Annotated in this window: 50 protein-coding genes and 1 pseudogene (2 of these 51 running past the window's edge); 18 read left to right on the forward strand and 33 right to left on the reverse strand. The window is 46.3% G+C overall.

The window, feature by feature from the left end; all coding sequences use genetic code 11:
• The 3 genes in view from M654_RS19255 to M654_RS19265 are tightly spaced (at most 14 nt apart) and all read left to right on the forward strand, a layout consistent with a single transcriptional unit that may run on beyond the window.
• Positions 1 to 1,148, forward strand: the 3' portion of a protein-coding gene (locus tag M654_RS19255; RefSeq protein ID WP_026589552.1) for an NADH dehydrogenase subunit 5. Its footprint begins 382 nt before the window's first position; 1,148 of the gene's 1,530 nt are visible here — the last part of the coding sequence; its start codon lies off the left edge, out of view; it ends in the stop codon at positions 1,146 to 1,148.
• The gene (locus M654_RS19260) at positions 1,148 to 3,760 is read left to right on the forward strand and encodes a DUF2309 domain-containing protein (protein ID WP_026589553.1); all 2,613 of its coding nucleotides are present in this window, start codon (positions 1,148 to 1,150) and stop codon (positions 3,758 to 3,760) included. The genes M654_RS19255 and M654_RS19260 overlap by 1 nt, the downstream gene beginning before the upstream one ends.
• A gap of 14 nt (positions 3,761 to 3,774) precedes the next feature.
• The gene (locus M654_RS19265) at positions 3,775 to 4,275 is read left to right on the forward strand and encodes a carbonic anhydrase (RefSeq protein WP_026589554.1); all 501 of its coding nucleotides are present in this window, start codon (positions 3,775 to 3,777) and stop codon (positions 4,273 to 4,275) included.
• Positions 4,276 to 4,319: 44 nt separating this feature from the next.
• On the opposite strand, the gene M654_RS19270 is transcribed toward M654_RS19265, so the two are convergent.
• The 9 genes from M654_RS19270 to M654_RS19315 form a co-directional block, all read right to left on the reverse strand.
• On the reverse strand, positions 4,320 to 5,162 hold the full coding sequence (locus M654_RS19270) for a PRD domain-containing protein (RefSeq protein WP_026589555.1): 843 nt from the start codon (positions 5,160 to 5,162) through the stop codon (positions 4,320 to 4,322).
• Positions 5,163 to 5,204: 42 nt separating this feature from the next.
• Positions 5,205 to 6,584 (reverse strand): sucrose-specific PTS transporter subunit IIBC, encoded by a 1,380-nt coding sequence (locus M654_RS19275; RefSeq protein WP_026589556.1) that lies wholly within the window; start codon positions 6,582 to 6,584, stop codon positions 5,205 to 5,207.
• Positions 6,585 to 6,924: 340 nt separating this feature from the next.
• A complete protein-coding gene (locus M654_RS19280) occupies positions 6,925 to 7,629 on the reverse strand; it encodes a YfjL-like protein (protein WP_051290472.1) in 705 nt (234 codons plus the stop codon).
• A 57-nt stretch (positions 7,630 to 7,686) separates the two neighbouring features.
• Entirely contained in the window at positions 7,687 to 8,892 is a 1,206-nt protein-coding gene (locus M654_RS19285; protein ID WP_026589557.1) for an MFS transporter, read from the reverse strand.
• A gap of 106 nt (positions 8,893 to 8,998) precedes the next feature.
• The gene (locus M654_RS19290) at positions 8,999 to 9,319 is read right to left on the reverse strand and encodes a YckD family protein (RefSeq protein ID WP_026589558.1); all 321 of its coding nucleotides are present in this window, start codon (positions 9,317 to 9,319) and stop codon (positions 8,999 to 9,001) included.
• Positions 9,320 to 9,446: 127 nt separating this feature from the next.
• The gene (locus tag M654_RS23975; protein WP_236251155.1) at positions 9,447 to 10,664 is read right to left on the reverse strand and encodes a YfjL-like protein; all 1,218 of its coding nucleotides are present in this window, start codon (positions 10,662 to 10,664) and stop codon (positions 9,447 to 9,449) included.
• A gap of 111 nt (positions 10,665 to 10,775) precedes the next feature.
• The gene (locus tag M654_RS19305) at positions 10,776 to 11,237 is read right to left on the reverse strand and encodes a DUF6884 domain-containing protein (protein ID WP_026589559.1); all 462 of its coding nucleotides are present in this window, start codon (positions 11,235 to 11,237) and stop codon (positions 10,776 to 10,778) included.
• 167 nt (positions 11,238 to 11,404) lie between these two features.
• Positions 11,405 to 12,802 (reverse strand): 23S rRNA (uracil(1939)-C(5))-methyltransferase RlmD, encoded by a 1,398-nt coding sequence (rlmD, locus tag M654_RS19310; RefSeq protein ID WP_026589560.1) that lies wholly within the window; start codon positions 12,800 to 12,802, stop codon positions 11,405 to 11,407.
• Positions 12,803 to 12,818: 16 nt separating this feature from the next.
• A complete protein-coding gene (locus M654_RS19315) occupies positions 12,819 to 13,682 on the reverse strand; it encodes a DNA-3-methyladenine glycosylase family protein (protein ID WP_026589561.1) in 864 nt (287 codons plus the stop codon).
• A gap of 136 nt (positions 13,683 to 13,818) precedes the next feature.
• Between M654_RS19315 and corA the strand changes: the two genes are divergently transcribed.
• Together corA and M654_RS19325 are read left to right on the forward strand one after the other, a co-directional pair.
• Positions 13,819 to 14,778 (forward strand): magnesium/cobalt transporter CorA, encoded by a 960-nt coding sequence (corA, locus tag M654_RS19320; RefSeq protein WP_026589562.1) that lies wholly within the window; start codon positions 13,819 to 13,821, stop codon positions 14,776 to 14,778.
• A gap of 57 nt (positions 14,779 to 14,835) precedes the next feature.
• Complete coding sequence (locus M654_RS19325) at positions 14,836 to 15,399, forward strand: hypothetical protein (protein ID WP_051290474.1); 564 nt, start codon at positions 14,836 to 14,838, stop codon at positions 15,397 to 15,399.
• Between the two features lie 70 nt (positions 15,400 to 15,469).
• Here M654_RS19325 and M654_RS19330 read toward each other — a convergent pair whose 3' ends face one another.
• The 3 genes from M654_RS19330 to M654_RS19340 all read right to left on the reverse strand — a co-directional run bounded on the left by M654_RS19330 (position 15,470) and on the right by M654_RS19340 (position 17,816).
• Positions 15,470 to 16,573, reverse strand: coding sequence for a glycerol dehydrogenase (locus M654_RS19330; protein WP_026589563.1), 1,104 nt, complete (start codon positions 16,571 to 16,573; stop codon positions 15,470 to 15,472).
• 161 nt (positions 16,574 to 16,734) lie between these two features.
• Positions 16,735 to 17,526, reverse strand: coding sequence for a delta-lactam-biosynthetic de-N-acetylase (gene pdaA, locus M654_RS19335; protein ID WP_026589564.1), 792 nt, complete (start codon positions 17,524 to 17,526; stop codon positions 16,735 to 16,737).
• A 104-nt stretch (positions 17,527 to 17,630) separates the two neighbouring features.
• Positions 17,631 to 17,816, reverse strand: a complete 186-nt coding sequence (locus M654_RS19340; protein WP_026589565.1) for an SE1561 family protein — start codon at positions 17,814 to 17,816, stop codon at positions 17,631 to 17,633.
• Between the two features lie 144 nt (positions 17,817 to 17,960).
• Here M654_RS19340 and yfkAB point away from each other — a divergent pair, with 144 nt between their 5' ends.
• A complete protein-coding gene (gene yfkAB, locus M654_RS19345; RefSeq protein WP_026589566.1) occupies positions 17,961 to 19,082 on the forward strand; it encodes a radical SAM/CxCxxxxC motif protein YfkAB in 1,122 nt (373 codons plus the stop codon).
• Positions 19,083 to 19,119: 37 nt separating this feature from the next.
• Here the strand turns inward: yfkAB and M654_RS19350 are convergent, their stop codons facing one another.
• From M654_RS19350 to M654_RS19360, 3 genes are all read right to left on the reverse strand, one after another.
• Entirely contained in the window at positions 19,120 to 19,911 is a 792-nt protein-coding gene (locus M654_RS19350) for a YfkD famly protein (RefSeq protein ID WP_026589567.1), read from the reverse strand.
• Positions 19,912 to 19,977: 66 nt separating this feature from the next.
• Entirely contained in the window at positions 19,978 to 21,033 is a 1,056-nt protein-coding gene (gene cax / locus M654_RS19355; RefSeq protein ID WP_026589568.1) for a calcium/proton exchanger, read from the reverse strand.
• Between the two features lie 111 nt (positions 21,034 to 21,144).
• Positions 21,145 to 21,525 carry an OsmC family protein gene (locus M654_RS19360; RefSeq protein WP_026589569.1) on the reverse strand — a complete coding sequence of 127 codons (381 nt, stop codon included), beginning with the start codon at positions 21,523 to 21,525 and terminating at the stop codon, positions 21,145 to 21,147.
• A gap of 89 nt (positions 21,526 to 21,614) precedes the next feature.
• Between M654_RS19360 and M654_RS19365 the strand changes: the two genes are divergently transcribed.
• Positions 21,615 to 22,802 carry an MFS transporter gene (locus tag M654_RS19365; RefSeq protein WP_026589570.1) on the forward strand — a complete coding sequence of 396 codons (1,188 nt, stop codon included), beginning with the start codon at positions 21,615 to 21,617 and terminating at the stop codon, positions 22,800 to 22,802.
• Positions 22,803 to 22,999: 197 nt separating this feature from the next.
• Here the strand turns inward: M654_RS19365 and M654_RS19370 are convergent, their stop codons facing one another.
• From M654_RS19370 to M654_RS19380, 3 genes are read right to left on the reverse strand one after another with little or no spacing between them, the layout of a single operon-like run.
• A complete protein-coding gene (locus M654_RS19370; RefSeq protein WP_026589571.1) occupies positions 23,000 to 23,842 on the reverse strand; it encodes a YihY/virulence factor BrkB family protein in 843 nt (280 codons plus the stop codon).
• Positions 23,843 to 23,847: 5 nt separating this feature from the next.
• Positions 23,848 to 24,186, reverse strand: coding sequence for a hypothetical protein (locus tag M654_RS19375; protein ID WP_026589572.1), 339 nt, complete (start codon positions 24,184 to 24,186; stop codon positions 23,848 to 23,850).
• A gap of 20 nt (positions 24,187 to 24,206) precedes the next feature.
• Positions 24,207 to 24,677: a low molecular weight protein-tyrosine-phosphatase gene (locus tag M654_RS19380; protein ID WP_026589573.1), complete on the reverse strand. Its 471-nt coding sequence runs from the start codon at positions 24,675 to 24,677 to the stop codon at positions 24,207 to 24,209.
• Between the two features lie 198 nt (positions 24,678 to 24,875).
• Here M654_RS19380 and M654_RS19385 point away from each other — a divergent pair, with 198 nt between their 5' ends.
• Positions 24,876 to 26,204 carry an alanine/glycine:cation symporter family protein gene (locus M654_RS19385; RefSeq protein ID WP_142246035.1) on the forward strand — a complete coding sequence of 443 codons (1,329 nt, stop codon included), beginning with the start codon at positions 24,876 to 24,878 and terminating at the stop codon, positions 26,202 to 26,204.
• Between the two features lie 92 nt (positions 26,205 to 26,296).
• Positions 26,297 to 26,512, forward strand: coding sequence for a DUF1128 domain-containing protein (locus M654_RS19390; RefSeq protein ID WP_003179785.1), 216 nt, complete (start codon positions 26,297 to 26,299; stop codon positions 26,510 to 26,512).
• Between the two features lie 39 nt (positions 26,513 to 26,551).
• Here the strand turns inward: M654_RS19390 and M654_RS19395 are convergent, their stop codons facing one another.
• Positions 26,552 to 27,067, reverse strand: a complete 516-nt coding sequence (locus tag M654_RS19395; protein WP_026589575.1) for a type 1 glutamine amidotransferase domain-containing protein — start codon at positions 27,065 to 27,067, stop codon at positions 26,552 to 26,554.
• Positions 27,068 to 27,295: 228 nt separating this feature from the next.
• Between M654_RS19395 and M654_RS19400 the strand changes: the two genes are divergently transcribed.
• Positions 27,296 to 31,603 (forward strand): multifunctional 2',3'-cyclic-nucleotide 2'-phosphodiesterase/3'-nucleotidase/5'-nucleotidase, encoded by a 4,308-nt coding sequence (locus tag M654_RS19400; RefSeq protein ID WP_035428769.1) that lies wholly within the window; start codon positions 27,296 to 27,298, stop codon positions 31,601 to 31,603.
• 44 nt (positions 31,604 to 31,647) lie between these two features.
• On the opposite strand, the gene M654_RS19405 is transcribed toward M654_RS19400, so the two are convergent.
• Positions 31,648 to 32,331 carry an NAD(P)H-dependent oxidoreductase gene (locus M654_RS19405; protein ID WP_026589577.1) on the reverse strand — a complete coding sequence of 228 codons (684 nt, stop codon included), beginning with the start codon at positions 32,329 to 32,331 and terminating at the stop codon, positions 31,648 to 31,650.
• A 131-nt stretch (positions 32,332 to 32,462) separates the two neighbouring features.
• Here M654_RS19405 and M654_RS19410 point away from each other — a divergent pair, with 131 nt between their 5' ends.
• Positions 32,463 to 32,843, forward strand: a complete 381-nt coding sequence (locus M654_RS19410; RefSeq protein ID WP_026589578.1) for a winged helix-turn-helix transcriptional regulator — start codon at positions 32,463 to 32,465, stop codon at positions 32,841 to 32,843.
• Here M654_RS19410 and M654_RS19415 read toward each other — a convergent pair.
• A complete protein-coding gene (locus tag M654_RS19415; protein WP_236251286.1) occupies positions 32,840 to 33,751 on the reverse strand; it encodes an alpha/beta hydrolase in 912 nt (303 codons plus the stop codon). The two genes, M654_RS19410 and M654_RS19415, sit on opposite strands and share 4 nt — an antisense overlap.
• A 156-nt stretch (positions 33,752 to 33,907) precedes the next feature.
• On the opposite strand from M654_RS19415, the gene M654_RS19420 reads away from it, so the two are divergent.
• The 3 genes from M654_RS19420 to M654_RS19430 are packed head-to-tail and all read left to right on the forward strand — an operon-like array spanning position 33,908 to position 35,246.
• Entirely contained in the window at positions 33,908 to 34,468 is a 561-nt protein-coding gene (locus M654_RS19420; RefSeq protein WP_026589580.1) for a TetR/AcrR family transcriptional regulator, read from the forward strand.
• Positions 34,469 to 34,480: 12 nt separating this feature from the next.
• Complete coding sequence (locus M654_RS19425) at positions 34,481 to 34,810, forward strand: DMT family transporter (protein WP_026589581.1); 330 nt, start codon at positions 34,481 to 34,483, stop codon at positions 34,808 to 34,810.
• A gap of 16 nt (positions 34,811 to 34,826) precedes the next feature.
• Positions 34,827 to 35,246, forward strand: coding sequence for a YvaD family protein (locus tag M654_RS19430; protein ID WP_026589582.1), 420 nt, complete (start codon positions 34,827 to 34,829; stop codon positions 35,244 to 35,246).
• Here the strand turns inward: M654_RS19430 and M654_RS19435 are convergent.
• The 3 genes from M654_RS19435 to M654_RS19445 all read right to left on the reverse strand — a co-directional run bounded on the left by M654_RS19435 (position 35,212) and on the right by M654_RS19445 (position 38,761).
• A complete protein-coding gene (locus M654_RS19435; protein WP_026589583.1) occupies positions 35,212 to 36,507 on the reverse strand; it encodes a nucleotide sugar dehydrogenase in 1,296 nt (431 codons plus the stop codon). The two genes, M654_RS19430 and M654_RS19435, sit on opposite strands and share 35 nt — an antisense overlap.
• An 86-nt stretch (positions 36,508 to 36,593) precedes the next feature.
• The gene (locus tag M654_RS19440; RefSeq protein ID WP_026589584.1) at positions 36,594 to 37,658 is read right to left on the reverse strand and encodes a Gfo/Idh/MocA family protein; all 1,065 of its coding nucleotides are present in this window, start codon (positions 37,656 to 37,658) and stop codon (positions 36,594 to 36,596) included.
• Positions 37,655 to 38,761 (reverse strand): DegT/DnrJ/EryC1/StrS family aminotransferase, encoded by a 1,107-nt coding sequence (locus M654_RS19445; protein WP_026589585.1) that lies wholly within the window; start codon positions 38,759 to 38,761, stop codon positions 37,655 to 37,657. Before M654_RS19445 ends, M654_RS19440 begins: the two co-directional genes overlap by 4 nt.
• Before the next feature lie 371 nt (positions 38,762 to 39,132).
• Here M654_RS19445 and M654_RS19450 point away from each other — a divergent pair, with 371 nt between their 5' ends.
• Positions 39,133 to 40,029: an NAD-dependent epimerase/dehydratase family protein gene (locus tag M654_RS19450; RefSeq protein WP_026589587.1), complete on the forward strand. Its 897-nt coding sequence runs from the start codon at positions 39,133 to 39,135 to the stop codon at positions 40,027 to 40,029.
• Positions 40,030 to 40,062: 33 nt separating this feature from the next.
• On the forward strand, positions 40,063 to 42,033 hold the full coding sequence (locus M654_RS19455; protein WP_051290477.1) for a glycosyltransferase: 1,971 nt from the start codon (positions 40,063 to 40,065) through the stop codon (positions 42,031 to 42,033).
• A gap of 84 nt (positions 42,034 to 42,117) precedes the next feature.
• Here M654_RS19455 and M654_RS19460 read toward each other — a convergent pair whose 3' ends face one another.
• Positions 42,118 to 43,812, reverse strand: coding sequence for a glycosyltransferase (locus M654_RS19460; protein ID WP_081692884.1), 1,695 nt, complete (start codon positions 43,810 to 43,812; stop codon positions 42,118 to 42,120).
• A gap of 222 nt (positions 43,813 to 44,034) precedes the next feature.
• Here M654_RS19460 and M654_RS19465 point away from each other — a divergent pair, with 222 nt between their 5' ends.
• A complete protein-coding gene (locus tag M654_RS19465; protein ID WP_026589589.1) occupies positions 44,035 to 44,919 on the forward strand; it encodes a sulfite exporter TauE/SafE family protein in 885 nt (294 codons plus the stop codon).
• A gap of 12 nt (positions 44,920 to 44,931) precedes the next feature.
• Here M654_RS19465 and M654_RS19470 read toward each other — a convergent pair whose 3' ends face one another.
• Positions 44,932 to 46,014: a glycosyltransferase gene (locus tag M654_RS19470; RefSeq protein WP_026589590.1), complete on the reverse strand. Its 1,083-nt coding sequence runs from the start codon at positions 46,012 to 46,014 to the stop codon at positions 44,932 to 44,934.
• Between the two features lie 180 nt (positions 46,015 to 46,194).
• Between M654_RS19470 and M654_RS19475 the strand changes: the two genes are divergently transcribed.
• Positions 46,195 to 48,465, forward strand: coding sequence for a glycosyltransferase (locus tag M654_RS19475; protein ID WP_026589591.1), 2,271 nt, complete (start codon positions 46,195 to 46,197; stop codon positions 48,463 to 48,465).
• 315 nt (positions 48,466 to 48,780) lie between these two features.
• Here M654_RS19475 and M654_RS19480 read toward each other — a convergent pair.
• From M654_RS19480 to M654_RS19510, 7 genes and pseudogenes are all read right to left on the reverse strand, one after another.
• A pseudogene (locus M654_RS19480) lies at positions 48,781 to 49,974 on the reverse strand (NTTRR-F1 domain); the annotation flags it as partial.
• A gap of 226 nt (positions 49,975 to 50,200) precedes the next feature.
• Positions 50,201 to 51,526: an NTTRR-F1 domain gene (locus M654_RS19485; protein ID WP_035428776.1), complete on the reverse strand. Its 1,326-nt coding sequence runs from the start codon at positions 51,524 to 51,526 to the stop codon at positions 50,201 to 50,203.
• A 202-nt stretch (positions 51,527 to 51,728) separates the two neighbouring features.
• On the reverse strand, positions 51,729 to 52,421 hold the full coding sequence (locus tag M654_RS19490) for an acyltransferase (RefSeq protein ID WP_026589594.1): 693 nt from the start codon (positions 52,419 to 52,421) through the stop codon (positions 51,729 to 51,731).
• A gap of 105 nt (positions 52,422 to 52,526) precedes the next feature.
• A complete protein-coding gene (gene treR / locus M654_RS19495; RefSeq protein WP_026589595.1) occupies positions 52,527 to 53,243 on the reverse strand; it encodes a trehalose operon repressor in 717 nt (238 codons plus the stop codon).
• Between the two features lie 21 nt (positions 53,244 to 53,264).
• Positions 53,265 to 54,953 carry an alpha,alpha-phosphotrehalase gene (gene treC / locus M654_RS19500; RefSeq protein ID WP_026589596.1) on the reverse strand — a complete coding sequence of 563 codons (1,689 nt, stop codon included), beginning with the start codon at positions 54,951 to 54,953 and terminating at the stop codon, positions 53,265 to 53,267.
• A 72-nt stretch (positions 54,954 to 55,025) separates the two neighbouring features.
• Positions 55,026 to 56,435 (reverse strand): PTS system trehalose-specific EIIBC component, encoded by a 1,410-nt coding sequence (gene treP / locus M654_RS19505; protein ID WP_026589597.1) that lies wholly within the window; start codon positions 56,433 to 56,435, stop codon positions 55,026 to 55,028.
• 250 nt (positions 56,436 to 56,685) lie between these two features.
• Positions 56,686 to 57,671, reverse strand: partial view of a GerAB/ArcD/ProY family transporter gene (locus M654_RS19510; protein WP_163170567.1) — the 3' portion only. It continues 157 nt past the right edge of the window; 986 of the gene's 1,143 nt are visible here — the last part of the coding sequence; its start codon lies off the right edge, out of view; it ends in the stop codon at positions 56,686 to 56,688.

Below are 57,671 nucleotides of genomic sequence, written 5' to 3' on the forward strand. Positions count from 1 at the left end.
TCCTCATTTGCTGGGGAATCACTCTGCTCGGCTTGACTGCGCTTATCGGTTTAAACAGCGCTTGGCAGGCCGCGAAAAATGCCGCTTTGTATGCGGGCCGGATCTTTGCGCTCAGCTGGCTGGCTATAGCGGCGGCGGCTCTTTGGCTCTCTCTCTCGACAGGGCACTGGCAGCTCTCATCCGCCATCGCGGAAGAGAGCCTGGCACAGCTCAGCTCATGGGAGAAAATCGGAATCGGTCTCCTTGTCATTTTAACGGTGATGATTCCTGCGGCGCAGTGGCCGTTCCATCGCTGGCTGCTCGATTCGGCGATTGCGCCGACTCCCGTTTCCGCGGTCATGCACGCCGGACTCGTAAATGTCGGCGGGGTTATGCTGACCCGTTTCGCACCGATGTTCAGCGGTGACGGGCTGCAGCTTATTCTGCTTGTTCCCGCCGTTCTTTCAGTCTTACTCGGAACGGGCATGATGATCGTCCAAACGGACTACAAGCGGCAGCTCGCAGCTTCAACGGTCGCGCAGATGGGCTTTATGCTTGTCCAATGCGCATTAGGCGCCTATATCGCCGCTATTATTCATCTCGTCTTGCACGGCCTGTTCAAAGCCGCCCTTTTCCTGCAAGCCGGATCAGCGGTGCGCCGTTATGAATCGTTCGCATCTAAACCGGGCAGGCCGGCTCTTTTTTGGAACATCATAGGCGGCGTCTTCGCTCTTACTCTCGTAACCGGAATCTGGGTCACAGCTGCGGATGATGGCTATCAATTGATCAGCGCCCTTGTATTAGGCTGGTCACTGTTTGTTGCTTGGCGACAGCTTGTCACAGGCGGGCACGGACTCATCACACGAATGGCCGGACTTTTCATTTTAACGGGGGCTTCTCTCGCGTTTGCCGTCATTCATTCCGTTTTACACGGGCTCTTGAAGGAAGCCGTTGTACAGGGGGCGCAGTCGTCCGCTCTGGCGGCTGTTTTAACAGCGGCCGTGTTGTTATTCGGCACTGCGGTCGGCGCTTTGATCATTCGGCAACGCTTTGCATGGGCCGGCGCACTTTATCTGCTTCTTGTGAAAACGGGTGAGCCCCATTCCGATTCGGTCGAAGAACGGCCGAACTATCTAGACCAATATCTTACAGAAGGAGGTCGTCAATGATGAAAGCAGCATCCACATTGTCTAAACAATTGATCTTCAAATCCGAACATCAGGCCGATGACCTTAATATCGACGAATTGGTGCAAGCGGCAGCACGGGTCATTGCGCCGCTTTGGCCTATCGAAACCTTTGCCGCGCGCCATCCGTGGATGGGTCTTGAAGAACAAACATTTGAACAGACAGCGCGGCGGCTTAAACAACAGCTTCATGTTGACATCTACCCAAAGCCCTCGATTTTCCGCTCTGCAAAACAACGGGGGGAAATTGATGAGGCGATTCTTGAAAAAAAGCTGCTGCATTGGCTTGATTCGCACCCGCCCGGTATGCAGAGGGAAACAGCAGAAGCGTTTTGCAAAGCCGCGCTCAAGCTGGACGAAATACCTGAAAAGCTTATGTCATCCCCCCATGTAAAGAAGCTTGCCAAACAAGGCTCCAGCGGGGTAAATGCTGACTGGGAAACGAGCTTTATTAAACCGCTAAGTGTTTTTGCCGGACAAAAAACCGCTCACCTCCTTGACCATCAGGTGATTAAATGGTCTAAGCTGTACCTTGATGAGTCACAATCGGCATGGCGGCTTCCGCATCGTGAAAAAGGGTTTTACAGTGCATGGCGGCAGCTTGTCGAGCACGACCCCGCCCTGTCGCGCGCGGAACGCCAACGGCTGAATGGGTGGCCGGAAGAACCGAAAGACGCATTAAAAAGATCGCTCGCAGCACTTGATATTTCTAATGGAGACATGCAGGACTATCTCGAAGCTCATTTGCTTTCTTTGCCGGGATGGGCCGGGATGATGCTCTGGCGCTCCCAGCATTCGCGGGAAGAAGAAGGGCTGTTGCTCGAGTATCTGGCTATCCGGCTTTCAATGGAATGGATGCTAGTTGAGCCTTATTTGCCGCTGTCTAAGCCAGAACCTGAAAAAGAGATGCAGCTCGTTCCTTTGATTGCGGCCTGGCTGCATTGGGGCGGCCTCACTCCTGACGCATGGCTCAAACTTTCTCCGGCAGAGCAAAAAGCGCGCTTAACACTCGCTCACCGCTTTGATGGCATGACGTGCAGGCGCCTCTGGCTGGAAGCGTGGGAGGAAACATATGCCGCCGAGATCAAGAAGCTCACGGCTGACAAACCGGCAGCTGCCGAAACAAGTGAACCGGTGCTCGCCCAGCTTGCATTTTGTATCGATGTCCGTTCAGAGCCGTTCCGCCGTGCATTAGAGAAATCAGGACCTTTTGAAACGTATGGGACAGCCGGCTTTTTCAACCTGGCAATCGAAACGTGTGAACTTGGCAGCCAACATAGCCACAGCTCTCTGCCGGTCATTCTCAAACCGCAGCATCGAGTAAAAGAAACGGCTGAAGAATCGAGTTTTAAAACATTTCAAGAACATAAAAAAGCGGCAGCTTCGCTAAGCTCAGCCTTTAAAAAAATGAAACAGAATCTTTTGGCGGGTTTACTGCTTCCCGAAGTAAGCGGTCCTTGGCTGAGCCTGCAAATGACCGCGCGCAGCCTGGCTCCCCGCAAAGCAGGAGAAGCTTTCCGGAAAGCGCGGAAGGCATGGCTGAAGAAGCCTCAGGCAAAGCTCTCGCTTGATCGCATAGAAACACCTGAAGCCGACATTCCGGTCGGATTTACGGAAGAAGAAAAAGCCGCCTATGCCAGACAAGCATTACAGATGATGGGGATCACAGACCGGTTCGCTCCGTTGGTTGTCATTTGCGGACACGGCAGCAGAAGCACGAATAACCCTTATGCCTCGGCATTGGACTGCGGCGCCTGCGGAGGCGCATCGGGTGCTTTCAACGCACGCGTCCTTGCCGCTATATGCAACCTTCCCAGCGTCAGACGAAGGCTCCGCTCCGACGGCATCTTCATACCGGATGATACGGTGTTTACCGCCGCAGAGCACATTACAACATTGGATGAATTGCATTGGCTCTATGTACCTGAGCTGTCGGAAAAAGCTCAAAAGGCGTTTGACCGCATTCAGTCAGCGCTCCCCGATGTCAGCCGCACTGTCGGAGGAGAACGCTTAGCCGAATTGCCTCAGTTCGGATATAAAAATCCGCGCAATGAGATTGAGCGCTTTGCCGAAGATTGGAGTGAAATCCGTCCCGAATGGGGCCTGGCCCGAAACGCTTCATTCATTATTGGCACACGCCGGCTTACACGGGGAGCCAACCTTGAAGGAAGGGCTTTTCTGCACAGCTATGACTGGCGGAATGACATAGACGGTTCCATCCTTAGCGGCATCATTTCAGGGCCTGGGACGGTGGCCCAATGGATCAATCTGCAGTATTACGCATCAACCGTTGCACCGCATTATTACGGAAGCGGAAATAAAGCGACTCAAACCGTCACTTCCGGCCTCGGCGTTATGCAGGGAAATGCAAGTGATTTGCTGACAGGTCTCCCTTGGCAGTCTGTCATGCTGTCAGATCAAGAGATTTATCATGCGCCTCTCCGGCTGCTTATTGTCATTGAGGCGCCCCGGGAACATATCGAACGGCTGCTTGAACAGGATCAATCTTTTCGGCAAAAAGTGGAAAACGACTGGATTCTCCTTGCTTCAATCGATCCGCACGGAAACTGGGAGAACTGGACAAAAACAAAATGAATGAGGTGAATGGAATGGAAGGAACGAAAAATAAAAATGTGTTGTTGATTACCGGGATGGAGGATCAGCTTGAACAATCAATCTGCCATGCGGCATCTATTCAGCCGGAAAACACGGTTATTTTAAAAAGCGTATTCCCTCATATTTCACAGCCATACAGCGATTTAATGAGGGACATCATCACGCTTGTCATCCAGAACAAAACGGAGGAAATATTGATTGTCCGCTCCAAAAATGAAGATCCGGCTGATATCGATCTGGACAATTACATGCTTAACAACCCGCATGTAAGCGATAGATTAAAGACCATCGATTATCTTTTTCAGCATGGCAATCCAGAGTTTCCCTTCAGCAATCTGAATGAATGGCTGAACGGGGGAAAACCCGTTGATTTAGGGATAAAACAAAGTGTCGACATGATTCGGCAGCACCCATTCATCCCCTCACATGTCAAAGTCCGCGGCTTTTTAATAGATACGGAACATGAGGTATTAACAGAAATTAATGCTGAATAGAAAAATGGAGCCGAAGACTACTCGGCTCCATTTTTCATTCAATGTTAAACAAGCGCAGAGCGCTGATAAAATCTCTGGATATGCATGGTGATATAGCAAAGCTCTTTTTCCGGAAATTCAAACCCGTACTCATTCTTGACGAATTCTCCGATTTCCCGCGCACACAAATATGCTTCTTTAAACTTCTTTTTGATCAGGCTGATCATGTCTGCATCCAGTTCGTAAAACGATTCCCCCGTTTCGATATGCTGAATCGCAAAACGGAGATGGGTGACGAGCCGCTCATATGAAATGGTTTCATCTTTAATGGTGATGTTCAATTTGTTTTCGATGACCCTGATGATATCGCTGATCATCGTTGTCAAATCAAGCGTCTTTGTCATGTCACCGGCGTTTGTTTTGGCTGTGTGAATATGTAAGGCGATGTTTGCGACTTCATCTTCGGGGATCTCGATTTTCAGTTTTTCTTTAATAAGGGCTTGTGCCCAGCGGCCGATTTGGAATTCTTTCGTGTAAAGGACTTTGACTTCATCAAGCAATGGATTTTTAATCACCATTCCCTTGCTCAAGCGTTCAATCGCAAATGAGAGGTGATCGGAAAAGGCGACATGAATCCGTTCATTGATTTTAATCCCCAGCTCTTTTTCCGCGTGAGAAATAATATCCTCTGCAACCTGGATGTGGTCTTCCGGCAGTGTTTTTAAGATTTTCTCAAATTGGCGGTATTCTGATGAGTCTTTCATGACAAATATTTTCTCGATTTTCGACCTGTCGACAACATCATTTTTCTTCTTCTGAAATGCGACCCCAGACCCTAATACTATTTTTTCTTCATCCTCATCTTTTACAACTAGCGCATTGTTATTTAAGATTTTCTTTATTTTCATAGCTGCCTTCCTTTCATCCTGTTTTGACGAATGAAAACGGAATTATTCTTTTTCTTCTTGGAACCCGAGACATAGAGCTGCAATGAACGCGGAAACCGCTGCAATCGCAAATCCGATTAAGTAATGAATCAGATTAGCCGGCCCGAGAGGAAGAACAATCGAAATCATCGGTATGCCGGAAAGTCCGTATGAATTTGCCGCTACATTCATGACGACGACATATGCGCCGCCAAGCGCGCCTCCGATCGATGCCCCGATAAACGGACGAATCAGTTTCAGATTCACACCAAACATGACGGGCTCGACAATTCCCAAAAAAGCAGTGAGTGATGCAGGGATGGCGATCTTTTTTACTTCCGCGTTTTTTGTCATAAGAAAAACGGCCAGACCCGCACCCCCTTGAGCGACATTGGCCATCGACCAAATCGGAAGCAAAAAGTTGACACCGTATTCGGGATCTGCGAGCAGGGACGCTTCAATCGCATAAAAGCCGTGATGGAGGCCGGTCAAAACAAGCAGTGAATAAAGCCCGCCAAATAAAAATCCGGAAGCCGCCCCTGCATTTTGATAAATAAACCCCAAACAATCGCTCATCAAGTGGCCGATGAAAAGAGAAGCCGGCCCCATGATAAACAGTGCGGCAAATCCGGAAGCCATCACCGTCAGAAATGGAATGGCGATCAAATCCAATGACCGGGGAACGATTCTTTGCAAAAACCGCTCAATTTTGCTCATGATATAGACAGACAAAAGAATCGGGATAACCGTCCCCTGATAGCCGATGAGAGGCACTTGAAATCCAAGGATCTCTGCAAAGGACGGTGTTTGGCTGCCAAGCATTTCCGGATCGAGCAAATCCGGGTGAGTCAGGATTCCGCCGATGACGGCCCCTAAAAACGGATTCGAGCCGAACCGTTTAGCCGCGCTGAACCCGAGCAGCACAGGCAGAATGACAAATGCAGCGCTTGAAAAAATATCGAGCATTTTCATGACGGGACCGTCGTAGGCGGCCAGGCGGAATTCCTTTATGACACCGATAACCCCCATGAGCAACCCGCTTGCAACGATCGCCGGGATGATCGGAACAAAAATATCAGACAATGTTTTTGCAAATCTCGTCAATAGATTGATTCCAGACTGCGCTTCCGGCGTGTTCTCTTGATCCATAGGAGCGGGATCGCTGTACTGAGCCATTTCTCTATAAATTTTATTGACGATGCCCGCACCGAAAATAATCTGAAATAAACCATATCTAAAAAAAGTCCCCTGTACAGCCGCCATCCTTTCAATGGCCTCTATATCTATTTTTTCCTCATCTCTGACAGTGAAGCGCAGCCTTGTCGTGCAATGGCTGATGCTGATGATATTATCCGCGCCTCCAATGAGGGGCAACAGTTCTCTTGCAATCTCTTGATGCTGCACAACGGTGACCTCCTCTAATTTTTCTATCCTATCAAATCACTAAAAAACGATCAAAATGAAAATCGGACCATATTCTTAAAGAAAAATAGCTTGGTCATCTCTTTTGGCCTGCAACAACAAAAGACCTAAAATGTGCGAAAGGACATCAACCGATAGGCGCAAAAAAGCACACTAAAGGCGCGGTTCCATTTAGCACATTCTAGGTCTTGCCTGCTTCACCAGTAACAATCCCGACATTATTCGTTCTTAATATGATTCTATTCCCTTCACACCTTGACATCAATAGTACAAATCACCCATATGTTTTCAAGTAAAAAAGAGAAGGGATTCACTCCTTCTCTCATTTCTCATGATTTGCTAAAACTTGAACTTCTTGAAGCGCTGTATCCTTACCGTTTTCAATCCATACACTGTATTTGACATATCCCGGCCGGCCTTCCCCGTCCAAGCCCATACCTGTTATATCCAGTTTGTCATATCGATAGCCCATTAAGCGTTCTCTGACGGCCTTCGCTTGTTGATAAAACTCTTCTTTGCCGCCCCGTCCGGAATTTAAAGTGACGGAGACCGCAACCGTTTGCTCCTGTTTCATCGCCTTGTTCCATTTGCTGTTCTTTTTGAAAGGCTTGTTTCCGGAGAGGTCAACCTGAACGCGCATGACATTTTCCAATGCTTCATCAAGGTGTTTCTTCATTTCCTCGGCCGCTTCCCCGCTTATCCGGGCTGCCGTTTTTTGATGCTCAGCTTCGATGATGCCGTCTTCGGTGACTTCTGGATGGATAAACCCTTTGACGGTGAAAATCAACTCATCCGTCCGTTTGTCTGTTGGATTTGATATATGAAAAACGTATTCTGCATATTTAAAATTGTAAAAGCTGTTTTTGATTTGCAAATGTCGCTCAGGATATGTTTCCTCTAAATATGAGAGCAGCTTTTTTTCAGCCAGCGCGCGGCTGAGCGGATTCCCGTTGAAACCGTTATAAATAGAGCCGCCGATGACGAGCAGCAAAAACAGGATACCGATCCAAATTGCTTTTTTTCTCATTTATATCAGCTCTTTCCAGACTCTCGTTTCCTTCCATTATGAAACAGAGCCCTCAACCTATACAAGCTCTTTTTGCTTCGTCTCCGATCCCAAAAAGAAAATGGCGGCGACCGCAGCTAAAACCGCAATGCAGAAGATGAAGAAAATCATGGAAAGCGCTGTGCCTTGACTGACAAGATAACCGACAAGAAGCGGTCCCAAAATACCGCCGATCCTGCCGAATCCCGCTGCCATACCCGCACCGGTTCCCCTGATCGCTGTCGGATACTGTTCGGGTGTATAAGCATAAAGCGCTCCCCAGGCTCCGAGGTTGAAAAACGATAACAGCATCCCGGACGCCAAAAGAAGAGCCAGTGATTCGGCGTTTCCGAAAAAGTAGGCGCTGACAGCAGTGCCCAATAAATAGATCATCAGCACCATTTTCCGTCCGGCTTTTTCAATCAGCCAGGCCGCTGAAAAATAGCCGGGCAGCTGCGCCAACGTCATGATCAATACATATTCAAAGCTTTTAATCATGCTGAATCCCTTCATCACCATCACGCTCGGCAGCCATAAAAACATGCCGTAATAGGAAAAGACCACGCAAAACCAGACGATCCACAGCATGGCCGTAGGGCGGGCGTAGCGGCGGGACCATACGCTTTTCACATTTTCCAGCACAGTCGTTTTTTGTTGTTGGTCGAGATTTTCGTATTTTGGCGAATCCGGCAATGCCAGACGCAAATACAGCGCATAGAAAGCCGGAACGGCGGTGATGAGAAGGGCAACCTGCCAGCCGTAGGCCGGGATAATAAAATATGAAATAAGTGCTGCCGCCAGCCAGCCAAACGCCCAGAAGCTTTCCAATAAGACAACAATTCTTCCCCGCCGCTCAGGTGCGACCGTTTCCGAAACAAGCGTCGAAGCGACGGGAAGCTCTCCTCCCAATCCCATGCCGACAAAAAACCGCAAAATCAAAAATGCCGTTAATGTCGTTGTGAAAGCGGATAAACCGCTGCCGACCGAGAAAAACAGCAGCGTGATCATAAACACATGCTTCCTTCCGACGCGGTCAGCCAGCAGCCCAAACACAAAAGCCCCGACGGCCATCCCGATGGAATTGACACTGCCGATCCAGCTCATTTCCTCAGGCGACAAATTCCATTCCGCGTGCAAAGCCGCGATGATAAACGATAATATGCCGACGTCCATTGCATCAAACAGCCAGCCCAGACCGGCGATGCCAAGCAGCTTCCGCTCTGAGATCGGACGATTCTTCTTCATACTCACAACACCTCTTTATCTCTTAGCTGATTTACATGAGTATTAGTTTACACCTGTCTTTACACTTTTGTCACGAAGAAATTGGGCTGCAGTGTAAGAAACGGGGTTAATAATGGATGCGATGATGAAACTTTTTTTGATGATGCCCCCATTTCGGCATGAATCCTTCTTTTTTCTCTTTTTCATACCGCTGTTCCATATGTTTTTTGATGTCGCTTCCTTTTTTTTCATCCATCATTCCATATTCCACATATCTGTCGATCAGCTGTTTTTTCTTTTCCATAATGTCTTTTTGCAAGGTTGACAGCTCATTCTTTTGCTCTTCCGTTAAATCTTGATATTCCTGCGTCTTCCCATGTACGGAAGGAATGCCCGCGGCAAAAGCCATTGGAATGATCAGCACAAGGCAAAGCGATAATTTTTTCATCACACAACATCCTTTCTTATGATAGATCAATTGCTATTTTTTTCTTATTTGTGTGATTTTATGCAAAAAATAAACCGCTCTTTTTTTAAAAAAGGAACGGCAGGGTTTAGCAACCCCGCCGTCATTTTCATATCTCTTTTTCCACATCCTTCAGTTTGATCTCCGTGTCTTTTTCAAAAAATGCGCTATATTTTACATATCCGTCTTTGACGTTGTCTCCGTCAAATATGTTGGCATTGATATTGACCGTTTCATAGTCATATCCTTCTGTGTTTAACACGTGCTGGATCTTTTTGGCCGCGCTGAAAACGGATTGTTGATCGGCATTTTCGGCATCAAGTACAATATCAATTTGCATCGGCTGATCCAGCTTAATGTCTTTGCCCCATTTTGCATCTTCCGGCAGCCGGCCTTTTAAAACTTCGACGTAAACATCGACAGCCGCCACGTTTTTCACTTGTTTGGATAAAACAGTCTTGAGTTCGTTTGCGGCTTCTTCGCCGAGCCGCTCCATCAACGGTTTATTGAGATTCGCCTCGCGGATGCCGTCAAAGGTGATTTCAGGATGGAGCCAACCTGCTACTGTAAAGTCATAGGCGAAGGATTTTGTTTCATCACCTGCTTCAATGACATCAAACGAGTAGTCGGCGAACTTAAAGTTATAAAAGCCATCCCCTAACCGCAAGTTTTTCTCTGGGTAGCGGTCCGTCAAATAGCGCTCCAGCGATTTCTTAGCAAGCATTTCGCTAATCGGGTTTCCATTAAAAGCATTGTATATGGAAAGGATGCATACCGCCACCGCCAAGAGCAGTGCACCATGGCCGACTTTCTTTTTCAACACATCCCTGCTTTCATTCAGCTTTAAGCAGAGCCAGCCAAGCAAACAGCCGGCCATAGCGAATAAACCGTGAAACACAGCGAGCAGCACGGCTCCAAACACGGAGCTTGCGAATCCCTCATCCCAGCCTGTGATGGCATCGGCAAGCCCCCAAATCAACATCGGAACAAAGGAAAGAAGGAGAACGACTTTCACCTTCCGATAGAACAGATAAGCCAGGATGCCAAGCACTGTATACCATAAAATAAAGCCGAAGCTTCCGTTTAAAAGCGATGTTTTGATCGCGAGGAAAAGCGAAATCGCAGTCAATATCAATTGATAAATGGAGAGCTTGCGATTCATGCGTTTATGTATTGTTTCAGGAGGTGTCTCACACACCATAAGCTTTCGATATTCTTCATTGTTTGCGGCCTGTTCTTCAAGCCATTCAGCCGTCTCTTTACTTAACTTCCCCTCATGATATAAAGGCAGCAAATCTGTGATAACAGAGCGGTTCTTATCCTCCATCATTCCCCTCCCAGGTTGAGCGCTCCCGCATGTAGCAGTTCACTGATTTTCCATTCATATATTAGTAGTGAAAACACAGAATTTGTTACAAAAAAAGAGACAAAATGAAAATCATTTTGTCTCCAGTTCACGGCCGCAAGCGACGGCTTTTTGCAGCGCCTGAAGCATATAGCCGATTCCCCGGTATCCACCGAGCGGATAGGTGATAAGCTGAGGATCGCCAAACACGCTTCTTAAAACCGGGCGATATTTTTTCCCGCCGAGCATGACAACCTCGTCAAACCCAAGCAGTTTTTTCTCTGCGGCCTGTTTTTTAAGCGCCTCTGCTGTCATGATCTCAGGGTGACCCGTCCCAAAGGTGACATCATAGTTTTCAGGAACGATATCGCAAGCGCTCAGAAAGCCGTGTTTGGCTGAAAGGATCACCCAGTCGTCAAAAAAGTTCTGCGCATATGTACGACAGGCTTGGTGAAACGGACTCATATAAACATCCTTCGCGGGAGACGGCCCTCTTTCCGGATCGACATCCCAGATTTTTTTCGCGCCGCACGGGATGATGCAGAGTCTTTTCATGGGCGGTTCCTCCTTTGAGATTTTTTACGCCTTGATGATAGCGGGGATGATGCATTCCCTGAAGATGAGCTGGCCTTGAATGATAAAGACAGTGTTTAAAGCGGCCAATCAACGGCCGCTTTTTTGATAATGATTTCTCTTAGGGAAAAAACTCAATTTTCACAGGTTCAATGATTTTTTAAAACCAACTGTACAACGCACTCCACATGCGCCGTCTGCGGAAACATATCGACAGGCTGGATGTATTCGGCACGATAGTCCTTCGCCAAGTACTGCAAGTCTTTGGCAAGTGTCGACGGGTTGCAGGAGACATATACGAACCGCTTCGGCTTGACCTTTCGGATCGTGTCCAAGAACATGCGGTCACAGCCTGTTCGCGGCGGGTCGACGATGACGACGTCGGGGCGGAAGCCTTCGTTCGTCCATTTTGGCAGCCAATGTTCGGCCGTGCCTGTGACATATTGGGCATTTTTGATTCCGTGCTTTTTAGCGTTTTTGTTAGCGTCAGCGATCGATTCTTTGATCACGTCCATACCGCGGATTTCGCCTGCGCCGTCGGCGATCCACATGCCGATCGTGCCGACCCCGCAGTAGGCGTCAACGACTTTTTCGCGCCCTGTCAGCTTAGCCGCTTTTTTGACTTCGTCATAGAGCTTGACCGTCTGGATCGGATTGAGCTGAAAAAAAGCCCGGGAACTCAGCTCAAATGAGACGTCGCCGAGAAATTCCTGGATGACCATATTTCCCGCTAACAGCCTTGTATCTTCGCCGAAAATGACGGATGTTTTCGCTTTGTTGACGTTTTGGATGACCGATGTTACTTCTGGCAGGCGTTTTTTGATTTCTTCTGCGATCAGCTCCTTGCGGGGGAGTTCGTTTTTTGCCGTGACAAGCACGACCTGCACTTCGCCCGTTTCAAAGCCGACTCTTGTGACGATCGTGCGGACATCGCCGGTCCGCTTCCGTTCGTCATAGACGGTAATCCCGAAGTCTTCGAGAATCTGTTTAACGGTCTGCGTCGTTTTGTTCGTCGCCGGGTGCTGGACGATGCATTCCGTGATCGGAACGAGCCGGTGGGAATCAAGTCCGTACAAGCCGGCCACCATTTTCCCGTTTTTTGTGCGTCCGAGCTGGAATGAGCTTTTATTCCGGTAATGCCACGGATTTTCCATTCCGATTGTCGGCCGGATATCCATTTTGCCGATATCGAAACGGGTGTGGCGTTCAAGCGATTGAATGACGATATCGCGCTTTTCTTTCAGCTGCTGGTCGTAAGCCAAATGCTGCAGCTGGCAGCCGCCGCACTGTTCATAGATGATGCAGGGCGGTTTTACGCGGTGCTCGGAGCGTTTGCGAACCTTTTTGACCCGCCCTTCGGAAAACTTCGGATGCACCTTTGTCGCCTCGACGACGACTTCCTCTCCGGGCAGGGCCCCGGGAACAAACACGACCTTTTTCTTAAAATAGCCGACGCCTTCGCCATTGATGCCGAGGCGTTTGATCGTCAGCGGAAATTGCTGCCCCACTTTTAATTCTGCTGATGATCGTTTTCTTTCCTGTTTCAATCACGTTCTCTCCATTCTATTCAATGCTTCTCCATAAATATAAGGAAGCATAGCTTAAATAAGGCTCCCACGCCTTGCTCATATCAAGCATTTCTTCTTTTGCCGGTTTATCTTTCAAGCCAAAATGGCGTTTGATGGCATTTTGCAGGCCGATATCGGCGATCGGAAAAAGGTTGGGACGGCCGAGCCCGAACAGCAGAACATTTTGCACTGTCCACGGTCCGATGCCTCTGATTTTCACCAGCTTTTTCATGACATCTTCATCTGATAATAGTGTAAGTTCATCAAGGTTTAAGTCTCCACCGGCAATCATTCTTGATGTATCGATCACATATTCGGACTTCCTCATGCTGAACTGGAGCTCGCGCAAATCGCTGTAGTCAAGCTGTGCAATCGTTTCGGGAAGCGGATAAAACCAGACGCCGTCTATTTGTTCGCCGAATGTGTGCACGAATCGCTCGGTCAGCGTATATGCGAACGAGAGATTGAGCTGCTGGTGGATGATGCACTTCATCAGGCAATGATACAAATGAAAATCAAGCACTAAAGGCGTCCCCGCGTGCTCTTCAAACAGCTTTGACAAGCTCGTATTTGAAAAATGATCAAGCACCGGCTGGAGGCTTTCTTCCCACCTGAAGATCCGTTTGACTTCTTTCATCATGCCGGCTTGATCTTCTGTTCCGCTGACGATAAATTCCGGAGCTTCCGCAGTGCCTGTTGCCTGAACCGTGACGACGGACGGCTTTTTTTCGCGGCTGCGAAGCGGGAGCCTGACTTCCCTTTTCTCAAGGTCGACGGCGTTGAGCGGATCAAGCGATAGCCTGTCCAACACCCGGTCAAAATGATATGGCGGTGATATGCTTACTTTTTCCTTCCACATGGCTTCCCATCCCTTTTCTTCTTTGTCCACAGTATACCATGTTTGCTTTTTTAGTGAAAAAAGAGCGAAAATGAGTAAAAAGCCGAATGATTCAAGTTCCAAGGCAGCATGCTATGATGAAGGTGGAGGGTTGCCAATGCTCAAAACTATGGCGGTTACAAAAGACGGAAAGCTTTTATCGGATGTCCCGGCAGAACGGCTGAAAGATCAGGATATCGAATGGTATTGGACCGATTTTGACCGGCCGACAGACGAAGAAGCAACTCTACTGCAAAATCATTTTCACTTTCACCCTTTGTCAATCGAGGACTGCTTCCATTATTTGCAGCGTCCTAAGCTTGATCAATATGAACAATACGTGTTTTACGTCATACATGCCTTAAACCAAAAGACATTGGCGTCTGAAGAAGTGGATTTATTCGCCGGAAAAGACTTTATCGTCACATTTCATCTCCATCAATCGGACGGCATTGAAAAAGTGCGAAAACGGTTTTTAGAAAACAAGGACATGTGGAAGAAAGGGCCGAACCATATCGCTTATATGGTCATGGACCAGCTTGTTGATGAATACTTTCCGATCCTTTATCAAATTGAAGACAGGCTCAATGAAATCGCTGAAAGCGACAGCAGGAAAACGTTTGGCACACTGATGAATGAAGTGTTTGATATCAGGGGGGATCTGTTGAAGCTCAGAAGAACGATCATCCCGATGCGCGATTTGCTCTACCGAATTTTAAACATCGAACATACAAAGGAAAACCGCGAAAGAAAAGCTTATTACAACGATATTTATGACCACCTGCTGAAGCTGACTGAAATTGTGGAAAACAACCGGGACATGACCGCTGATTTAAGGGACAGCTACCAGACGCTGAACTCCAATCGAATGAACGCCATCATGATGACGCTGACGATCGTCTCCACGATTTTCATCCCGCTGACCTTCATTGTCGGCGTATACGGCATGAATTTTGACAACATGCCTGAACTTCATTGGCGCTACGGCTATTTTTTCGTCCTCGGAATGATGGCTGCCGTTGTCATCGGAATGATCATCTGGTTCCGTCATAAAGGATGGTTTGACATTTTCAAGTAAACAAGGAAACATTTTGTGATTCCCTTCGACTATTTCTATAGATAAGGAGGGAATCATATGAAGCTGCACAAAGGCTCGGCCGGCATCTGCCTGATGGTTTTCGGTTTGCTGCTTTGCGCCAAAACCCATCGGCAAGTATCGGCAGGTGAAGCGGTTTTACATTTTTGGGGCGGCCCCGTCCAAAGTTCGGCCGGACTGCATTACGTTTCTTTGGCCGGGCTTTTGCTCATGATCACAGGATTTGCGCTGACCTCGCTCTATTACAGAGAGGTGGCTTGGATTCGCTTGAAGCTATTCCTGCTCATTATCGGATTTACAGCGGTCTACCCGCTTTTAACAGAGCAATTGATGTTCTTGCTGAAATGGAACGCGTCAGGAAGAGACACGGTGGAATATATTCAACAAGCAAGTTCATGTGAATATGATGGAGATGAAGAAGGCGGAAACATGGACTGCACGGTCAAGCTGAACAATGATGGAAAAGAGACTGAGCTTGTCATGCTCACGCCTCGAATTGTCGATGGATTTGCCTTTAAAGCGGAAACAGTCGACTTCGCAAAAGACATACAGCATCCAGGTTTATTAGAAGAACCCGGCATAAGGGTTAAGGTCTGCAAATAGACCGAGAAGGAAATCATCACCGATTCAAATAAAAAAGCCGCATCCATGGAGGAAGCGGCTTTTTTCATGATCAATCATGATAAGATTCTGCAATCGCATTGGCGGCAATAATGGCGCTGTATACGTCGTCAGGTGTGACAGGGAATGGCATGTTGCCCATTGTGTCTCCTTCCGCACAGGCGCTTTGAGCGACTTGACGCCATTCTTCCTCGACAAATTCGTCGACACCCAAATCTTTCAGTGTTAATGGGAGGCCGACGCCTTTGATGAAGTTGATGACGGTTTCGAGCTCTTCGGCCGGGGCGTTTTCAAGGACGAGCTGTGCCAGAAGGCCGAACGTCACTTTTTCCCCGTGCTGGGCGTTATGAAGAGCGGGAACTGCCGTCATGCCGTTGTGGATCGCATGGGCTGCGGCGAGCCCGCCCGATTCGGCGCCGACTCCGCTTAAATAAATCGTCGCTTCGATCGTGTCTTCAACGGCTCGGGTTGAGACATTGCGCTGAACGGCCTGCATCGCTTTCACGCCGTTTTCCAGGAGCGTGTTATAGCAGAGGCGCGCAAGGCCCAAGCCTGTTGTTGAAGGCTTCATCAGCACGAGGTTATCACCGTTTGCACGATAGCATGCCCGCGCTTCAAAATACGTCGCCAACGCGTCGCCGATACCGGCTGCGAAAAAGCGCGCCGGCGCACCTGATAGAATTTCTGAATCCGCCAGAACGACATCCGGGTTCGTCGGCAAAAACAGATAGCGGTCAAACGACCCGTCGTGTTTATAAATCACGGCAAGCGCCGTACATGGAGCATCTGTGGAAGCGATCGTCGGGAAAATCACAACAGGCAGCTTTTCATAATAAGCGGTCGCTTTCGCGGTATCAAGCGTTTTTCCGCCGCCGATGCCAACGATGATATTGGCGCCTGCCTCGCGCGCCAGCCCGCGGTTGCGGTCGATTTCTTCCTGTGTGCATTCATAATTGAACTTTTCAAAAACGGCTTGATTACCGGCTTTTTGAATCGAATCTCCGGCTTCTTTCTGAGCCCGCTCTAAAATAAATTCGTCGCAAATGATGTAAGCCTTGTCGCCAAAATCTTTAATGTAGTCGTTTAAATGTTCTAGCAATCGTTTTCCTGCTATAAATTTTTTGGGTGATGTGACTGACTTTACTGTATTTGACATGGTTTACTCCCCCTTCATTTCTATCATATACCTATTACGTCTGCAAATCTAGTAATATATGTATATAAAATGGTTTTTTATTCTATGGAATTGACTAGGGGAAATATAAAAGATGAAATAAACAAAAAACCCCCTCAGGTAATTTCAGGAGGTTTTTCCTTTTAAAGGGTCTTTAGCATCATATATTTTTCAAACATCAAATCATCAAGGCTTTTAAATGTGTACCCTTCTTTTTTTAAGTCTGTGATGGCTTGATCAAGCGCTTCCGCATTGTCTTTTGATACCGTATGAAGCAGATAGATGGCACCGGGATGAGCCTGCTTCATCATATTGTCGTAAGCGTATTTCCATCCTCTTTGCGCGTCGATTTTCCAATCGACAAAAGCAACTGACCAAAAAACGGTTTGATAGCCGAGTTTTTTTGTTTCTTTAAGCACACGCTCGCTGAAGACACCGCGCGGCGGCCGCAGGTAGAGATTGTCCTTTTTGCCGGTGATCTTCTCCACTTCTTCTGTGACGGATTCCAATTCTTCCTGAATGACGCGGCTTGTTTTTGTCGTTAAATCAGGGTGGTGATATGAATGGTTGCCGATAATATGGCCCTCTTCAGCCATGCGTTTAATCAGCTCCGGTTTGTCTTTGACAAAATGCCCCGTTACAAAAAAGGCCGCTTTGACGTTTTGTTTTTTCAAGACATCAAGCACCTTGGGCGTGTAGCCGTTTTCATAGCCGTTGTCAAAGGTTAAGTAGATCGTTTTTTCTTTTGTGTTGCCCAAATAAAAAGCATCATACTGCTTTAACAGGCTGTTCAGCTCTTTTCCCGCATCTGCCGGCTGATGGTTTTTGCTTTTGGAAAAACCCCAATGAATCGCCTTGTTGGATATCGCCTCGGCATCGGCCGCAAAGGTCAGCATCAGCAGGAATCCGCAGCATGCTGCACAGATTCGTTTCATGATTTTCGCTCCCAACCTCATTTTTTCTTATTGTGCAAAACCGGTCATCTTTTCATACCAAGCAACACTTGGAAAACAAAAAAACCGCGGCGGGATGCGCGGTTTTATTTCCAGTCTTTTTTAAAGCGTTCATATTTGGCTTCCAAATCGTCAAGCATACTGATCAGTCTGTCAATATCTTCAATGTCCGTCGATTCAGGGTCTAACGAATCGATGACAGACATAAACATATCCAATCTGTTTTTCAAATAATTGACTTGCTGTTCTTTGTCATGTACTGCGTTACCCATGCTTCTCCTCCTTTTGTTCCTTTATGGTAGCCTATAAACAGCCTTTTTTCAATGATCCGTCACTTGCAGAGCTTGAAGATGAGGTCTAAAATGAATAGTTGGGCTATATTAGTATGTCCTATCAATAAAGGAGTTAGATATGCGATGACAGAAAAAACGCAGGTTCGTCCGATTACCCCGGAATATGATCCGTGGGAAGCATATATGGACGTTGACCAATATGGAGATATACAGCTGACAAATGTTGAATTTACAACGACGACTCTTTGCAATATGCGCTGTGAGCACTGTGCCGTCGGATATACGCTCAGGCCGAAGGATCCGAATGCACTGCCGCTCAGCCTTCTTCTCAAGCGGCTCGATGAGATTCCGCGGCTCCGTTCATTAAGCATTACCGGCGGCGAGCCGATGCTTTCATTAAAATCGGTCAAGGAATATGTTGTTCCTTTATTAAAATATGCGCACGAGCGCGGCGTACGGACGCAGATCAATTCAAACCTGACGCTCGATATCGGCCGCTATGAGCTGATCATCCCTTACTTGGATGTGCTTCACATCTCACACAACTGGGGAACCGTCGAAGACTTTGCCGAAATCGGCTTTGCGATGATGGATAAAAAGCCGACGTTTGCCCAGCGAGCCCGCTATTTTGAGAAAATGATCGAAAACAGCCGGATTCTTGTTGACGAAGGGGTGATGGTCTCCGCTGAGACGATGCTCAATAAGCGAACACTGCCTCATATTGAACATATCCACCGTCAAATCGTCGACGAAATGAAATGTCAGCGGCATGAGGTGCATCCGATGTACCCGAGCGATTTTGCAAGTGCCCTTGAATCCTTGAGCTTGAAGGAGATGAGAAAAGCGATCCATCACCTTCTCGACATCCGCGATGAGCAGACGTGGATGCTGTTCGGCACTTTGCCATTTTACGCCTGCAGTCCTGATCCGGAAGATCAGCTTCTTTTAAAAAGGCTGCGCGATGCGAAAAACGTCACGGTCAGAAACGACCCTGACGGCAGATCACGCCTGAATGTCAATATTTTTGACGGCGATATCATCGTGACCGATTTCGGCGACACTCCGCCGCTCGGCAACATTCAAACAGACAGTCTGCAAAGCGCCTATGCGAAGTGGAGAAATACAGAGCTGGCCCAAGAGCTGAACTGCCATTGTCCGAATGTCAAATGCCTCGGCCCTAATGTGCTCGTCAAAAACAGCTATTATCAAGATGTTGATTTTTCTTCCCGGAAAGCGAGAGTATAAAGAAAAAGCAAGCCTGATGAACCGGCTTGCTTTTTCTTTATCTCGGCTGGTGGCTCAGCTGAAAACCGAATGTCAGGTGATCCTGTACAGGAATCCACGCTCCGATCCCTTGAGATGTGATGTTTTTGACGACAAGCTTTCTTTTATTGCCTTTTAAAACGAGATAGACCTCGCCATATGTGACCTTTCCTTTTTCATTCACTGCCGGTGCATACGCGTTTAGAAGGCCGAGTTTTTTCGGCGGCACCTTGTAGACCTGATCGCGCTTTGTACCGGCTCCGACCACCGTTTCAAAAGCGAGCGGCAGCTTCGTTTTTTCCATGGCTTTGAGCATCATCATGTTTTTGACATCTTCTGCTTTCGGCACTTTTGCCGTTAAGCCGCCTTTGATTTTGCTTGTCTGTTCTTGTGCATAAGTGATTTCGGCCGGCGCTTTTCCGCCTCTGTTGTCAAAGCGGTTTGTGTTAATTTTGCGGTATTCCCAATTCGCAACGGTTTCATTCGATGTATATCCCAGCGCCCATTTTCCCAAATAGATCGTCGCTCTGTACCCGATCGCCAGCGGTGTACCGGATATGCTTGACTCATTCAGCATCTTAATCAGATGAGGGTTCTCAATCGCGATATCGGTTGTTTTCAGCAGCTCTTCGGCTAGCTCGCTCGGCTGCAGCCGCGGCTGGTCCTGTGAAGCGTTCGGGTATGTGTTCTCTTTGGAAATGTTTGTGACAGAGCTTGGAATTTTGATCGGCTTGGCTGCATCAGCTTCCTGTACAGCGAAAAAACTAAAGGATAAAAACGCAGTCAGCGCAAAATACAAAAGCTTTTTCATACTATCACTCTTTCTGTTTCTTTTCCCTTATTGTTTTCCGGATAGGACGCCTTTATCCCAATTTTTTTAAAGAAGAAAAAACCCGATCCCCATGATGATATAGGCCGCCAGCAATGTCGCTCCTTCAAACCAGTTGGTATCCCCGTCATTGGAAATCACAACCATTAACAGAACGGCAGACGCCATCGCGACGAGTTCAGGCAAAGTAAAGACAAGCGGCATGCTCGTTTCAAAAAACAAAGAAGCGATCACGAGCACTGGTGCGACAAACATCGCAATTTGCAGCGTTGACCCGATCGCGATTTCGACCGCGACATCCATTTTGTTTTTATAAGCCATAATGACGGCGGAAGCGTGTTCCGCTGCATTGCCGACAATCGCAACGATGATGACACCGATAAACAGCTCGGTCCAGCCGAATTGTTCAGCCACCGTATGAAAGGTGTGGACGAGATTTTCGGAAATGTAGGCGACGGCAATTGTGGCCAAAAGCAAAATCAATGTCGCGCGCTTTCCATTCCATTCCGGGTCTTCGTGCTCTTCTTGAGCCTCGGTTGCGTTCGTCTGGTAGACGCCGCGATGGCTGACAAGCTTGAAATAAAGCGCCGCTACATAAAGCAGAATCATAATGACGCTGATACCGACGCTCATCGACAGCTTCCGCGGCTCCGTCATGTTCGCCGCGAACACTTCAGGGATGACGAAGGCGACGATGATCGCAAACATCAACAGTCCCGAATTATGTCTGGCATCATACACGTTAAATTCCTGGCGTTTATATTTCAAACCGCCGATGAAAAACGACAGGCCGGCGACAAGCAGCAGGTTGCCCAGAACAGAACCTGTCAAAGATGCAAGCACAATGCCGACCAGCCCTTCCCTTAAAGCAAAAATCGAAATGATCAGTTCAACGGCATTGCCGAATGTGGCATTGAGCAGTCCGCCGATTCTGGGGCCGGCAATAATCGCAAGGCTCTCGGTCGCCCTGCCCATATAGCTTGCCAGCGCGATGATGGTCAGACAATAAATGATAAACAGCAAAGTTGACGGCCAATGCAACAGGCTCCCCGCAATGGAAAGGGGAACACCGGCAGCCATCATCAAAAAGAAGATACGGCCCATTTTCAATTCCTCTTTTCTTTACTTTTTTCGTTGTAGGTTATTGTTGTACGAACCTTTCGGATTATATGCAGACATACTTATTGATTCCGCATTGCAGAGTGCTCTAAACATTCACTCAATCTCAAACGTTTCCTTGATGTCGATACAGTTTTCAACAGACCTGGCCATCGAACAGTTTTTCAAGGCGATCCTGAGCGCTTTTTTCATGTGCTCAGCCTTCAGATTTTTCCCTTTTACAATAAAGTGAAGATGAATGCTTTTGATGCGGCCCGCTTCTTCGGGAACCCGCTCTTCCTTTGTCTGGATGGTCATCTCCTCAAGCTGTATCCGTTTCTTTTCCAAAATGTTCTGAAGAACGGTTCCGCTGCATGCGGCGATGGAAGCCAGCATAAGCTGATAGGGTCTGAAGCCTGCTTCTTCATTGCTTGATATATCGAGGCCGCCAAATGCCAAGTCCGCGTGAAAACCGTTTTGATTCCATTTGATGTTCATGTTTTCCACCTCTTGTTAAAAACCATCTTGCCTAAAAACTTCCTAAAGTTTACGATCAAAGGAGGATGAAGGAATAAGGAGAATAGGCGATGAGACGATTTCATTTTTTTATACTCGTATTGATAGTCAGTATATCAGGTTTTTCCCAGGGGATGCTTTTGCCGGTTATCTCTGTCATTTTCGAGCAGGAGGGCCATTCGGCGGCAATGAACGGCCTGCATGCGACAGGGCTTTATATCGGCGTTTTGCTCGCTTCCCCGTTCATGGAGGCGCCGCTTCGGAAGCTCGGCTTTAAACCGCTGATCATGATCGGCGGTGTGACGGTTGTCGCCAGTCTCTTCAGCTTTGTTTTTTTTCAGTCTTATATCGTGTGGTTTTTTTTAAGGCTCTTGATCGGCATCGGCGATCATATGCTTCACTTTTCAACACAGACATGGGTGACCACATTATCTTCCGGGCAAAACCGCGGACGGAACATTTCGCTGTACGGGCTTTCGTTTGGATTGGGGTTTGCCGCCGGACCTTTTTTAACGCCGCTTGTTGAGATTTCGCCGTCACTTCCGTTTATCATCTCCGCCTCTTTCAGCCTTTTGGCTTGGATGTTTGTTTTTTGCCTCAGCAATGAATTCCCTGAAAAAAGCGCTTCTGACACGCGTTCCGATAATAGTCTGAAGCGTTTTCTCCAAGCATTTTTGCTGGGCTGGGTCGCCTTTTTGCCGACGTTCGGCTACGGTTTTTTGGAAACGGCGCTGAACGGGAATTTTCCGGTCTATGCGCTCAGATCGGGGATTACGGTTGAAGGCGTCTCACTGATTTTGCCAGCTTTTGCGATCGGCAGCATCATCTTTCAGTATCCGCTTGGGATTTTGAGTGATACATACGGCAGAAGAAACGTTCTTCTCGTCATTTTGGCTGTCGGGGCAAGCTGTTTTTTCGCGTCCGGTTTTTCTGATTCCGTGCTCTTTTTGTCCATCTGTTTTTTTGTGGCGGGAATGGCTGTGGGGTCGACATTTTCTCTCGGCATCAGCTTCATGGCCGATTTGCTGCCTAAGCACCTTCTTCCCGCCGGTAACTTGATGTGCGGGATGACCTTCAGCTTCGGCAGCATTTTCGGTCCTGTCGCGGGCGGCTGGTATATGCAGACCTTTGAAAACGGAAACCTGTTTTTTTTGATCACCATTGTCATGATCTGTATATGGACCGGAGTGCTGTTAGGCAAACCGAAAACCGCGAAAAACTTCGCCGGCCAGTCGGAAGCGGACGCTCACAGGATGTGACGGCTTTGCCTGCGCCCAAAAAATGAGCCGTCTCAAAGAGACGGCCCTTTTTGATGAAGCGCCTTAATGATATCCGTTTTGCCCGTTGGCGCTTCCGCTCGTTTTATGCTTCGAGCTTTGCTTTGAATTTTGTTTATTATGGCTTCCGCCTTTTTTCGTATGCTTTGTCATGATCATCCCTCCGCTCCTTGAACGATTCACTCGTTCTTTTTTAGATTGCTCAATTCTCGCGGATTTTCATCAGGAATGATTTTACGTTTATGTAAAAGGGCGTTGATTTCCCCTCCTACTATAATCATCATACCGCTTAAGTAGAACCAGATCATTAAAGCGATGATGCCGCCGAGGCTCCCGTATGTGGCACTGTAGTTGGCGAATTCGTTGACATAGTAAGAAAACACGACACTGACGAGAATCCAGCCGACGGTTGCCGCCGCGGCCCCGGGAAACACATATTTGAACGAAAGCCGTTTATTCGGGGCAAAATAGTATAAAGCCGTAAAGACAATCAGCAATATCAGCGGACTGATCCCCCAGCGAAGCGCCGACCAGGCTGTCAAAAACATCTCAGGCGTTCCGTCGAGATTGGCGATAAAATGGCCGATCGCCCTGCCGAATACCGGAAGAAGCAGCGCGATTAAAATCGTGAAGACCATCGCGGCGGTCAGAAGAATAGACGTCAGCCGGACCATAATAAATGAGCGGTTTTCCTCGACTTCATATGCATGGTTGAAGGCCCTGACAATCGCGTTCAATCCGTTTGATGCAGACCAGAGCGCGGCGATAATCCCGAAAGAAAGCAGCCCCCTGTTGCCTGTATGTAACGTTTCTTTGATGACAGACATCGTATTCTCAGGTGCATACTGCTCGATCAGCCCGATGACATCCCCCGTTTTGATTGGCAGATAGCCGATCAATGTCAATAAAAAAATCATAAACGGGAACAGGGACAGGAGAAAAAAGTAGGCAAGTTCCGCCGATTTGCTCGGCCCTTCATGGAGATAGTAGCGCCACACAAGCTCTTTTAAAAAGCCGAACATTTTTCTCACTCCAGACGATTGGTGGACCCTGCCGAGAAGTGGTCCTTTGTTTCCTCGATCAGTTCCATCACTTTCGGGGTCGTTTCCTTCAATTCTTTAATCTGTTTATTCAAAAAGGTCAAATCGTCCGAAATAGACGCCGTCAGCCTTTTCGTCTTTTCGATTTTCTCTTTTACACATTCGGTCAGCATACCGGGATTCTCGCGGTAAAGGCTGATTTTGTTTTGGCATGCCGAGAGTTTCTCACAGCATGCTTTTCTCGTCGGTTTGTGCAGCAAAGACAAGACAGCCCCGACCGATGCGCCGAGGAGGATGTTTCTGATGAAAACGCGTTCGCCTTTCATAAAAATCTCTCCCTCCATTTTTATAAATTGTGTGTCTTTTGAATGTCTTTCAGCAATTGGCGGCAGCCTTCTGCCACGAGTTCGTACACCTCTTCAAAATTCCCCGTATAGTATGGATCAGGGACATCATCCGTCGGACAGTCATCAACATAATCAAGCAGACGCCGGATGACGGCCTTTTGCTGATATCCCGCCAGGCTTCTGACATTCCCGGCATTTTCCGCATCCATGGCGATGATGTAGTCGAATTCTTTCAGATCCTTCGCAGTGACCTGCCTTGCGTACAATCCTTCACAGCTGATCTTTTTTTCGGCCAGCAATGTCCTTGTGCCTTCATGTGGCGGTTTGCCGACATGCCAATTTCCGGTGCCGGCTGAATCAGCTTCAATCTTGCCATCCAGCCCGTTTTTCCTGAGCATGTCATGAAATACCGCTTCCGCCATCGGCGAACGGCAAATGTTGCCGAGGCAGACAAATAAAACTTTGATCATGGTGCAGCCTCCTCTATTCTTTCCCCTCTTTTCAGAAAGAAAAACGTACTTGATTTTATACTAAAGATTTTTTTCGTTTTTTCAACTTCGGGAAGAAAATCTAACTAGGCTATTGACAAATCTAACAAACTTTCAGAATATTCTAGTTAGACACAAAACGAAGGGGGATTGAAATTGCTCTCAAATATAGTCGATCAAATGAATGGTTTTTTATGGGGGCCGCCGCTGTTGATTCTCATCGTCGGCACAGGTGTTTACTTGACATTCAGGCTCAGCTTTTTGCAAATCAGACTTTTGCCTTATTCTTTAAAGCTGGCCTTTAGCAAAAATCAGGATAAATCTTCAGAAGGAGACATCTCTCATTTTCAGGCGTTGATGACCGCACTGGCCGCCACTGTCGGCACGGGAAATATCGTCGGGGTCGCTTCAGCTGTTATCGCCGGGGGCCCGGGCGCCGTGTTTTGGATGTGGCTGGCCGCTTTTTTTGGAATGGCGACGAAATATGCCGAAGCCGTGCTCGCCGTCAGATTCCGCGTAAAAGACAAAAACGGCGAAATGTCAGGGGGCCCGATGTACTATCTGGAACACGGGCTTAAGCAAAAATGGCTCGGTGTTTTATTTGCTATTTTCGGGGCCTTGGCTGCCTTCGGAATAGGCAATATGGTTCAGGCGAACTCTGTATCGGGAGTCATGAAATCAACGTTTTCCGTTCCTGTCTGGATCACGGGTATCATTGTCACCGTTTTTACAGCGCTTGTCATTCTCGGAGGGATCAAGAGCATCGGAAAAGTCACCTCCGTATTTGTTCCGATTATGGCCTTATTTTATGTGATCGCCGGGCTGATCATTCTTGTGACAAACTTTGAGCTTGTCCCCGGCGCCATCGGCTTAATTTTTTCCGACGCCTTTACCGGTCAGGCCGTGGCCGGAGGAGCCATCGGAACCGTCATCCGCTGGGGCGTTGCCAGAGGAGTGTTCTCAAACGAAGCTGGGCTCGGTTCAGCGCCGATCGCTGCCGCGGCTGCGAAAACCGATATGCCGGCACGGCAGGCGCTCGTTTCGATGACTCAGGTTTTCATTGATACACTGGTCGTCTGTTCTATTACGGGTATTTCGATCGTCATGGGTAAAATGTATTTGTCAGAGCAGAATGATGCGCTGACATCGATGACATTTGAACATTTTCTCGGTCCCGCCGGCTCCACGATTGTCGCCATCGGCCTGCTTCTGTTCGCCTATTCGACCATTTTGGGCTGGTCCTACTACGGAGAAAAATGCTTCACTTACCTGCTCAATGAAAAGTATGCGATTTACTACCGCATCATCTTTGTCATCGCCGTCTTTTTCGGAGCGATCTTTAAGGATAATTTCGTGTGGGCGCTCGCGGATATGCTGAACGGCCTGATGGCGATTCCAAACTTAATCGGCCTCCTCGGCTTAACAGGCGTCGTCATCTATGAGTCAAAACAGATTCTTGGAAAAATCAAAGCGGAAAAACAAGAAAAAGAAAAGTCCCTTTCCGTTTGATGCCGCTCGCTTTGGCGATAACGGTTCTTTTCTTCTCGGACATTTCTGTTACAATAAAGACTACGAAATCGTCAGAGAAAGGAAGTGCCTTATTGTCTGATCAGAAAACAGCCGAGCTGAACAAAATGATCGAAGAGATCTCCCAAAAATTAAACATGCTGAACATCGGCGTGATCAAAGCGGAAGACTTTAGCAACGAAAAGCTTGAAGATCTTGAATATCTCCATCAAATGGTGATGAAAAAGAAATCTTTCAGCCCGAGTGAAATGCAGGCGATCGCAGAGGAACTCGCTGCACTCCGAAAATAAACATAAAAAAGACCGGAAATCTGTTCCGGTCTTTTTTCATCAGCCGAGCAGCTTCAAAGATTCGCGTGTAAAAGCAGGGATGTCGTCAGGCGTCCGGCTTGTGACAAGCTGATTTTGGCAGACGACAACTTCCTCGTCTTTAAATTTAACCCCGGCGTTTTCCAAATCGACTTGAATCGATGTGTAGCCTGTCGCACTGCGCCCGTCCAGAGCCTTGGCGGTGATTAAAAGCTGAGGCCCGTGACAGATCGCAAACACCGGTTTTTTGTCATCCATAAAGGCTTTCGCAAACGATACGAAACGCTGGTCGGCTCTGAGAATATCCGGCGAAAATCCGCCCGGAATCAACAATGCGTCAAAATCAGCAGGGCTGACTTCATCAATGGACACATCTGTTTCCACTTGCGCCTCGCCTTGCTTGCCTTTCAGCGTTTTGCCTGTCTCTTTTTCAATAACCGTAAGCTGGTGTCCGGCGTCTTTGAACGCTTTCGCAGGCTCGGTATACTCCGAATCCTCAAAGTAATCTGTCAGAACAACTGCAATTTTTTTGCTCATATTGATCACCCTCCCGGAAGCTTCTGTCTACATAAATCCATTTACCCTTGCCACACTAAATAAAACATCCCCACATCCTCGCGACAAAGTACCTAAGTCATCCAGCAGACAGAGACAGACTTTGGAATCATTTTCTGAGTGTTTACAATATTCGCAACGAAAGTTCTACAAAACTTTACAAAAAGTTCTTACAATAGAAATTGTTACTCTAATCTGAAAGGTGGAGAAATGGTGGGAATACAGAAAAGACGGTTTTCAAGGAAAAACATTCTCCGTATTCTGCTAACCTCAGTGATGATACTCAGTTTACTCATGCCAAACACCCAGACATATGCAGAAGAACAAAATGAACACCCGCTGATCAACCTCAGCATCTTGGGTACGACAGATATCCACGCCCATATGATGGATTATGACTACTATGCCGACAAAGAAACGGCTGAATTCGGACTGGCACGAACGGCTCAGCTGATCGAAAAGTACCGGAGCCGAAATCCGAACACGATTCTTGTCGACAACGGCGACTTAATTCAAGGAAACCCTCTAGGGGAATACATCTTCAAACATGAACGTGAATCGATTATCTCCGGAACGAAAACACACCCGATCATTGATGTCATGAACAAACTGCATTATGACGCCGGCACGCTCGGAAACCACGAATTCAACTACGGCCTTGAATTCCTTGACGGCACGATAAAAGGGGCCGAATTTCCCATCGTCAATGCCAATATTAAAACACCGGACGGAAAGAACAAATATACCCCATATCATATTGAAGACCGGACGGTGACGGATGAAAGCGGCCAAAAGCACCAGCTTAAAGTCGGCTACATCGGCTTCGTTCCGCCTCAGATTTTAACATGGGATAAAAAGCACCTGGACGGCAAAATCACAGTGCAGGACATCACCGAATCAGCGAAAGAAACGATTCCAAAAATGAAACAGGAAGGCGCCGACGTGATCATCGCGATCGCCCACTCCGGAATTGAAAATGGCGAACAGGCGGCGGGAGCCGAAAACGCCGTTTATGACCTGGCTCTCAAGACGGAAGGAATAGATGCGATCATCTCCGGACATCAGCACGGTCTGTTCCCCGGCACCGACTATCCCGGTAACGGCGTGATCGACAACCAAAAAGGAACGATCAACGGCATTCCTGTCGTCATGCCGAAGAACTGGGGCAGCCATTTAGGAATTATCGATATGCAGCTTGAACAGGACGGCGGCAAATGGACAGTGAACAATGCCAGCGCAAAAACGGAAGCGATTGCCGGAAATGTGACGTCGCGAAACGAAACCGTCGTTTCCGCGATTAAAGACACGCACGAAAAAACGCTTGAATATGTCCGCGCGCCGGTTGGCCAAACGGAAGCTGATATTAACAGCTTTTTCGCACAGGTAAAAGACGATCCTTCAATCCAGATTGTCACAGACGCACAAAAATGGTATGCGGAAGATGTCATGAAGGGAACGGAATACGAAAACCTGCCGATTTTATCAGCGGGCGCGCCGTTCAAAGCAGGAGGACGCAACGGTGCTGATTATTATACAAATATTAAAGCAGGAAACCTTGCGATCAAAAACATCGGCGATTTGTATTTGTACGACAATACGCTCTATATCGTCAAACTGACGGGAAGCGAGGTGAAGGACTGGATCGAAATGTCGGCCGGGCAGTTCAATCAGATCGATCCTTCAAAATCGGGTGAACAGGCGCTCCTCAACCCCGATTTCAGGTCGTATAATTTCGATGTCATTGACGGTGTGACCTACCAGATCGATGTCACACAACCGGCAAAATACAATGCCTCAGGCGGGGTGAAAAATCCGCAGGCGAACCGCGTCAAACTGTTGTCTTACAACGGAAAACCCGTCCGCGACGACCAGGAATTCCTTGTCGTCACAAATAATTACCGCGCCTCCGGGGGCGGCGGATTCCCGCATCTGACTCAGGACAAAGTCGTTTATGCGGCGGCAGATGAAAACAGGCAGGTACTCATGAACTACATTATGGAAAAGAAAACGGTCAATCCCGCCGCAGACAACAACTGGTCGATCGCTCCGATTAAAGGAGCCGACGTGACATTCGAGTCTTCCCTCCTCGCCAAACCGTTTGCTGAAAAAGCGCAGGACATCGATTTTGTCAGGGAATCCGAAAACAAAGGATATGGCGTCTATAAGCTGAACTTTGACGGTTCAGAGCCTCCAGTTGATGATGAAAACTGGACATTAACAGTCATGCACACGAACGACACGCATGCCCACCTTGATGGAGCGGCAAGGCGCGCTGCCAAAGTGAAAGAAATCCGCAGTGAAACAGAAAACAATGTGCTGCTCGATGCCGGCGACGTCTTTTCCGGCGATCTGTATTTTACAAAATGGAACGGGCTCGCCGATTTGAAACTGATGAACATGATGGGCTATGACGCCATGACTTTTGGCAACCATGAATTTGATAAAGGACCGAAAGTGCTCGCAGACTTTCTCAGCGGAAACGGAACCGCGGTTGACCCGGAAAACACATACCGGTTTGAAAAGCCGGATTTTCCGATCGTCAGCTCTAATGTCGATGTTTCAAAAGAACCTGAACTGAACAAATTTCGAAAAGAGCCGTCTGTCTTAAAGGCGGGCGAAAAGAAAGAAAGCGGAATCTACCCATATATTCTGCTAGATGTAAACGGGGAACAAGTCGGCGTCTTCGGGCTGACGACGGAAGATACGTCATATACGTCAAGCCCGGGGCCGAACATTGTGTTTCATGACGCTTATCAGTCAGCGGAGAAAACGGTCAAGGAACTGAAAGAAAAAGAAAAGGTCAACAAGATCATCGCCCTCACCCATCTCGGCCACAACCGCGACCTTGAGCTCGCCAAAAAAGTGAAGGGGATCGATCTGATCATCGGCGGGCATACACACACACTCGTCGATCATTTGGAAGTCGTGGAAAATGAGGAGCCGACGATCGTCGCACAAGCAAAAGACTATGGGCAGTTTTTAGGGAGAGTCGATGTTACATTCGATAACAACGGTGTCATCCAAACGGACAAGTCAAGCTCTCATTTGATCGCGATTGATGAAAATACCGCGGAAGACAGCGCCGCCAAAGAGGATCTCGACCGTTTTAAAGAAGCCATTGAAGACTTAAAGACAAAGGTCGTCGGCTATGCCGATGTCCCGCTTGACGGAAAGCGCGAGCATGTCCGCTCAAAAGAAACCAACCTCGGGAACTTCATCGCTGACGGTATGCTGAGGAAAGCGAAACAAGCCGGCGGCGCTGATATCGCGATCACAAATGGCGGCGGAATCAGAGCAAGCATTGACAAAGGAGAGATTACACTCGGCGAAGTGCTCACCGTCATGCCGTTCGGCAACACGCTTTATGCCGCTGATTTGACGGGAGCGCAAATTAAAGAAGCGCTCGAGCACGGCGTCAGTCAGGTCGAAGAAGGCGGAGGCGCTTTTCCTCATGTAGCGGGTTTAACCTTTACATTCACATTGAGCAAGCCTGAAGGAGAGCGTATCCTTGATGTCAAGCTTGTCAATGAAAAAGGAGAATCTGAGCCGCTCGATCCGAAGAAAACGTACCGTGTCGCAACCAACAATTTCATGGGCGGCGGCGGTGACGGCTACTCCGTCTTTAAAGAAGCGAAAAACGGTGTAGACCTCGGGTTTACAGATTACGAGATTTTCACCGAGCAGCTAGATTCGTACGATGCGGTTTCGCCGAACATCGAAAACAGAATCACTGAAGTATTCCTGCCTGAAAAGCAGGCGGACGGCATCTGGACACTTGCTGAAAAGCCGTTTCAAACATACGCGGCAAACGCCAACCAGGCGATCGTCTATTTCCCTGACACAGAAAAAGAAAACATCAAGCTGAGCATGACAAAAGCACAGACTGATCTAGTAAAGAAAAGAACAAATGATCCAAACATTACATTGAAAAACGATAAAATCGCCATGCATCTCCCGGCCGTCAATCTGGCCAGCGAAGAAGCAAAGATCGCAATCAAGATCACAAAAGACATCAAACAGGCTGTCACAAACGTCTACGACTTCAGCATTCGGCAAAAAGGAAAAGCCGTCAGCACGTTTAAAGAGCCGGTCGGACTGTTTTTCCAAGTCGATCAGCCTGACAAAAAAAACAGCGTTTATTTTGTCGACCGGAAAAACAACCGCTTCACAAAGGTGAAAAACGGCTATAGCAAAGGGCATACGGTTGCCGGATATGTGAATCATTTCAGCGAGTATACCGTGTTGAATGCCAAACATGCCGGAACGCCTCCCGCAGCCCCGGGCGACGGCGGAGATGGCGGCGAAAAGCCTGCAGGACCTGACGGCAGCAATGGCGGGTCCGGCACTGATGGAGACGGCCATGATGACGGTCAAGCCCCACCGGATTCGTTCAACGGACAATTGCCTGATACGGCGACGAATATCTATAACTGGCTGATGCTCGGTTTTCTGCTGGTCGCATTCGGGGGCGTCCTTTACCTTTATCAGCGGAAAAAACGCAGCCTCAAGCAAATGTGAACATAAAAAAAGCGATTCCGCCCGAGGCGGAATCGCTTTTTTCTTTAGTTTACCCATTTAACGACTTGATCAAGCTCCTGTCTTGTTTTCGGACGCGGCTCTTTGACGCGGTATCCGAAGGCGACCATGACGGAAACGTCAAATTTTCCATCTTCAAGCAGCCCTTCTTTTTCCAAGATGTCGTGGACTTGGTCATAATCGAAGCCTTCGATCGGGCAGGAGTCGATGCCGATCATCGCTGCCGCCGTCATCATATTGCCGAGCGCGATATAAGTTTGCTTAGAGACCCAGTCAAACATCGCCCGATCGCTTTCAAGCAAATGAAAATCGGATTCTTGAAATTTACTCAATACACCGCCCTTTTTAATCATGTTTTCCTTAATTTCAGGCGGCATTTTTTTGACATTGTCCAGATGCTCTTCAATATAGTCGGAATCATACTTCATTTCCTGAGCGGTACGGCCGAGCAGCAATACGAAATGGCTCGCTGTCGGAAGCTGCCCCTGTGCTCCCCATGAGACTGCACGCAGCTTTTCGCGCAATTCTTCGTTTTGAATGACAAGAAATTTCCACGGCTCAAGACCGAATGAACTCGGTGACAATCTGCCCGTTTCTAAAATAAAATGAAAATCTTCGTCTGAAATCTTTTGATTCGGGTCAAATTCTTTCGCGGCATGTCTAAATTGATATGCAGCAAGTATATCTTGTTTTTTGGATTGATCTGCCATGATGGTTTCTCTCCTTTTGCTCTTTAGTGTATTTTCCTTTTTCAATTCCATTCTAATGATTATAATGAGAATAAGAAAGTACGCACATTTTTGTGGTATAGTATCATTTTTTATACTAAGGAGAGAGAAAAATGAAAAAATATCCGGGAGCATGCGAAACAGCGGGAGGCTATTCGTGTCCGGTGGAAGCGACGATTGATATTATCGGCGGCAAATGGAAAAGCGTGATTTTATTTCATTTGATCGATGAAAAAAAGCGATTTAATGAACTGCGGCGTTTGATGCCCGGTATAACGCAGCGGATGCTGACCCTGCAGCTTCGCGAACTGGAGCGCGACGGAATCGTTCATCGCGAAGTGTATAAACAGGTTCCGCCGAAAGTCGAGTATCGTTTAACAGAATTCGGCAAGACCCTGATCCCGATCATTCATCAAATGATGAACTGGGGATTGTCATATGCCGCTAAGATCGATGAGGCGCGCACTAGATCGGCGGCGGCTGAAAAGCTTTAAACAGAGTGGACCGGCTCAACTTTCAGCAAAAAGTCTCTTATGTTGTTAAAATACGCCTCCGGATTTTGGCTGAACCCGCCGACATGTCCGGCTCCTTCAATGACATAGAGCTTTTTGATTCCTTTTTTGCGTTCATACAGGCTTTTAGCCATTTGCAGCGGGACAAGCTGATCATTTGTCCCGTGAATAATAAAAAGCGGCGTCTCTGTCTCTTCAAGGTTTTTGACAGGTGAAATATCAGAAAGGCTCCAGCCGTAGCGCTGTTTGATCAGACGGCTTGTCAATGGAATCAGAAACGGAACAGCCCATTTGACAGCCGCTTTCAGCTGGAACCGGCATAGTTCGGTTAAATCGCTGAAACAAGAATCGGCAATACAGAACTTGATTCTCCTGTCTTGTTTCATCAATTCAACGGCAGCCGCCGCTCCCAGCGATTCGCCGAGGACGCCGATATAAAGGTCTTTGCCGAACTTTTGTTCAAGCTCATCCGCCCACATTGCCAAATCGTGTTTCTCAAAAAATCCGTAGGAAACGTGCGATCCTCCGCTTAAGCCGTGGGCTCTGCTGTCGCACAGGAGAACGTGGTAGCCGAGCGACTGAAACAGTTCGACATATTTGTAGCCGCCAAACAGCGACCATTTGATGCCATGGGCGATCATGACGGCTTTCCTGCTTTTTGGAACAGGAAAAAGCATCGCATGCAGCTGACAGCCGTCCTTAGACGTCAAAAACAGCTCCTCTTTTTGATGTGAATCGAAGACATCATCAATGATTTCCCCATTTTTGACACCGCTAAAGAAAGTTTCTTCATAACTGCTCCTGTGCGGCAGTACAAACAAATAACTGACAATCAAACTGGCGGCGAAAATGCTGAGCCCCAGCCCCAACATGATCAACAGAATTCCCATCCACACGGTCCTCACCCTTTTCGTCCTGTTTAATCACATTGTATTCTCAGGTTGATTTGGGCGTGAGTGTGAAGAAGTTTACATATGTTTGATTTCGGTATACAATACCATTGGTACCAAAATGTTTCCCTAAGTACCAAAAAGGAGGAAGCAGGATTGAAAGAACGGATGATTCAAGAAACAATTCAACTGATTCAGCAAAAAGGGTTTACCTTTACGATGAGCGATTTAGCGAAACAATTATCCGTCAGTAAACGCACGATTTATGAATGTTTCTCTTCAAAAGACAACCTTGTTGAGCAAGTGATCGATCATGTAATCCAGCAAATTAAAGAAAAGGAGAAAGCCATCACGGCTAATGAACAGCTCGGGGTAATCGAAAAAATCGAACAAATCTTGATTTCCGTACCGGCTGATTTTGAGTTAATGGATATTCGCTTATTGACGGAATTGAAAAAATTCCATTATGAACAATGGCTGAAACTTGATGTGTTTTTAAAGGAGGATTGGTCTGTTGTTGAAGATCTGTTCAAACAAGGGATCTCGCAAGGAATGATTAAAGAGATCCATTTGCCGCTATTCATTCAAATGTACACAGGGAGTCTGAGTCAGATTTATGATCCCTCTTCTTCTCTGAAAAACCGGTTTACAATGGGAGAAATTTTGACATCAGCCGTCGATATTCTGATCCACGGCATCAGTGCGAAACAAAAATAGGGGGAAACAGCTATGCATTGGCTTTACTTATGTTTGGCAATCCTTTTTGAAACGGCGGGTACAATCAGCATGAAGCTTTCAAACGGTTTTTCAAAGATTATTCCGAGCATTCTGCTGCTTGTTTTTTATGCTGCGAGCCTGGTGTTTTTAACGCTTACCTTGAAAACAATGGACATCGCGGTCGCCTATGCGGTTTGGTCCGGATTGGGAATCGTCTTCATTTCCGTTATGGGGTTTCTTTATTTTGGTGAGAGTATCAGTCTCCTCAAAGTGATTTCGATCATTCTGATTATCACAGGAGTCGTCGCTTTAAATGTTGCAGAGCATCGGCCAATTAATTGAAGCTGGAGGAAAAACTGTGAAATATGTAAAACCACTAATGCTTATTACAGATATCGGCTTTATTTTATACTGGTTTGTTACACTTTTTCACCTCATTCCGGAAGAGGCGGCCTTCAAGGATTATCACAATCCGGTCATCGTCGCTTGGAATTGGTCGTTTTTGCCGCTTGATATTTTGATTTCAATCAGCGGCCTGATCAGCTTATATTTGCATAAAAAAAAGCGGCCGCTATGGAAAAACGCCGCTCTCATTTCTCTTGTGTTAACGTTCTGTTCCGGACTGCAAGCCATCGCTTTTTGGGCGTTCAGAGGGGATTTCGATCCGGTCTGGTGGTCTTTCAATCTGTTCTTAATGATTTACCCTCTATGTTTCATCCGCATTGTGATGACCGATAACACAGCTACGAAAGACCATTTCCAAGCTGGACGACTTTAGCTTTCCCAGAGTCGTCTCTTAAAACGCCCCTCGTATCAAAGACGACTTTTGCATGTTCTAAGAACAAATCTTTCGGAAGTTCGGCATGGTCTGTTAACACGACGACACAGTCATATTGTTTCAAAGTCTCGGAATTGATCGGTTTGCTGGAAAGCTTTTGACCGTGAAGATCAAGCTCCGGCACGTACGGATCGTGATAGGAAACAGCGGCCCCCATGCCGATCAGCTTCTCGATGATATCGAGCGATTTCGATTCGCGCATATCGGCCACATTCCGTTTATATGTCACACCGTAGATGAATATATTCGCCTCCGTCGCTTTATCCTTGCCCGCCAATTGCAATGAGCGCTCGGCAATATAGCGGACGATTCGATCGTTCGTCGCCTCCGACAGCTGGATAAATTCGCTTGAGAGGCCGATTTTTTTAATCATAAACTGCAAATATAAAGGGTCAACTGGTATGCAGTGGCCGCCGATGCCCGGTCCGGGATAAAATGCGGAAAATCCGTAAGGCTTCGTGCTTGCCGCTTCGATGACTTCCCAGACATTGACGCCGAGTTTGTCGCAAATCATCGCGAACTCGTTAATAAATGAAATATTAATAAATCGATACGTATTTTCCAGCAGTTTTGTCAGCTCGGCAGTTTCCGGAGATGTCACCGGCACGACCTCTTGGTAAATCCCGCTGTATAATCGATAGATGCGGTCAAGACATTGAGCCGTCGTTCCTCCGACCACTTTCGGAACGACTTCGATCGGGAATTGATTGCCTGGATCGACCCGCTCAGGCGAATAGGCCAAATAAAAGTCTCTTCCGCAAGTCAGACCGCTCCGCTCTAAAATCGGTTTGACGATGTCTCTTGTCGTGCCGGGATATGTCGAGCTTTCCAAGACGACGAGCTGGCCTTTTTGCAAGTGTTCTGCGATCGATTGCGCCGCTTTTTCCACATAAGCCAAGTCGGGTCCGGACTGATCATCGAGCGGTGTCGGCACGCAAATGATGACCGCGCCGGCTTCTTTGATCATCCGATAATCCGCAACAGGGCGAAATAAGCCGGACTCTATGCCGCTTTGCACCGTTTCGCCTTTAATATCGGATATATAGCTTTTTCCCCTTTTTAAACAATCGATTTTTTCTTCGTCCAAATCAACGCCGATGACCGGCATTCCTTTTGCGATTAACAACATCGCCAAGGGCAGGCCGACAAACCCTAGGCCTATGACTGCTATCGTTTTGTTTTGACTTTCCTGATCCTTCATTTATAAAACCGCCCCTTCTATACATACCTTTAATAAAATATGATTCATATCTTTTTTTGAAAGGGACGATTTACTATTTCACAAACCTATTTCTTGTTCATGTCAGCCGTTTGAAATGATGGAAGCGGCAGTTCGACGACTCTTTTGGACAGTGCAGATTGATAGATGCCAAAAATGGTTTGCAACGCTTTTTTTCCTTCATATCCGTCAATCAAAAGCGGTTCATCTGATTGCACGGCGCTGATGAAATTTTGGTACATGGCGGTTTGCTCGCCCTCTTGATCAATCAGCTTTTCCGCTTCTTTCCTATCCTTCTCTTTCCCGGCGATAAACCAGCGGTTGATCTTGTTTAAAGATGGTCCCTCCAATGAAATCGCTCCGTTTTCCGCAAAGATCGAAAGCGAACTCCCCAGATTGTTTGGCTGTGTGACAATATTGGCTTCGATAACCCCCTTTGCCTGATTGCCAAAAGTCAGGACGCCAAGGGCCACATCTTCCGTTTCCTTTGCGGGTGAAACGGTCAGCATATCACCGTATACGCTTTTTACATCGCCTAAAAACCATTGCAAAAGATCGATCAAATGTATGCCCTGGTTGACGAGCATACCGCCGTCCTTTTCCCAGCTTCCCCGCCATGCGGCCGCCTCATAATACGCAGGAGAGCGGTTCAAGCGAAGCGAAACGGCGCCTAAGTATGGCTTTCCCAATTTGCCTTGTTCGATCGTGTCTTTTATTTTTCTCATGATCGGCCGATGGCGCATTTGATGGCAGACCATAAGCTTCAGACTTTTCCGCTCCGCCAGCTCAATGATGTCGTCGGCATCTTTCAAAGACAGTGTCATTGGTTTTTCCAAGACGACATGCTTTCCCGCCAGCAAAGACTTTTTCGCCATTTCCGCATGAAGTCCGGAAACGGCGGCAATGATCACGGCTTCGACGTTCTCATCAGCAAGCAAATCGTGATATTGTTCATAGCGCGCGATGTTTCGTTTCGTGCTGCCCATCGCTGCATAGTATTCAGCCGCTTCCGCCATTCTTTCGTTTTGTACATCACTGACTGCCGATAGTTCCGCCCCGTCGCACAGATTGAGGGCGCGCAGATGTTTTCTGGACATGTAGCCGCAGCCGATCAGGCCGAAATGAAGCGTCACTTTTGCCCGCCTCCTGTGCCAAGCAGGACGGAGATGACCTGTTCTTGTTCTTCGTTTGTCAGGAAAGGATCCATCGGGACGGCGAACAAAGTTTCCGATAAAGACTCTGCGACAGGAAAATCTCCTTTTTTGTATTTCAGAGAAGCGTAAACATCCTGCAGATGAAGACAGCACGGATAGTAAACACCTGAGTGAATGTCCTCGTCCTTCAGCAATTGCATGATCTCCTGGCGGTTTTTCGCGCCGATACAATAGAGATGATAGATATGTGTGCGGTCCTCCTTTTCCGCCGGCAGTGTAAATGAAGCTTCTCGCAATGATTCATTGTACTTTGCAGCGATTTTCCTTCTTTGTTCATTCCAGCCGTCGATCTTTTCAAGAAGAATCAGCAAAATGGCCGCGTGCAATTCATCGAGCCGGCTGTTATAGCCGATTTTGTCGTGAAAGTATTTTTTGCTCGTGCCATGCGTTCTGAGCGTTTTGACCCGTTGGGCCGCCTCAGAGTCCGAGATGGTCACCATGCCTCCGTCACCCAAGGTTCCCAAATTTTTCGTCGGAAAAAATGAAAAGCAGGCTGCATCCCCAAGACTGCCGACAGGGCGGCCTTTATATGTGGCGCCGAACGCCTGGCAGGCATCCTCGATCACAATCAGTTCATGCCGTTTGGCCACCGCCGTGATTTCAGCCATATCAGCCGGCTGGCCGAAAAGATGAACGGGAATGATCGCCTTTGTCGCCGGTGTGATTTTTTCCTCTATTTTAGCCGGATCAAGATTGTAGGTTTCCCGATCGACATCGGCAAACACTGGAGTCGCACCGACTCTTGAGACGGCTTCGGCGCTGGCGAAAAACGTAAACGGCGTTGTGATGACTTCATCTCCCTTGCCGATGCCGAATGCTTCGAGCGTCAGCACTAACGCGTCCGTACCGTTCGCAACCGCTACGGCTTCTCCCGCGCCGAGCTTTGCGGCTATTTTTTTCTCCAGCTCCGCGACTTTCGGCCCCAATATATATTGGCCGCTGTCTAATACAAGTTCGACTTCATGTAAAATGTCGGCTTTCACCTTTTGAAACTGCTTTTTTAAATTGATTAGCGGAATCATCTATTTTCCTCCTTGTTCGGCAAAAATCCCAAGATAATGTATGATCCCAGATGACAACTTGCCACGGCTGATGTTTTTTAAATGTCAATTTCGGCTTATAGCAGTAAACAGACAGCCTATAGCAATCAAAAAAGAAATTCATAACATATTAAGACAAATAGAATAAGGATTTACAGCGTTTTTCATCATGAAAACGAGATGAAGCCGGCATTCAATCCATCCTGCATTTTCAACCATAAAATGAAAAGAAAGGAAGGTTGCTATCATGCAAAGCAAAATCATTTCCAGAAAGAGAATTTTGATAATATGACATTCTATTTCTTTTTCTCCAATCCGCAAAGGCATATCGTACTAGATTGGATGAAATATCAATGAGTCAGCTCCCTAAAATATTAATCACCGGAGCGGGCGGATTTACCGGCCGGCACGCATGCCGGCACTTTTCGCAGGCGGGATTTGATGTTACGGCCATAACAAGGGTCAAGGCACCTGAAGGGAATATTAAAATTGAACGCTGCAACCTGACAGACAAAGACGCGGTAGCAAACTTAATCAAAAAAACAAAACCTCAGTATCTCCTTCATTTAGCCGGACAAAACCATGTCGGGCAGTCTTGGCTTGATCCTGTTTCAACACTGGAAAACAATCTTTTATCCACTTTGTATTTAATAGACGCTCTTCGTCAGGAAAGTCCCGAATGTAAAATCTGTGTTGCCGGTTCCATTTTGCAGTTTGATTTAAAAGATCTGTCTACTCTTCAACATCCATACAGCCTCAGCAAAACACTGCAAGTCTTGGTTGCTCAAACATGGGAACATCTTTACAACATGCAGATCATCATTGCCAAGCCGTCGAATTTAATAGGACCTGGATTTTCCAAAGGCGTTTGTTCGGTTTTCGCTCGCAACATTGTCGACATGGAAAAAAATAATGGAGAAAAGGTCCTTGAAGTTGACAATTTAAACGTTCAGCTCGATTTTTTGGATGTACGGGATGTGGTCCGTGCTTATGAAATCCTTTTAACAAACGGCGAACCAGGAGAAGTTTATGTAATTGCCACAGGCAGGAGCCATTCTCTTAACGAAGTGGTCCATATTTACAAAAAACTGACAGCAATCGAATTTGAGATCAAGTCGCGAAACAATGAAAAAACATCAGCAAAACCGGATCTGGACCCTGCCAAAATAATGAAATTAGGATGGAAACCGGTTATTTCGCTGGAATCATCACTAGCTGATATTTTGAAATTTTATCGTTCAAACATGTGATTGAAAAATCATACATTTGAAAGGTGGATGGAAATGAGAGATGTAGGGATAGTGATGCCCGTTTATAAGCAAACTCCTGAATATTTGACATTAGCCCTGCAGTCGATTCTGCTGCAAAGCTATCAGAACTTTTATTTTGTCATCGTTTCAGACGGCGCTCCCCCTGAAACTGTAGCTGTCATCAAAGATATAACAAAACAAGACGACAGGGTTCACATTATTCTTAAAGAAAAAAATGAAGGAGTAGCAAAAACCTTAAACATCGGGTTTGATTATTTGATGAAAATAGAAGAAGTTAAATATTTCACATGGGTTTCAAGTGATAATATTTATTATCCTGATTTCATTGAAAAGCTTCGGCATGCATTGGAAACAGCCCCGGCCAATGTCGGGCTGTCTTTCAGCAGCTTTCGGCATATTGACCATAAAGGGGATTATTTAAAAGAGCCAAGCTTAGAAGAATTTTACAAGTATCAAAATCAACCGAAAGAAAACCTTCTTGATGTTTGTTTTATCGGTGTATCTTTTATGTACAAGAAACAATTTGCAGCTATGATAGACGGATATCACCTCGAACCTGTTGAGGATTATGAGTACTGGCTGCGCCTGACAGAGCATTGTGATATTGTTTTTATCGAAGAAGTGCTGATGGAATATCGAACCAATTCCCCGCTGAGTGTATCTGCTAAACTAAGAAACTCAAAAGAAGAGCACCGCAGATGGAGATATGCTTTTAACCTCGCTAGACATCAAGCAAGAAATCGAAGAAACATTCCTTATCTTTTAACCATTATTTATCCTGTTCAAGACGGGTCTGAAAAAACAATCGAAAAATTAGAGCAATTGTTAGAGCAATCATTTAGCAATTATAAGCTGATCATTATCGATCGAACATTGGATCAGTCTGCTATCCAAACAATGAAAAATATTGAAGATCCGAGGGTTGTCCTGATTGAATTACCGGGCGCCACTGAAAAAGACGCTATACGTAAAGGTATGCTTGGTGCAGATACGCCTTTCTCTTTAATTTATGGCAAAGGTGCATTTCCGTCTTCAATCCTCGCATTGTACGATATGATTATTAAAGGCTGTGACACGAAAGAAGAATCAGAACAAGCTCCGGTTGCCATTATCGATAATGGATATCGTCTTGTGAGCACCCGTTCTGTCATATTGGGAGAAGATTACGAGTTCGGGGAACTTTATGACACAACAATTTTGAAAATCAACTTATTTCAAAACAAGCAGCAGATTCGTTTACCGAAAGTATTAGTCAATTCCGTACCAAAAAGCGGAACTCATTTACTGCTGCAAATTATCCTCGGAATTCCGGGAATGAGACGGACCGATTTCTGGGTTTTCGAAGAAAAGCATTTAAAAGATCTTAAACCAGGATACGTAGCCACAGGCCACTTTGCACACTCTGCAGATCGGGAAAAAATATTAAATGAAACAGATATCAAAACAATATTTATCTATAGAGATTTAAGAGATATAGCCGTTTCACTCGTCCATTTTGTCATGATCAACAAATATAATCATCCATGGAATCCATATATGAAACATCATTTGAAAAATCACGAAGAACGGCTGATGGCGATCATAAAAGGTGCTTCACTAAATCAAGAAGAACAAGCTGAATATGGAATTGGCTTGCTGCCAAATATACTTGACTTCACAAAAAACTTTTTACAATGGGCGCAAGCTTCCGGAATCTGCATCGTGACGTTTGAAGACCTTATGCGCGATGAAGCTTCGCAAAATAAAACGATCATGCACATCATCGATTTCTTATGGGAAGATCTTCAGTCATTACAATTATCAAAGCAGCAATTGCTTCAAAAAATGAAACAAAATATTCATTCCAGCGCTTCAGATACATTTAGAAAAGGAAAAATAGGAGATTGGCAAGAGGAATTTAATGAAAGCCACAAGCAAGCGTTTAAAGAAATAGCGGGAGAAGCACTGATCCAATTAGGGTACGAAAAAGATAACAACTGGTAAAAAGAAAGCAAAAAATCGCCGGGAATCGTTCAGATCAGGTTCCCGGTTTTTATAAAACTAAAAAATCCCTTTCAAAGGGATTTTTTAAATGACATGTTTTAACTCATGAATCATATTCAAGAAGCGTTCCGCGTATTTTTCCGGCGCGAAATGGTCTTCAATGTGTTTCAGAGCATTCCGTCTAATCTCTTCTCTTAAAACACCATTTGCAATGAGTTCTTTCCCTTCTTGTACCGCTTGATGGATGTCTCCAAGTTCAAAAAACTTCCCTGTTACATTATGGGTAATAAAACTGCGCACTCCGTCGGAATCGGTTGTCAGAACGGGACACCTGCAAACCATCGCTTCAAGTACGGCATATCCGAACCCTTCTACTTTAGAGGTGGAGCATAAAAATCCCCCCGAATCGCCGATGATGGAAAAGTATTCGGCCATTTTTTGATGCGGCTGGTTTGCATAAACGGTCAGATGCTCTTTCAGATTCAGCTCGTTTATTCTTTCTGCAAATGCGCTCCTTTCTTCTTCTTCCGCCAATGTACTGTCTTCAAACATCCAAAGTTGAATGGAATCATTTTTCTGGATCAGCTTTGCTCCGATAGAGAGAAAATCCCTCCAATTTTTATTTTCTTCCAGCCTTCCCACCCAGCCGATAATCGGGTTGTTTTGTTTCGGAAGCGTCTGATAGTGGAACTCCTTCGTGTTAAAGCAATTATGAAAACAAAATTTCTTTTTTGCAGGAAAATACTTTTCAAACGCTTGCTGGAGATGCGGTGTTTGCGGATATAAAATCGCATCACTGCATTCATTGACGATAGAATAAGCATGGATCTCCAAAAACTCATCTACATACTCTTTATTGTTGCCCAGCCCTTGCACTTCATAAATCAACAGCCCTTGATATCCAAATTCTCTTATGGTTTTCAGCAAAAGAAGGTCTGAACCGACTACAATGGCATCATAATTTTCTCTAAAGATGATCTCTTTAATTTCGTCTTCATAATTTGTTATAAAAATAGAGGTATTCACCTTGTTTTGCAGCCCTGTTCCTTCTTGTAAATATAAAAAATCACATTTTACACCGAATTGGTGAAGAGCATACAAACGCTGTCTGTTTAATGTTTCCACACCTCCGCTCGGCACAAAAAAAGTAAAGAGAATCTTTAGGTTTGTTTTTTTCACTGCGGGACCTTTAATTGTTCCATCAGCAGCCTGGACCATCTTTTTGCCGCCTTCACTCCATTTCCAGCAGCCAAACAGACCGGGTTCGTTTTGAGCCGGTTTTCTGTTCATATGTTCCAAAATTTCAGATTGTGTTTTTGCTTTACTCCAAATTCTGATTTCATCAAGTTTTCCGTTAAAGTCACGGGTGCCAGATCCCTTGAAAACTCCCGATGGAACAACCGTTTTGAAGGTGCTGACATTCCCCTTTTTAACAAATTGCCCGTTAATATATAGAAAGGGCGTTTTATCATGGTATACCAGTGCAATATGTGTCAAGTCGTTTAAAGGCGAGGGAAAGGTAAAAGCCAAAGCCTCTGTTAGAACCGCTTCATGTTCGTATACTGTAATACCGTTTGCTCCAAGTGAAATCCCAACACCGGCCAGAAAAGATCCACCGCCTTCTCCATTTACGCCGGAAACTGGTATCACAGCATACCGTTCCTCCTTTACTTCCGGAACTGGCTTGGCCCAAAACTCTATTGTGAATGTATCTTGAATGTTCTCGAATAAATGTTTTGTTATGCTTTTATGCTGATCATGAAATGTATGGTATAACATCGCTAAGATCCCTCCAACATTCTTTTTATCATCATATGCTCATTCCGGTTTCCGGAGTAGACCTCTGTCCTTTCGCCCATTAAAACCGCCGAATCTCTCAGACAGCTTCATTATTTAACAGAGTACCTCCGGTGTTTAACCACACCGCGAAGCGATCGAAGCATAGAATAACTTAGATATCATATATTTAGTCCTCACCTATTTTTCACAAGGGGTATGGCTATGAGAAAACTGATGATCTTTGCAATGATAGGCTTTTTCGCTCAGCTCATTGATGGTGCGCTCGGAATGGCTTACGGCGTTACTTCGGCATCGCTTTTACTGACGTTCGGAATCGCCCCGGCAGCAGCTTCGGCATCGATTCACTTTGCAGAAGTCGTGACCACCGCCGCTTCAGGTGTTTCCCATATGAAATTTGGAAATGTCGACCGATCGGCTTTATATAAATTGATCATCCCCGGTTCTGTTGGTGCATTTACGGGGGCATGCTTTTTGAGCAGCCTGTCCGGCGATGTTGTTAAACCTTTTATTTCTTTGTTTCTATTCATATTAGGGATATATATCCTGTTTCGTTTTCTATTTAAATTTCATCCAAGCAGTCAGAAAAAATCGATTGATTTGACAAGAAAACAGTCAATCGCTTTAGGGTTAGCCGCGGGTTTTGCCGATGCAACCGGAGGCGGCGGATGGGGACCGATTGCAACCCCTGTATTGTTATCGAAAAAGGGAGCTTCCGTTAGAAAAACCGTCGGTACAGTGGATACAAGCGAGTTTGCAATTGCGGTTTCCGCTACTGCAGGTTTTTTGATCTCATTAGGCTGGGAGGAAGTGAATTGGACATGGACGATTGCCCTGATGTTAGGCGGAATTGTTGCAGCTCCTATTGCAGCCTGGCTTGTGCGGATTTTGCCGGCATATTTGCTGGGAGTCCTTGTAGGAGGCTTTATTATCGTCACCAATGTCCGGACCCTGATTCTCTTCTGCTCTATCACCGCTTTATGGAGTGCCGCTATTTATGCCACCTTATTGATCGGATGGGGGGTTTCCATTTTTTATGCGGTGCGCCGTCATCGTAAAAATAAAAACAAAAGCCTACTTGACAAGTAAGCTTTTGTTTTTTTATTTGTTTATTCCTAATTTTCCTTCTAACAATTGTTTATTATGAAGAACTGACTTATCATTTGGACGATATTTCCGTGCCGCTTCGTTATGCTGGTACGATTTTTCAAAATCTCCTAAATTATAATAGCAGACACACATTTGCAGATGAGGATACCAGGTGTAGTAGGCCGGATAGCTGAAACTCCATTTATTGGAGTCCGGAACGAGTTTTGTCGCCTGATCATACCAATAGATGGCCGCATGGAATTCCCGTCTGCGCTGAAAATTGTAGCCGATTCGGCTGCACGTCTCAGCACGCGGCGTTTTCGAGAATTCAAAAGACTGGAACAGCGATCTGAGCTCGTTTTCCATATCTCCGAGAAAGCGGTAGCAGTCCGCTTTATTAATGCAGGCGTACACTTTATCTTCAATCCAGCCTTCTTTCATGGCAATGTTTTGATCATAGCTTTCGATTGCTTTTTCGTAATGGCGGTTTTCTCTCAATTCATTTCCATAGTAAAAGTAGTCTCGCGCTGAAAACTCGTCGCCCCGATCAATTTTCTGCTGGTAAATATTCAAGTTGCGTCCGACGGAATGGCGGATTTTTTTATGTGTGACAGAGATATCGGCATTGATGATATTCCCGTAGACTTCAAGATACTGGTGACAGTCGCCTCTCCATTTAAAGTTTCTCTCCCTTTTCACTAAACGGTTGCGGCGGTATCTCAGCGTCACATTTCCGTATTCGTCTGTACCGGCGTCATAGTACATTGAAACCGAATCAACCGATGGGTCCAGCGTTTCCTTCAATTCTTTTAATTTCTTTTGATCTTCTTCAAGCAAAACATCATCCGCATCCAAATAAAGAATGTAATCTTTTGTGGCATGCTTAAATGATTCATTTCTGGCCGCCGCAAAATTGCCGATCCATTCAAAGAAAAAGACGCGGTCTGTGTACTCTTTCGCGATTTCGACCGTTTTGTCAGTCGACCCTGTATCGACAATATTGATCTCATCTACGATGTCTTTCACGGTATCAAGACATCTTGCCAATACTTCTTCTTCATTTTTGACTATCATACATAGGCTGATCGTGACCAAATATGTTCACTCCTTATCATGATATCTTCACTTCAATAGATTATGAGTGAAGCAGGTTTCTTGTTTGTACCATTGCCATAGTTCAAAAAGAGTGGGGATGAATATCACGGCAACTTCGCATTCTTCGGTGAATATAGATAGTACTAGAGAAAATTTCGTTCATATAGGAGGATGCTTGAGGTGGCTCAAAATCATGAACTCGATGTACTGTTGCGTTCACTGGATCTCGCCGGTGAACATGAAATGACCCGGGTGACGGCTGAAGAAAACTGGGAGGAAGCCGAACAAATCATCAAAGATAGACTGAAAGCAGATCCATTTAATCCTGTCATACTCGTCAGTTTAGGTTTGATTTATGAAAAGAAAGGACGGATTCAACAAGCTTGTGAACTGTATGATGATGCTGCTTTTTTTATGAATCACACACAGAAAAAGAAATTGTATATGGAGAAAAGCAGTCTTTTCCAGAGCATTGAAAAAGTTCGGCCGAAAATCGTTTTCTTTGTCAAACCGAATTTGGATACGTTTATCAACCCTGTAATCGACCATCTTTCCGATTCATACAGAACAGTAAAAGCGGTGGTTACAGATCTGAAACAAGTCGATAAAGGCATGAAATGGGCGGATATTTGCTGGTTTGAATGGTGTGACAACCTGATCGTTTATGGAAGCAAGCTGCCTTTCGCACAGCAAAAAACATTAATTTGCAGGCTTCACAGCTATGAAGCTTTTACAGCGTATATCCATCAAGTTCGCTGGAATACGGTGGATCAAGTGATTTTTGACGGAAAACACATGGAGCAATTCGTGGTGAATCAAGTGAAAAGTCTGGAAAATACACAGGCCGTCACCATCCCAAATGGGGTAAACTTAGACCAGTATACGTTTACTGAACGTGAAAAAGGGTTTCATATCGCATGTGTCGGCTATATCAATTATAAAAAAGGGCCGATGCTTTTATTGCACGCGTTCAAAGCGATTCATGACAAAGATCCAAGATACAAATTGTTTATCGCCGGTCAGTATCAAGACATCCGCTATCAATTATATTTTAAACAAATGATTGAAGAGCTGGATTTGCAGGACAGCGTCCAGATGGACGGCTGGCAGAGCGATATCAACCGATACTTGGAAGATAAGCATTATCTCATTTCGACAAGCCTTTTGGAAAGCCAGCAAATGTCGGTTATGGAAGCGATGGCAAAAGGAATCAAACCACTTGTTCACAATTTTTACGGTGCAAAAACGATTTACGATGCGGCATTTGTATGGAACACGATTGATGAACTGGTCGAAATGGTCACTGAACATGACTATTCCTCCGTTCAATACCGGGCTTATATTGAAAAGCATTATTCGTTTGACAAACAAATGAAGCAAATCGAAGAAACCATCTCAAAGCTGGCAAAACCGGCAAAAACGAGTGTACACACAGCCATTCTCAATCCGCCTAAAATCACAGTCGGAATCGTCAATTACAATTACGCCCGTTTTTTGGACCAATGCGTTCAGTCTGTCATGAATCAGACGTATCCGAATATGGAAATCATCATTGTGGATGATCATTCCACCGACGGTTCAATTGAAATAATAAATGCTTATAAAGAACAGCATCCAAACATAAAAACGATATGCCATCAAGAAAATTCAGGCATGGCAGATACGGCATTCACAGAGATTTTCGAAGAAGCTACAGGTGAATATGTAATGCCTGTCAGCGCAGATGATTTTTTGGCGCATGACAATGTGCTCTATGATTTGATGGAATGTTTTTATGAACAAGAGAATTTAGATTATGTTTACGGAGACTTTTTATTAGTCGATGCTGATAGCAAAACGATCGGAAGCTGGACTTACCAATCATATACGGATGATGAAGTGATACGTCGTGTGTTTGAAAGAGGCGGGTCCGGTGTGTATCCAATGGTAGGATTGTTCAAATTGTCTTTTTATCGCAAGCATAACTACTCCTGGGTCGCCGATTGTAAGAATCTATATGCCGGTGACACATTGAATAGTATCGTCAATATTAAACGCGGCTGGAAATACCATTATTTAAATAAACCTGTTTATTGCTATCGGAGACACCAAAAAAATTTCACTTATCATATAGACAAACGAATACCGTCTATCATTCATGTGATGGAATATATTATTGAGCATTTTAGTGAAGATGTATATTTGCCTTATATCAATTGGAACGAACTTGAGGAAACCCACAGAAAGGAATTGAAATATTTTACCATCGGAAAAGTCTATGCAGCTATTGCAAAGGAGTATCAAAAGAACGGATTTACACGGCACCTTGACGAAGAAGCGAAGAAAAAGTGTGTCCGGCCATTGCTAGAAAAAATGCTTAGTTATTTTCATTTGAGTTTGGTTTCCGGAAAAGAAATGTATAGGGAAGATATTGATCACCTAAAAGAGGAGATGGATCATTTGCTGATATAAATCTAACTAAACTGCATTTGAATGTCATATGAATTAGAGGGCTGTCTGATAAGACATATACTTATCGGCCAGTCCTCTTATTTTTGAATTCCTTTTTTCATAAAAAAGAGGCGCATGAAAGCCGACGGCTTTCATGCACCCCTCCTAAAACACTGTAGGTCTTAGATGCTATAGTTATAGCTGCTGCCACAATAATAATGGAGTCCCAGAAACAAAGTGAAGTTAACTCAGTCTTGACTGATTAAGGAACTTTCGGGATTGTTGCAATGCTGCACCGCCAGTTGGGCCGGTTGGGCCAGTTGGGCCGGTTGGGCCGGTTGGGCCGGTTGGGCCGGTTGGGCCAGTTGGGCCAGTTGGGCCGGTTGGGCCAGTTGGGCCGGTTGCTCCCGTTGCTCCCGTCGGACCTGTCGGGCCGGTCGCTCCCGTTGCTCCTGTTGGACCTGTCGGACCTGTCGGACCTGTCGCTCCTGTTGGACCTGTCGGACCGGTCGCTCCTGTTGGACCTGTTGGACCTGTCGCTCCTGTCGGACCTGTCGGGCCGGTCGCTCCTGTTGGACCTGTCGCTCCTGTCGCTCCTGTTGCTCCTGTCGGACCTGTCGGGCCGGTCGCTCCTGTTGCTCCTGCTGGACCTGTCGGGCCGGTCGCTCCTGTTGGACCGGTCGCTCCTGTCGCTCCTGTTGGACCTGTTGGGCCGGTTGGGCCTGTCGCTCCTGTTGGACCTGTCGGACCTGTCGCTCCTGTTGCTCCTGTCGGACCTGTCGGGCCGGTCGCTCCTGTTGGACCTGTCGGACCGGTCGCTCCTGTTGGACCTGTCGGACCGGTCGCTCCTGTTGGACCTGTCGGACCGGTCGCTCCTGTTGGACCTGTCGGACCGGTCGCTCCTGTTGGACCTGTTGGGCCGGTCGCTCCTGTTGGACCTGTTGGGCCGGTCGCTCCTGTTGGACCTGTTGGGCCGGTCGCTCCTGTCGGGCCTGCTGGGCCTGTTGGACCTGTTGGGCCGGTCGGACCTTGTGGACCTGTTGGGCCTACTCCTCCGCCTTCTACATCTAATAGAGCTACATCATCTACTATTACATCAGCTGTTCCTGCCTGCGGCAAAGTATTAATTAAAATAAAAGCCATAGTAGCACCAGCTGGAGCCGGGGTCGTTGTTTGATAGACTTCAAGCCATGTATTGTTTTCGACAACTGGTAATCTATTGAAAGGAATATTAACAAAGAGTCCTTGGCCTAGAAAGTTAAATGAACTATCAAAATAAGAGACTTGAATCTGAACTTGAGGAGATGGGGCAAAACCAACCTTTGCCAGGGAAACAAGAAATTCTAAACCTTCTCCTGCGTCGACTGGAGCAAATTGAGCGATATATGAAACTACATTCCCTCCCAGCAACCTCGCCGACCAAAAACCAGAGTGAGAAAATTGAGTTGTGACTGTAGCATTTTGCCCAACCCAAGGTGCAAGTGTCCCGTTTTCAAAACTTCCATTAATGACCACATTTTGAATCGACATCTAGGATTTAAACCTCCCTTTTTCTATATTTGCTTTAACTCTTTTTCAAGGTTAAAGCTAACATATACTATGTTTTCTACAATAATGCGGTCACGTTATTTAACTCATTGCTTCAACACATTTACCGTCAATTTTGAATCTCATTACCGAACTCTACTCTCTCCAAACCTGAGCTTTGAGAATATCAATTGATAAAATCTCTTATTCTGCTCGAAAAATTATTTAATCAACCGTATATTACAGCGGTTAATGACCTGGTGTTGGCTGAAGCCGTTAAAATGTTATTACCGGTAACCGTTATTCTAAGCTCATAAGTTTGCGTCCCGGATCCCGGATTATCAACCCAAGTTAGATTAGGAATATCACTATACAGACGAATCAATCCTGTTGATTTTTCACCTTGATTATCTTCAGTAACTTGTGCAATAACTTCCCCATTTCTATAAAAACTAAAGACAATACTATATTGGAATAACCCAGCTGGGCCTACTATTATATCTACTTCAGCCATTGAATCGAGCTTTACACTTTGCCCATCTGAAGTGGAAACTGTTGTTGCTAAAACCGACAACTCTGTATCAATTGTTAATGCTAGAGGCATGTTTGATTGTGTTGGTGAAGCCAATATACTGCCTGGACCAGTTGCTCCCGTCGGACCGGTCGCTCCCGTTGGGCCGGTTGCTCCCGTTGGGCCGGTCACTCCCGTTGGACCGGCTGCTCCCGTTGGGCCGGTTGCTCCCGTTGGGCCGGTTGCTCCCGTTGGACCGGTCGCTCCCGTTGGGCCGGCTGCTCCCGTTGGGCCGGTCACTCCCGTTGGGCCGGTTGCTCCTCTTGGGCCGGTTGCTCCTCTTGGGCCGGTCACTCCCGTTGGGCCGGTTGCTCCCGTTGGGCCGGTTGCTCCTCTTGGGCCGGTCACTCCCGTTGGGCCGGTTGCTCCCGTTGGGCCGGTTGCTCCTCTTGGGCCGGTCACTCCCGTTGGACCGGCTGCTCCCGTTGGGCCGGTCACTCCCGTTGGACCGGCTGCTCCCGTTGGGCCGGTTGCTCCCGTTGGGCCGGTTGCCCCCGTCGGGCCTACACCCCCATCTACATCTAGCAATGCAACATCATCAATTAAAACATCTGTTGTTCCCAATTGCTGCAAGTCAATGATTAAAATAAACGCTTGTGTGGTGCCTTGTGGCGCCGCTTCGATTGTTTTGTAAATCTCAAGCCATGTCCCATTTTCTGCAGCAGGTATCCTGCTTGATGGAATAGTTGCGAATAAGCCAAATCCAAGAAAATTAAACGCATCGTCAAAATAAGTGATCTGTATTGCCACAGAAGGAGCAGGAAGTAACTCGGGCTTCGCTAAAGAAACAAAAAACTCCCCGCTTTCTCCCTGCTCAATCGGAACAAACTGAGCGATGAACGAAGTTGAAGTCCCACCCAACATCCTGGCAGAGAAAAAACCCGAATGTGAAAATTGGCCGTTCACAGACGAATTGCTTCCGCTCCAAGGAGACAGGGTTCCGGACTCAAAGCCTCCGTTCACCACTAAATTTTGAATTGACATAATATTTTTCACCTTCGATCATATTATGTGTGCTCCACTGCTTATCTTGTGAAGCTTAAATATAATATGACCGCCATCATCAGTAAGCCACGTTATTTAACTTGTGAAAAACACCTCTTTTTATTAAGAATGGACCCTGACGATATGATTTTCTGTATGCCTCATAACATCTATTAAACTTCCGTAATTACAAATAAAAATCTTATTTCACAACCCGCCCCGGATTGCCCACAGCCGTTTTGCCGGCAGGAATATCTTTCGTGATGACGGCGCCGGCCCCGATGACCGCTTGCTCGCCGATGACAACCGCCGGCAGCAACGTCGCATTATTGCCGATTTTCGCGCCCCTTTTAATCACCGGACCTTGATATGGATAATTGCCCATCCCCATATATTTGTCATTTGATGTTGAACAGCGCGGACCGATAAACACTTCATCTTCAATCTCCATATCCGCGGTGATATAGCATCCCGTTTGAATCGTCACCCGGCTGCCGATCGTCGTGTTGTTCTCAACCATGGCGTTTCGCCCGATGATGCTTTCTTTGCCAACCGTTACATTTTCGCGGATGCTTGCCATATCTCCGACGAACACCCCTTGATCCAAAAGCACGGCCCGATAAATCACAACATTTGAACCGATAACCGCATCGGCTTCAATCTTTAAAGGTGCTCCTTTCTTTTTCGGCTTTCGCGCCATTTTTTTGTTTGATGAAGCCGCTTTGCCTAAGACGGCCAAATCGCCGATCTTCACTCTGTCTCCAATCTGTGTATTCTTTTTAATGACGGCATGGTGGCCAATTTCCACATCATCTCCGATCATCACGTTTTCCTCAATCACGACATGTTCTCCGAACACGACATTCTTTCCGATTTTCGCTGTTTCATGAATCATTCCTACAGCCTCCCTTTTTACGTTACACGTATCACATCATATTCAATCGGCACGGGAGCAGAAACGGCTGCACAAAAAAACACGGCCGCCGACAGGCGGACCGTGCTATTTCTCTCTTCTGGCAAAATCGACAAACCGAAATTTATCAAGGCGGTGTCTGCTTTCCGTGTATTGGAACAAAGTCGTATCATCGAGAAAAACGAAATTTTTCACCACGACGATATGGTCATATCCGTTGAGATCCAAATACTTTTGATCCGCTTCCGTACACGGCTCCACGACGATTTCTTTATGGGCGTAGCTGATAACAAGCCCGAGCTCGCCTTCGAGGTATTGATAGATCGAATCCTCGCATATCTCTTTTGTTAACAGCGGTACGTTTTGGCGGATAAAATAATCCTTGTCCAGAATGACACGCTCGCCGTTGATGTTTCTCGACCGGACGACACGCCATATGTCTTCATCAGCGGAGATCCGAAGCTGTTTTTGTATATATGCGTTCGGGAGCGTCAAGCCGAATTCATGCACCGTCGTCTTTGTTTCTTTGCCGAGCGTTTCGGAAAGCTCTTTAAAACTGACGAGGCCGGAAACCGGGAACTGCATTTTTTCCCTGTTCAGCACAACCGAGCCTTTTCCCTTAATTTTTTGAATGTATCCGTTTTGCGCAAGCACATTCAGCGCTTTCCGGACGGTTTCTCTTGACGTCTCATAGTGCTCGGCCAGGTCATTTTCCGATGACAAAATATCACCGGCGTTTAACACGCCTTGATCGATTTGGTCTGCGATTTCTTTGTAAATCATCATATATTTGTTGACTTTCATTTTTTTACCACCAAGCTTAGTTTAGCATGGTTTGCGAAGATGATAAACAATCGATTGATAAGGTTTCACCTTAAAGCTTGTCAAACGCTCCGGAATGTCGGGGTCGTTGGAAATGAGAACATTGGCTGTATATCCTTCAACATCAAGATCATCCGGCAGGCGGAATTCGCTTTCTCTGCCGTAAAAATTATTGATGACCAAAAGCTTTTCATTTTCCCCGTTTCTCACATATGCGTAAAGATCCGGATCGTCTTCAAGAATGAGCTGATAATCGCCTGTCGTGATGATATCGTATTGTTTGCGCAGCTCATTTAACTTTTTATAATGGTAGAAAATCGAATCAGGATCGCGGAGCGCTTCTTCGACATTGATGTGTTTGTAATTGTCAGGCACCGGAATCCACGGTGTTCCCGTTGTAAATCCGGCATTTTCCCCATCATTCCATTGCACAGGCGTCCGCGAATTATCGCGTGACTTTGCCTGCAAAATCTTGAGGATCTCCGCTTCGGATTTTCCCTCTTCTTTCATCAGGCGGTACATATTTAAAGACTCTACATCCCGATAAAGTGAAATATCGTCAAACTTCGGGTCTGTCATACCGATTTCTTCCCCTTGGTAAATGTATGGGGTGCCTTGCAGCATATGAATCGCGGTTGCCAGCATTTTCGCCGATTTTTTGCGGTATTGTCCGTCATCACCGTAGCGCGAGACGATGCGCGGCTGATCATGGTTGCACCAGAACAGCGCATTCCAGCCGCCCCCTTGATTCATTTCAATCTGCCATTCAGACAGAATCTTTTTCAGCTTGAGAAAATCGAAATCAGCAAGCGCCCATTTTTCGCCGTTTGGATAGTCCGCTTTTAAATGATGAAAGTTAAAGACCATATCGAGCTCCCGGCTTTCCGGGTTTGTGTAGCGGATGCAATCGGCAATCGTCGTCGATGACATTTCCCCGACCGTCATGCTGTCATATTGAGAAAAAACCTCTCTGTTCATTTCGTGCAAAAATTCGTGCACCCTTGGCCCATCCGTATAAAACCTTCGTCCGTCTCCCTTGTCGTCATCGGGAAAACGCTGATCTTTTGAAATGACGTTGATGACGTCAAGCCTGAAGCCGTCAATTCCTTTTTCAAACCAAAAATGCATCATCTCATACACTTTTTTTCTGACCTCTTCGTTTTCCCAATTTAAATCAGCCTGTGTGACATCGTAAAGGTGCAAATAATACTGCCCCGTCTTTTCATCAAACTGCCAGGCGGAACCGCCGAATTTTGACTCCCAGTTTGTCGGCGGCAAACCATCCGGCTTCATATCTTTCCAAATGTAAAAATCGCGGTAAGGATGATCTTTCGAAGACGATGCTTCTTTAAACCATTTATGCTCTGTCGATGTATGGTTGACGACAAGGTCCATAATCACCTTGATTCCGCGTTGATGGGCTTCCTCGAGAAGCTCCTCAAAGTCGGCCATAGTTCCGTATTCTTCATGAATCCGGTAATAATCGCTGATGTCATACCCGTTATCATGCTGCGGGGATGCATAAATCGGCGTCAGCCAAATCACATCACACGCCAGCTCTTTGATATAATCGAGCTTTTCGATGATTCCCTGAATGTCGCCGACACCGCTTCCTGTCGTATCGTTAAAGCTTTTCGGATAAATTTGATAGACTGTCGCTTTTTTCCACCATTGGTTTTGTTTCGTTCTCATCATTTTGCACCACCGTTTTCTTCTATATAAAATGGGAAAAGGGAGCGGCAAAACACGCTCCTTCCCCTGCTGTTATTTTTGTTTTAATTTAGCATAAGCGTATGTTCCGGCGAACGGCACCACAAGCACGATCGCCATCCCAATCGCGAATGCGCCCCAATACTGGGCCATGATAGAGAAAATGCCGGGCACACCGCCGACTCCGACAGAGCTTGCCAGAACCCCTTGTGAGGAAATATACATTCCGGCCAGCCCTGAACTGATCATCGCGATCACAAACGGGAAACGATATCTGAGATTCACACCGAACAGCGCGGGTTCGGTAATGCCGAGATATGCCGAGATGCCCGAGGTTAAAGAGAGACCTTTCTGCTTCTCATCCTTGACGATAAACATCATGGCAAGCGCTGCTGATCCTTGTGCGATATTGGAAAGCGCCAGCATCGGCCATAAAAATGTACCGCCGAGCTTGGAACCGATCAGCTGAAGATCGACTGCAAGGAATGTATGGTGCATACCTGTGATCACGAGCGCCGCGTATAAGCCGCCATACAACAGTCCGCCCAGTATGGCAAATTTGCCGAAGACAGCAATCAGGCCTGATGTCAGCAAATTGCCGATCGCAAATGTAATCGGGCCGATCACGATAAATGAAGCAAATCCTGTGACAAGGAGCGTGATCGGTGCAACAACCAAGAGCTGTATGCCCTCAGGTGTCCGCTTTGTTAAAAACAGTTCAATTTTGGCCAGCATATAAGAAGCAAGCAAAATCGGCAGCACCTGTCCCTGGTAGCCGACTTTCTGAACCTCCAGACCGAAGAGATTCCAGACCGGGATCTTTCCGCTTTGCTCTGCTGCGCCATATCCCCACGCATTTAACAAGTCGGGATGAACGAGCATCACACCAAGCACAATACCGAGCAGCGGATTGCCGCCAAAGCGTTTGACAGCTGACCACCCGATTAATGCAGGCAGAAAAGTAAAAGCCGTGCCCGCAATCAAATTAATCATATTGGCGAGATCCGCCCACTGCGGATAGACTTCGACAATCGATTTGCTGAAGAAAATGCCCTGCGCCGTTAAAATATTATTGATCCCCATCAGCAATCCCGCTGTCACAATCGCAGGCAAAATCGGAATAAATATATCCGCAAGCGTTTTCACAGCACGCTGTAAAGGATTCATATTTTTTTCAGAGGCCTTTTTCACCTCATCTTTACTCGACTCGCCAATACCGGTTTCTTCGACCAGCTCCGCATATACTTTATTGACTGTTCCTTGGCCGATCACCACTTGAAACTGTCCATTTGTTGAAAATGAACCTTTGACTACATCAATTTGATCAAGCAACTCTTGATCAACCTTGCTTTCATCTATCAATGCAAACCGCAGGCGCGTCACACAGTGGGTTGCTGCTGCAATATTATCCACACCGCCGACTGCATCGACGATTTGACGCACTGGTTGTTTGAAATCCCCCATTCCAAACCCTCCTTCTCTCGTTTAACCTGTATATACATGTTATGCTTATATTGTAATCCTGTATATACAAGTAGTCAACATATTTTTTGTAGCGCTTTCATAAATAAAAAAACCGACCGCTCCATGTAAAAAACAAAAAAGCAGGAGCGCTTCTCTCGAGAAGGCCTGCTTTCAAACTGCTTGTCATATACGTGCAAAAAAGCCGCACCGCACTCTGTACGATGGGAATTCTAACAAAAGCGGATCAAGGTCAATGGTTTTGCCTTCTAAATTTTGATACTCCCAATACGAATATCGGAATGACAAACCCCATCGTTCCAAAATAAAAAAACATCCATTTAATAAACTCACTGGTATACACGATGTTCGGGTAAACGATGATGGAGAGAACGACCAATATCATACCTAAAGGGAATGTCAAAACCCTGTAATTCTTGAGCTTTAAGGTATGAGCAAGGGACAAAGCGGACGCATAGAAACAAACGGCTAATTTAAAGAAGATAGAAACAAACCAGATGCCCGCCATGACGGGCTCAAGACGCTGCAGAAAATCGCCGATATTAATTTTTTTTGACAGCGCATAAGTCGGATAAAAATGCCTTGCTGTCATATCTACACCAAGAACGACTATGGAAATGACTGTAATCAGAATTAATAGTATTCCTGCTTTACACGTTCCTAAAAAGAAATTCTTTTCGACTTCTTTCCTCTTTTGAACATAAGGAATGATCATAAGAAACGCAGAAAATTGAAAAAAGGGGACTGCAATAAACGGAAAACTCGCGCGAACGGTGGCTTTTATTCCGCTCTCAAAAAAAGGCTGTATATTGGAAAGTTGAAACTGAGGCGTTAGTGCAATCAAAAGTAACAACAGCAAAAGGATTAACCACGGATAAAATATTTCCGCCGCCCTGGCCAATGTCTCAAGCCCTAAACGAATACCTATAATCACAACGATAATAAACATGATTAAAATGGATGGCAGAGGCGTTTCCGGGAGAATGAGCGTTAATAGAAAGTCACCAACATCCCGAAGAACAAAGGCGGAAATCAAATAAAAATTAAAGAAAAAGCCCAAATTAATCAACGTTCCCAGCCATTTTCCGAAAATCACTTCCGTATATTGAGCAAAATTCAAATCAGGGTAAGGTTTTGCAACTGAAGTGATAAGTTTCACAATCAACAGCCCAATCCCCACTCCAAATACGGATGAAATCCAGGCATCTTGTTTGGCTT

The sequence above is a fragment of the Bacillus sp. NSP9.1 genome, assembly GCF_000465465.2.
GTDB lineage: Bacteria > Bacillota > Bacilli > Bacillales > Bacillaceae > Bacillus > Bacillus sonorensis_A.

Excerpts from the sequence above, each read along its gene's own strand:
- M654_RS19425 (WP_026589581.1), top strand. The coding sequence starts at position 34,481 with ATGCATTGGCTTTACTTATGTTTGGCAATCCTTTTTGAAACGGCGGGT.
- treR (WP_026589595.1), bottom strand. The coding sequence starts at position 53,243 with ATGAAAGTCAACAAATATATGATGATTTACAAAGAAATCGCAGACCAA.
- M654_RS19280 (WP_051290472.1), bottom strand. The coding sequence starts at position 7,629 with ATGAGAAAAAAAGCAATTTGGATCGGTATCCTGTTTTTGCTGCTCGTC.
- M654_RS19315 (WP_026589561.1), bottom strand. The coding sequence starts at position 13,682 with ATGTGGAAGGAAAAAGTAAGCATATCACCGCCATATCATTTTGACCGG.
- M654_RS19360 (WP_026589569.1), bottom strand. The coding sequence starts at position 21,525 with ATGAACATCAAATGGAATCAAAACGGTTTTCACGCGGACTTGGCATTT.
- M654_RS19410 (WP_026589578.1), top strand. The coding sequence starts at position 32,463 with ATGAAAAAATATCCGGGAGCATGCGAAACAGCGGGAGGCTATTCGTGT.
- M654_RS19380 (WP_026589573.1), bottom strand. The coding sequence starts at position 24,677 with ATGATCAAAGTTTTATTTGTCTGCCTCGGCAACATTTGCCGTTCGCCG.
- M654_RS19260 (WP_026589553.1), top strand. The coding sequence starts at position 1,148 with ATGAAAGCAGCATCCACATTGTCTAAACAATTGATCTTCAAATCCGAA.
- M654_RS19485 (WP_035428776.1), bottom strand. The coding sequence starts at position 51,526 with ATGTCAATTCAAAATTTAGTGGTGAACGGAGGCTTTGAGTCCGGAACC.
- yfkAB (WP_026589566.1), top strand. The coding sequence starts at position 17,961 with ATGACAGAAAAAACGCAGGTTCGTCCGATTACCCCGGAATATGATCCG.
- treP (WP_026589597.1), bottom strand. The coding sequence starts at position 56,435 with ATGGGGGATTTCAAACAACCAGTGCGTCAAATCGTCGATGCAGTCGGC.
- M654_RS19435 (WP_026589583.1), bottom strand. The coding sequence starts at position 36,507 with ATGAAGGATCAGGAAAGTCAAAACAAAACGATAGCAGTCATAGGCCTA.
- M654_RS23975 (WP_236251155.1), bottom strand. The coding sequence starts at position 10,664 with ATGGAGGATAAGAACCGCTCTGTTATCACAGATTTGCTGCCTTTATAT.
- M654_RS19465 (WP_026589589.1), top strand. The coding sequence starts at position 44,035 with ATGAGAAAACTGATGATCTTTGCAATGATAGGCTTTTTCGCTCAGCTC.
- M654_RS19400 (WP_035428769.1), top strand. The coding sequence starts at position 27,296 with ATGGTGGGAATACAGAAAAGACGGTTTTCAAGGAAAAACATTCTCCGT.
- M654_RS19350 (WP_026589567.1), bottom strand. The coding sequence starts at position 19,911 with ATGAAAAAGCTTTTGTATTTTGCGCTGACTGCGTTTTTATCCTTTAGT.
- M654_RS19450 (WP_026589587.1), top strand. The coding sequence starts at position 39,133 with ATGAGTCAGCTCCCTAAAATATTAATCACCGGAGCGGGCGGATTTACC.
- corA (WP_026589562.1), top strand. The coding sequence starts at position 13,819 with ATGCTCAAAACTATGGCGGTTACAAAAGACGGAAAGCTTTTATCGGAT.
- M654_RS19415 (WP_236251286.1), bottom strand. The coding sequence starts at position 33,751 with ATGGGAATTCTGTTGATCATGTTGGGGCTGGGGCTCAGCATTTTCGCC.
- M654_RS19265 (WP_026589554.1), top strand. The coding sequence starts at position 3,775 with ATGGAAGGAACGAAAAATAAAAATGTGTTGTTGATTACCGGGATGGAG.
- M654_RS19455 (WP_051290477.1), top strand. The coding sequence starts at position 40,063 with ATGAGAGATGTAGGGATAGTGATGCCCGTTTATAAGCAAACTCCTGAA.
- M654_RS19490 (WP_026589594.1), bottom strand. The coding sequence starts at position 52,421 with ATGATTCATGAAACAGCGAAAATCGGAAAGAATGTCGTGTTCGGAGAA.
- M654_RS19290 (WP_026589558.1), bottom strand. The coding sequence starts at position 9,319 with ATGAAAAAATTATCGCTTTGCCTTGTGCTGATCATTCCAATGGCTTTT.
- M654_RS19445 (WP_026589585.1), bottom strand. The coding sequence starts at position 38,761 with ATGATTCCGCTAATCAATTTAAAAAAGCAGTTTCAAAAGGTGAAAGCC.
- cax (WP_026589568.1), bottom strand. The coding sequence starts at position 21,033 with ATGGGCCGTATCTTCTTTTTGATGATGGCTGCCGGTGTTCCCCTTTCC.
- M654_RS19340 (WP_026589565.1), bottom strand. The coding sequence starts at position 17,816 with ATGGGTAACGCAGTACATGACAAAGAACAGCAAGTCAATTATTTGAAA.
- M654_RS19395 (WP_026589575.1), bottom strand. The coding sequence starts at position 27,067 with ATGAGCAAAAAAATTGCAGTTGTTCTGACAGATTACTTTGAGGATTCG.
- M654_RS19375 (WP_026589572.1), bottom strand. The coding sequence starts at position 24,186 with ATGAAAGGCGAACGCGTTTTCATCAGAAACATCCTCCTCGGCGCATCG.
- pdaA (WP_026589564.1), bottom strand. The coding sequence starts at position 17,526 with ATGAAACGAATCTGTGCAGCATGCTGCGGATTCCTGCTGATGCTGACC.
- M654_RS19370 (WP_026589571.1), bottom strand. The coding sequence starts at position 23,842 with ATGTTCGGCTTTTTAAAAGAGCTTGTGTGGCGCTACTATCTCCATGAA.
- M654_RS19385 (WP_142246035.1), top strand. The coding sequence starts at position 24,876 with ATGAATGGTTTTTTATGGGGGCCGCCGCTGTTGATTCTCATCGTCGGC.
- M654_RS19460 (WP_081692884.1), bottom strand. The coding sequence starts at position 43,812 with ATGTTATACCATACATTTCATGATCAGCATAAAAGCATAACAAAACAT.
- M654_RS19325 (WP_051290474.1), top strand. The coding sequence starts at position 14,836 with ATGAAGCTGCACAAAGGCTCGGCCGGCATCTGCCTGATGGTTTTCGGT.
- treC (WP_026589596.1), bottom strand. The coding sequence starts at position 54,953 with ATGAGAACGAAACAAAACCAATGGTGGAAAAAAGCGACAGTCTATCAA.
- M654_RS19365 (WP_026589570.1), top strand. The coding sequence starts at position 21,615 with ATGAGACGATTTCATTTTTTTATACTCGTATTGATAGTCAGTATATCA.
- M654_RS19270 (WP_026589555.1), bottom strand. The coding sequence starts at position 5,162 with ATGAAAATAAAGAAAATCTTAAATAACAATGCGCTAGTTGTAAAAGAT.
- M654_RS19405 (WP_026589577.1), bottom strand. The coding sequence starts at position 32,331 with ATGGCAGATCAATCCAAAAAACAAGATATACTTGCTGCATATCAATTT.
- M654_RS19305 (WP_026589559.1), bottom strand. The coding sequence starts at position 11,237 with ATGAAAAGACTCTGCATCATCCCGTGCGGCGCGAAAAAAATCTGGGAT.
- M654_RS19330 (WP_026589563.1), bottom strand. The coding sequence starts at position 16,573 with ATGTCAAATACAGTAAAGTCAGTCACATCACCCAAAAAATTTATAGCA.
- M654_RS19285 (WP_026589557.1), bottom strand. The coding sequence starts at position 8,892 with ATGAAGAAGAATCGTCCGATCTCAGAGCGGAAGCTGCTTGGCATCGCC.